The organism is Gemmatimonadales bacterium (genome assembly GCA_036265815.1).
In the GTDB taxonomy this organism is placed as follows: Bacteria; Gemmatimonadota; Gemmatimonadetes; order Gemmatimonadales; family GWC2-71-9; genus CAVVWJ01.
The window spans coordinates 56156-109582 of record DATAOI010000049.1; the positions used below are offsets into that span (position 1 = coordinate 56156).

Annotated in this window: 71 protein-coding genes (2 of these 71 only partly in view); 8 read left to right on the forward strand and 63 right to left on the reverse strand. The window is 69.5% G+C overall.

The features are described 5' to 3' along the window. The 32 genes from hisS to VHR41_10540 form a co-directional block, all read right to left on the reverse strand. On the reverse strand, window positions 1–146 hold the 5' end (the start) of the coding sequence (gene hisS / locus VHR41_10385; protein ID HEX3234593.1) for a histidine--tRNA ligase. The gene continues 1171 nt to the left of window position 1, outside the view; only the first 146 of its 1317 coding nucleotides appear in the window; it begins with the start codon at window positions 144–146; its stop codon lies off the left edge, out of view. 43 nt (window positions 147–189) lie between these two features. Then, entirely contained in the window at window positions 190–1431 is a 1242-nt protein-coding gene (locus VHR41_10390; protein ID HEX3234594.1) for a folylpolyglutamate synthase/dihydrofolate synthase family protein, read from the reverse strand. 88 nt (window positions 1432–1519) lie between these two features. After that, complete coding sequence (accD, locus tag VHR41_10395) at window positions 1520–2386, reverse strand: acetyl-CoA carboxylase, carboxyltransferase subunit beta (protein HEX3234595.1); 867 nt, start codon at window positions 2384–2386, stop codon at window positions 1520–1522. 113 nt (window positions 2387–2499) lie between these two features. Beyond that, window positions 2500–3741, reverse strand: coding sequence for a rod shape-determining protein RodA (gene rodA, locus VHR41_10400; protein HEX3234596.1), 1242 nt, complete (start codon window positions 3739–3741; stop codon window positions 2500–2502). After that, on the reverse strand, window positions 3738–5639 hold the full coding sequence (gene mrdA, locus VHR41_10405) for a penicillin-binding protein 2 (protein ID HEX3234597.1): 1902 nt from the start codon (window positions 5637–5639) through the stop codon (window positions 3738–3740). The genes rodA and mrdA overlap by 4 nt, the downstream gene beginning before the upstream one ends. Further along, window positions 5636–6133 carry a rod shape-determining protein MreD gene (gene mreD / locus VHR41_10410; GenBank protein ID HEX3234598.1) on the reverse strand — a complete coding sequence of 166 codons (498 nt, stop codon included), beginning with the start codon at window positions 6131–6133 and terminating at the stop codon, window positions 5636–5638. Before mreD ends, mrdA begins: the two co-directional genes overlap by 4 nt. Next, the gene (gene mreC, locus VHR41_10415; GenBank protein ID HEX3234599.1) at window positions 6130–7194 is read right to left on the reverse strand and encodes a rod shape-determining protein MreC; all 1065 of its coding nucleotides are present in this window, start codon (window positions 7192–7194) and stop codon (window positions 6130–6132) included. Before mreC ends, mreD begins: the two co-directional genes overlap by 4 nt. Before the next feature lie 2 nt (window positions 7195–7196). Then, window positions 7197–8210 carry a rod shape-determining protein gene (locus VHR41_10420; GenBank protein HEX3234600.1) on the reverse strand — a complete coding sequence of 338 codons (1014 nt, stop codon included), beginning with the start codon at window positions 8208–8210 and terminating at the stop codon, window positions 7197–7199. 111 nt (window positions 8211–8321) lie between these two features. Beyond that, window positions 8322–8783, reverse strand: a complete 462-nt coding sequence (gene dut / locus VHR41_10425; protein HEX3234601.1) for a dUTP diphosphatase — start codon at window positions 8781–8783, stop codon at window positions 8322–8324. After that, the gene (ald, locus tag VHR41_10430; GenBank protein ID HEX3234602.1) at window positions 8780–9892 is read right to left on the reverse strand and encodes an alanine dehydrogenase; all 1113 of its coding nucleotides are present in this window, start codon (window positions 9890–9892) and stop codon (window positions 8780–8782) included. Before ald ends, dut begins: the two co-directional genes overlap by 4 nt. Before the next feature lie 31 nt (window positions 9893–9923). Further along, on the reverse strand, window positions 9924–11180 hold the full coding sequence (locus tag VHR41_10435) for a pitrilysin family protein (protein HEX3234603.1): 1257 nt from the start codon (window positions 11178–11180) through the stop codon (window positions 9924–9926). Between the two features lie 7 nt (window positions 11181–11187). Continuing rightward, window positions 11188–13278 (reverse strand): polyribonucleotide nucleotidyltransferase, encoded by a 2091-nt coding sequence (locus tag VHR41_10440; protein HEX3234604.1) that lies wholly within the window; start codon window positions 13276–13278, stop codon window positions 11188–11190. A gap of 108 nt (window positions 13279–13386) precedes the next feature. Continuing rightward, window positions 13387–13647, reverse strand: a complete 261-nt coding sequence (gene rpsO / locus VHR41_10445; protein HEX3234605.1) for a 30S ribosomal protein S15 — start codon at window positions 13645–13647, stop codon at window positions 13387–13389. Between the two features lie 105 nt (window positions 13648–13752). After that, window positions 13753–15117, reverse strand: coding sequence for an RIP metalloprotease RseP (rseP, locus tag VHR41_10450; GenBank protein HEX3234606.1), 1365 nt, complete (start codon window positions 15115–15117; stop codon window positions 13753–13755). After that, window positions 15111–16247: a 1-deoxy-D-xylulose-5-phosphate reductoisomerase gene (gene dxr, locus VHR41_10455; protein HEX3234607.1), complete on the reverse strand. Its 1137-nt coding sequence runs from the start codon at window positions 16245–16247 to the stop codon at window positions 15111–15113. The genes rseP and dxr overlap by 7 nt, the downstream gene beginning before the upstream one ends. Next, window positions 16247–17113, reverse strand: coding sequence for a phosphatidate cytidylyltransferase (locus tag VHR41_10460; GenBank protein HEX3234608.1), 867 nt, complete (start codon window positions 17111–17113; stop codon window positions 16247–16249). Before VHR41_10460 ends, dxr begins: the two co-directional genes overlap by 1 nt. Continuing rightward, entirely contained in the window at window positions 17113–17853 is a 741-nt protein-coding gene (locus VHR41_10465) for an isoprenyl transferase (protein HEX3234609.1), read from the reverse strand. Before VHR41_10465 ends, VHR41_10460 begins: the two co-directional genes overlap by 1 nt. A gap of 3 nt (window positions 17854–17856) precedes the next feature. Continuing rightward, a complete protein-coding gene (gene frr, locus VHR41_10470) occupies window positions 17857–18411 on the reverse strand; it encodes a ribosome recycling factor (protein ID HEX3234610.1) in 555 nt (184 codons plus the stop codon). Beyond that, window positions 18408–19118, reverse strand: coding sequence for a UMP kinase (gene pyrH, locus VHR41_10475; protein HEX3234611.1), 711 nt, complete (start codon window positions 19116–19118; stop codon window positions 18408–18410). Before pyrH ends, frr begins: the two co-directional genes overlap by 4 nt. Beyond that, entirely contained in the window at window positions 19118–19714 is a 597-nt protein-coding gene (tsf, locus tag VHR41_10480; protein ID HEX3234612.1) for a translation elongation factor Ts, read from the reverse strand. Before tsf ends, pyrH begins: the two co-directional genes overlap by 1 nt. A gap of 108 nt (window positions 19715–19822) precedes the next feature. Continuing rightward, window positions 19823–20716: a 30S ribosomal protein S2 gene (gene rpsB, locus VHR41_10485; protein ID HEX3234613.1), complete on the reverse strand. Its 894-nt coding sequence runs from the start codon at window positions 20714–20716 to the stop codon at window positions 19823–19825. Window positions 20717–20892: 176 nt separating this feature from the next. Next, entirely contained in the window at window positions 20893–21294 is a 402-nt protein-coding gene (gene rpsI, locus VHR41_10490; GenBank protein HEX3234614.1) for a 30S ribosomal protein S9, read from the reverse strand. Further along, on the reverse strand, window positions 21291–21743 hold the full coding sequence (gene rplM, locus VHR41_10495) for a 50S ribosomal protein L13 (protein HEX3234615.1): 453 nt from the start codon (window positions 21741–21743) through the stop codon (window positions 21291–21293). Before rplM ends, rpsI begins: the two co-directional genes overlap by 4 nt. A 96-nt stretch (window positions 21744–21839) precedes the next feature. Then, the gene (locus VHR41_10500) at window positions 21840–22346 is read right to left on the reverse strand and encodes a biotin/lipoyl-containing protein (protein HEX3234616.1); all 507 of its coding nucleotides are present in this window, start codon (window positions 22344–22346) and stop codon (window positions 21840–21842) included. Further along, on the reverse strand, window positions 22343–23563 hold the full coding sequence (locus tag VHR41_10505; GenBank protein HEX3234617.1) for a TRAM domain-containing protein: 1221 nt from the start codon (window positions 23561–23563) through the stop codon (window positions 22343–22345). The genes VHR41_10500 and VHR41_10505 overlap by 4 nt, the downstream gene beginning before the upstream one ends. Continuing rightward, on the reverse strand, window positions 23560–25047 hold the full coding sequence (locus tag VHR41_10510; GenBank protein ID HEX3234618.1) for an acetyl-CoA carboxylase biotin carboxylase subunit: 1488 nt from the start codon (window positions 25045–25047) through the stop codon (window positions 23560–23562). The genes VHR41_10505 and VHR41_10510 overlap by 4 nt, the downstream gene beginning before the upstream one ends. Window positions 25048–25063: 16 nt before the next feature. Further along, the gene (locus VHR41_10515; GenBank protein HEX3234619.1) at window positions 25064–26011 is read right to left on the reverse strand and encodes a tetratricopeptide repeat protein; all 948 of its coding nucleotides are present in this window, start codon (window positions 26009–26011) and stop codon (window positions 25064–25066) included. A 115-nt stretch (window positions 26012–26126) separates the two neighbouring features. Continuing rightward, entirely contained in the window at window positions 26127–27680 is a 1554-nt protein-coding gene (locus VHR41_10520; GenBank protein HEX3234620.1) for an acyl-CoA carboxylase subunit beta, read from the reverse strand. A gap of 98 nt (window positions 27681–27778) precedes the next feature. After that, entirely contained in the window at window positions 27779–29485 is a 1707-nt protein-coding gene (locus tag VHR41_10525) for a 30S ribosomal protein S1 (GenBank protein ID HEX3234621.1), read from the reverse strand. A gap of 152 nt (window positions 29486–29637) precedes the next feature. Next, entirely contained in the window at window positions 29638–30348 is a 711-nt protein-coding gene (cmk, locus tag VHR41_10530) for a (d)CMP kinase (GenBank protein HEX3234622.1), read from the reverse strand. Then, window positions 30345–31616, reverse strand: a complete 1272-nt coding sequence (gene aroA, locus VHR41_10535) for a 3-phosphoshikimate 1-carboxyvinyltransferase (GenBank protein HEX3234623.1) — start codon at window positions 31614–31616, stop codon at window positions 30345–30347. The genes cmk and aroA overlap by 4 nt, the downstream gene beginning before the upstream one ends. Beyond that, window positions 31613–32461: a prephenate dehydrogenase gene (locus tag VHR41_10540; protein ID HEX3234624.1), complete on the reverse strand. Its 849-nt coding sequence runs from the start codon at window positions 32459–32461 to the stop codon at window positions 31613–31615. Before VHR41_10540 ends, aroA begins: the two co-directional genes overlap by 4 nt. Window positions 32462–32815: 354 nt before the next feature. Here VHR41_10540 and VHR41_10545 point away from each other — a divergent pair, with 354 nt between their 5' ends. After that, complete coding sequence (locus tag VHR41_10545) at window positions 32816–33346, forward strand: hypothetical protein (GenBank protein HEX3234625.1); 531 nt, start codon at window positions 32816–32818, stop codon at window positions 33344–33346. Continuing rightward, complete coding sequence (locus VHR41_10550) at window positions 33343–33810, forward strand: type II secretion system protein (protein ID HEX3234626.1); 468 nt, start codon at window positions 33343–33345, stop codon at window positions 33808–33810. The genes VHR41_10545 and VHR41_10550 overlap by 4 nt, the downstream gene beginning before the upstream one ends. A gap of 2 nt (window positions 33811–33812) precedes the next feature. Here the strand turns inward: VHR41_10550 and VHR41_10555 are convergent, their stop codons facing one another. The 10 genes from VHR41_10555 to VHR41_10600 form a co-directional block, all read right to left on the reverse strand. Then, window positions 33813–34619 carry a PPK2 family polyphosphate kinase gene (locus tag VHR41_10555; GenBank protein ID HEX3234627.1) on the reverse strand — a complete coding sequence of 269 codons (807 nt, stop codon included), beginning with the start codon at window positions 34617–34619 and terminating at the stop codon, window positions 33813–33815. A 6-nt stretch (window positions 34620–34625) separates the two neighbouring features. Continuing rightward, window positions 34626–36647: a glycogen debranching protein GlgX gene (gene glgX, locus VHR41_10560; protein ID HEX3234628.1), complete on the reverse strand. Its 2022-nt coding sequence runs from the start codon at window positions 36645–36647 to the stop codon at window positions 34626–34628. A gap of 4 nt (window positions 36648–36651) precedes the next feature. Then, window positions 36652–37050, reverse strand: coding sequence for a hypothetical protein (locus tag VHR41_10565; protein ID HEX3234629.1), 399 nt, complete (start codon window positions 37048–37050; stop codon window positions 36652–36654). Window positions 37051–37064: 14 nt separating this feature from the next. Beyond that, window positions 37065–37271, reverse strand: a complete 207-nt coding sequence (locus VHR41_10570; protein HEX3234630.1) for a hypothetical protein — start codon at window positions 37269–37271, stop codon at window positions 37065–37067. Window positions 37272–37338: 67 nt separating this feature from the next. Next, window positions 37339–37608 (reverse strand): hypothetical protein, encoded by a 270-nt coding sequence (locus tag VHR41_10575; protein ID HEX3234631.1) that lies wholly within the window; start codon window positions 37606–37608, stop codon window positions 37339–37341. Between the two features lie 11 nt (window positions 37609–37619). Further along, window positions 37620–38306, reverse strand: a complete 687-nt coding sequence (locus VHR41_10580; GenBank protein HEX3234632.1) for a hypothetical protein — start codon at window positions 38304–38306, stop codon at window positions 37620–37622. 9 nt (window positions 38307–38315) lie between these two features. Continuing rightward, complete coding sequence (locus VHR41_10585) at window positions 38316–38822, reverse strand: DinB family protein (protein ID HEX3234633.1); 507 nt, start codon at window positions 38820–38822, stop codon at window positions 38316–38318. A gap of 21 nt (window positions 38823–38843) precedes the next feature. Continuing rightward, the gene (locus VHR41_10590) at window positions 38844–39362 is read right to left on the reverse strand and encodes a GNAT family N-acetyltransferase (protein ID HEX3234634.1); all 519 of its coding nucleotides are present in this window, start codon (window positions 39360–39362) and stop codon (window positions 38844–38846) included. Then, complete coding sequence (locus VHR41_10595) at window positions 39359–39685, reverse strand: hypothetical protein (GenBank protein ID HEX3234635.1); 327 nt, start codon at window positions 39683–39685, stop codon at window positions 39359–39361. Before VHR41_10595 ends, VHR41_10590 begins: the two co-directional genes overlap by 4 nt. A gap of 67 nt (window positions 39686–39752) precedes the next feature. Next, on the reverse strand, window positions 39753–40292 hold the full coding sequence (locus VHR41_10600; protein ID HEX3234636.1) for a DinB family protein: 540 nt from the start codon (window positions 40290–40292) through the stop codon (window positions 39753–39755). Window positions 40293–40577: 285 nt separating this feature from the next. Between VHR41_10600 and VHR41_10605 the strand changes: the two genes are divergently transcribed. Next, window positions 40578–40790 carry a cold shock domain-containing protein gene (locus VHR41_10605; protein HEX3234637.1) on the forward strand — a complete coding sequence of 71 codons (213 nt, stop codon included), beginning with the start codon at window positions 40578–40580 and terminating at the stop codon, window positions 40788–40790. A 47-nt stretch (window positions 40791–40837) separates the two neighbouring features. Here VHR41_10605 and VHR41_10610 read toward each other — a convergent pair whose 3' ends face one another. From VHR41_10610 to VHR41_10630, 5 genes are all read right to left on the reverse strand, one after another. Further along, window positions 40838–41149, reverse strand: a complete 312-nt coding sequence (locus VHR41_10610; GenBank protein ID HEX3234638.1) for a hypothetical protein — start codon at window positions 41147–41149, stop codon at window positions 40838–40840. Then, window positions 41146–41955, reverse strand: coding sequence for a class I SAM-dependent methyltransferase (locus tag VHR41_10615; GenBank protein ID HEX3234639.1), 810 nt, complete (start codon window positions 41953–41955; stop codon window positions 41146–41148). Before VHR41_10615 ends, VHR41_10610 begins: the two co-directional genes overlap by 4 nt. Window positions 41956–41958: 3 nt before the next feature. Next, the gene (locus tag VHR41_10620; protein ID HEX3234640.1) at window positions 41959–42453 is read right to left on the reverse strand and encodes a hypothetical protein; all 495 of its coding nucleotides are present in this window, start codon (window positions 42451–42453) and stop codon (window positions 41959–41961) included. Further along, complete coding sequence (locus VHR41_10625) at window positions 42450–43568, reverse strand: serine hydrolase domain-containing protein (protein HEX3234641.1); 1119 nt, start codon at window positions 43566–43568, stop codon at window positions 42450–42452. The genes VHR41_10620 and VHR41_10625 overlap by 4 nt, the downstream gene beginning before the upstream one ends. A gap of 93 nt (window positions 43569–43661) precedes the next feature. After that, complete coding sequence (locus VHR41_10630) at window positions 43662–43865, reverse strand: hypothetical protein (protein HEX3234642.1); 204 nt, start codon at window positions 43863–43865, stop codon at window positions 43662–43664. Window positions 43866–44184: 319 nt separating this feature from the next. On the opposite strand from VHR41_10630, the gene VHR41_10635 reads away from it, so the two are divergent. Beyond that, entirely contained in the window at window positions 44185–44421 is a 237-nt protein-coding gene (locus VHR41_10635) for a DUF3072 domain-containing protein (GenBank protein HEX3234643.1), read from the forward strand. Window positions 44422–44428: 7 nt separating this feature from the next. Here the strand turns inward: VHR41_10635 and VHR41_10640 are convergent, their stop codons facing one another. From VHR41_10640 to VHR41_10650, 3 genes are all read right to left on the reverse strand, one after another. Next, the gene (locus tag VHR41_10640; protein ID HEX3234644.1) at window positions 44429–44848 is read right to left on the reverse strand and encodes a hypothetical protein; all 420 of its coding nucleotides are present in this window, start codon (window positions 44846–44848) and stop codon (window positions 44429–44431) included. A 38-nt stretch (window positions 44849–44886) separates the two neighbouring features. Then, window positions 44887–45186 carry a hypothetical protein gene (locus VHR41_10645; GenBank protein HEX3234645.1) on the reverse strand — a complete coding sequence of 100 codons (300 nt, stop codon included), beginning with the start codon at window positions 45184–45186 and terminating at the stop codon, window positions 44887–44889. Window positions 45187–45293: 107 nt separating this feature from the next. Continuing rightward, window positions 45294–45701 (reverse strand): hypothetical protein, encoded by a 408-nt coding sequence (locus VHR41_10650; protein ID HEX3234646.1) that lies wholly within the window; start codon window positions 45699–45701, stop codon window positions 45294–45296. Between the two features lie 209 nt (window positions 45702–45910). Here VHR41_10650 and VHR41_10655 point away from each other — a divergent pair, with 209 nt between their 5' ends. Both VHR41_10655 and VHR41_10660 read left to right on the forward strand, forming a co-directional pair. Further along, complete coding sequence (locus tag VHR41_10655; protein ID HEX3234647.1) at window positions 45911–46348, forward strand: hypothetical protein; 438 nt, start codon at window positions 45911–45913, stop codon at window positions 46346–46348. Between the two features lie 151 nt (window positions 46349–46499). Beyond that, window positions 46500–46661: a hypothetical protein gene (locus VHR41_10660; GenBank protein HEX3234648.1), complete on the forward strand. Its 162-nt coding sequence runs from the start codon at window positions 46500–46502 to the stop codon at window positions 46659–46661. On the opposite strand, the gene VHR41_10665 is transcribed toward VHR41_10660, so the two are convergent. The 5 genes from VHR41_10665 to VHR41_10685 all read right to left on the reverse strand — a co-directional run bounded on the left by VHR41_10665 (window position 46658) and on the right by VHR41_10685 (window position 49117). Then, complete coding sequence (locus VHR41_10665) at window positions 46658–47140, reverse strand: hypothetical protein (protein HEX3234649.1); 483 nt, start codon at window positions 47138–47140, stop codon at window positions 46658–46660. The genes VHR41_10660 and VHR41_10665 overlap by 4 nt on opposite strands. Window positions 47141–47210: 70 nt before the next feature. Beyond that, window positions 47211–47624 (reverse strand): heme-binding protein, encoded by a 414-nt coding sequence (locus VHR41_10670; protein ID HEX3234650.1) that lies wholly within the window; start codon window positions 47622–47624, stop codon window positions 47211–47213. 40 nt (window positions 47625–47664) lie between these two features. Continuing rightward, window positions 47665–48192 (reverse strand): hypothetical protein, encoded by a 528-nt coding sequence (locus tag VHR41_10675; GenBank protein ID HEX3234651.1) that lies wholly within the window; start codon window positions 48190–48192, stop codon window positions 47665–47667. Between the two features lie 29 nt (window positions 48193–48221). Continuing rightward, window positions 48222–48563: a YbjQ family protein gene (locus tag VHR41_10680; GenBank protein HEX3234652.1), complete on the reverse strand. Its 342-nt coding sequence runs from the start codon at window positions 48561–48563 to the stop codon at window positions 48222–48224. Further along, window positions 48560–49117, reverse strand: a complete 558-nt coding sequence (locus tag VHR41_10685; protein HEX3234653.1) for a GNAT family protein — start codon at window positions 49115–49117, stop codon at window positions 48560–48562. The genes VHR41_10680 and VHR41_10685 overlap by 4 nt, the downstream gene beginning before the upstream one ends. Before the next feature lie 107 nt (window positions 49118–49224). Here VHR41_10685 and VHR41_10690 point away from each other — a divergent pair, with 107 nt between their 5' ends. Together VHR41_10690 and VHR41_10695 are read left to right on the forward strand one after the other, a co-directional pair. Further along, entirely contained in the window at window positions 49225–49386 is a 162-nt protein-coding gene (locus VHR41_10690) for a hypothetical protein (protein HEX3234654.1), read from the forward strand. Window positions 49387–49479: 93 nt separating this feature from the next. Further along, complete coding sequence (locus VHR41_10695; GenBank protein ID HEX3234655.1) at window positions 49480–49992, forward strand: OsmC family protein; 513 nt, start codon at window positions 49480–49482, stop codon at window positions 49990–49992. Here the strand turns inward: VHR41_10695 and VHR41_10700 are convergent. The 8 genes in view from VHR41_10700 to VHR41_10735 are tightly spaced (at most 38 nt apart) and all read right to left on the reverse strand, a layout consistent with a single transcriptional unit that may run on beyond the window. Continuing rightward, the gene (locus VHR41_10700; GenBank protein HEX3234656.1) at window positions 49980–50516 is read right to left on the reverse strand and encodes a GNAT family protein; all 537 of its coding nucleotides are present in this window, start codon (window positions 50514–50516) and stop codon (window positions 49980–49982) included. The genes VHR41_10695 and VHR41_10700 overlap by 13 nt on opposite strands. 11 nt (window positions 50517–50527) lie before the next feature. Next, window positions 50528–51313, reverse strand: a complete 786-nt coding sequence (locus tag VHR41_10705; protein ID HEX3234657.1) for an MBL fold metallo-hydrolase — start codon at window positions 51311–51313, stop codon at window positions 50528–50530. Then, on the reverse strand, window positions 51310–51624 hold the full coding sequence (locus tag VHR41_10710; protein ID HEX3234658.1) for a YciI-like protein: 315 nt from the start codon (window positions 51622–51624) through the stop codon (window positions 51310–51312). Before VHR41_10710 ends, VHR41_10705 begins: the two co-directional genes overlap by 4 nt. 13 nt (window positions 51625–51637) lie before the next feature. Next, complete coding sequence (locus VHR41_10715) at window positions 51638–52039, reverse strand: hypothetical protein (GenBank protein HEX3234659.1); 402 nt, start codon at window positions 52037–52039, stop codon at window positions 51638–51640. Between the two features lie 38 nt (window positions 52040–52077). Then, window positions 52078–52395, reverse strand: coding sequence for a hypothetical protein (locus VHR41_10720; GenBank protein HEX3234660.1), 318 nt, complete (start codon window positions 52393–52395; stop codon window positions 52078–52080). 7 nt (window positions 52396–52402) lie between these two features. After that, entirely contained in the window at window positions 52403–52825 is a 423-nt protein-coding gene (locus tag VHR41_10725) for a hypothetical protein (GenBank protein HEX3234661.1), read from the reverse strand. Continuing rightward, entirely contained in the window at window positions 52800–53303 is a 504-nt protein-coding gene (locus tag VHR41_10730; GenBank protein ID HEX3234662.1) for a hypothetical protein, read from the reverse strand. Before VHR41_10730 ends, VHR41_10725 begins: the two co-directional genes overlap by 26 nt. Beyond that, window positions 53300–53427, reverse strand: the 3' portion of a protein-coding gene (locus tag VHR41_10735) for a DUF3565 domain-containing protein (GenBank protein ID HEX3234663.1). It continues 64 nt past the right edge of the window; the window shows 128 of its 192 coding nt (coding positions 65–192); its start codon lies off the right edge, out of view; its stop codon occupies window positions 53300–53302. Before VHR41_10735 ends, VHR41_10730 begins: the two co-directional genes overlap by 4 nt.

Genomic DNA, 53427 nt, shown 5'->3' on the forward strand with positions numbered 1-53427 from the left:
AGCTCGAGCGGCTCCAGCGGCGGCCCGTCGTACTCCTCGAAGCCGTAGCGGGCGGCCACGGCGCGCCAGGTGCGGAAGATATGGGAGCGCAATGCGAGATCGGCGGGGTAAAATTCCCGAAATCCCGGCAGGGCCTTGGTTTGCATGGGGGGATTATAGTGACGGCCTCCGCTCCGGGCCATGCCCGTCTCAGCCCACATCGACCCCTCGCGCCGTCATCACGTCGCCCACGGTGTGGAACGAGCCGGTGACCAGCACGGTGCCCGCGGATTCCTCCACTTTATGCAGCGCTTCCCCGAAATCGGGCACCAACGTCCAGGCCGCCCGGGCCGGCGGCCGCCCGCGATCGCGCAGCCAGCGCTGGAGCCATTGCGTGTTCCACCCCCGGCCGGCGGCGCTGGGCGCGACGGTGAGAATGCCGCGGTCGATCACCCGATCGAGCTGGACCAGCATCTCGGGCCATTCCTTGTCGCCCAGAATGGAGACCAGGGCGTGCAGCGGCCGCGGTGGCCGGATGACCTCGAGCGCCGCGATCAACGCCCGGATCCCGTCCGGATTGTGGGCCACGTCGAACAGCCACTTCCCGTAGCGGTCGAGCCGGCCGGGAACCCGGGCGGACTCGAAGCCACGCTCCACCGCCTCCATCGGCGGGCGGTACCTCGCGGGGAGCGCCATCAGGACGGCGTGGGCCACTCCCGCGTTCCGCCGCTGGTGCGGCCCCACCAGGCTCAGCGGGCCGGTCCACTCGTAGTCGGGAGGCAGCACCCGGATGTCGGCCGGCGCGGCGGGATCGATCCGCGCCACCGCCCGCCTGGCCTCACGCCGCAGTACCTCGACCAGGGCCGGGTCTCGCTCCCCGATGATGAACGGCGCGCCCGGCTTGGCGATCCCCGCCTTCTCGCAGGCGATCTTTTCCAGCGTGTCGCCCAGGTACTTCATGTGGTCCCGCTCGATCTTGGTCAGCGCGCTCACCAGCGGCCGGAGCACGTTGGTGCTGTCGAGCCGTCCGCCGAGCCCGACCTCGGCCACGACGATGTCCACGCCCCTGGCCGCGAAGTCGGCGAAGGCGATGGCGGTGCTGGCCTCGAAGAAGGTGGCCTTCCGCTCCAGGATGAGCGGGCGCAGGCAGTCGGTCCACATCGCGACCGCGGCCTCGCTGATCGGCACCCCGTTCACCCGGATCCGCTCCCGGAACGAGACCAGGTGGGGCGAGGTGAAGAGCCCGACCCGGTACCCGGCCTCCTGCAGGGCGGACGCCACCAGGGTGGACACGCTCCCCTTCCCATTGGTCCCGCCGACGTGGATGACCGCGGTCTGGTCCTGGGGCCGCCCGAGGTGGTCGAGCAACGCACGGGTGCTGGCCAGACCGAATTTGATGCTGGTGGTCCGGGGAAAGAGGAACTCGAGCGCTTGGTCGTAGGTCAGCGGCATTCTGGCTCGTCGGGACGCGCGGGCACCAATAACGACGACGCCCCACCCGGTGCCGGAGTGGGGCGTCGGAGCCATTCGGCCGCTCCCGTCAGCTCAACTCGGCATGCTCGATGTGGGGCCGCTGTCCTTGCATGTGCCGCAGCAGGCGCGCCGTGGTGTCTCTGAGGGAGGCGCGGGGGACGACGTCGTCGATCTGCCCATGCTCCAGCAGGAACTCCGCGGTCTGGAACCCCTCGGGCAGGTCCTGGCCGATCGTCTGCTTGATGACCCGCTGCCCGGCAAACCCGATCAGCGCGCCCGGCTCCGCCAGCACCACGTCGCCCTGCATGGCGAAGGAGGCGGAGACGCCGCCGGTGGTCGGATCGGTGAGGATCGAGATGTGGGGGATGCCGTCGCGGTGGAGCTGGGCGATGGCGGCGGAGGTCTTGGCCATCTGCATCAGGGAGAGCACGCCTTCCTGCATTCGGGCGCCGCCGGAGGCGGAGACGATCACCAGTGGGAGCTTCTTTTCCTGGGACCGCCGGGTAAGTCGGGTAATCTTCTCCCCGACCACCGACCCCATCGATCCGCCCATGAAGCTGAAATTCATGACCCCGAGATTGATGGGCAGGCCATCCAGGCGGGCCGTGCCGGTGTAGATGGCGTCCGCCTCCCCGCCCTTCTTGCGGGCGGCCGACAGCCGGTCGTCGTAACTCTCGAATTTCAGGGGATCGGCCGAACGGAGACCGCCGTACAGCTCGCGCCAGGTGCCCGGATCGGTGAGCAGCTCGACGTACTCTTCGGCGTTGATCCGCCGGTGTCGGCCGCACTCCGGACACACGTTGTGCGCCTTCTCGAACTTCTCGCGGATGTCGATGTGGCCGCAGGCGTCGCACTTTTCCCACGCGTCCGGCGGAATCTCGAGCCGCTCGCGCTGGGACGTCCGGGGCTTCCGTTCCTTCTTAAACCATGCCATCACAGCCATAGGATATGGGTGTCGCCGGTGGTGAAGGAAAGGCCGGGATTCGGACAGCCTGCAATTTCGGGGGTCCGGCGGTCAAACGCCAGACCCCCAATTCTAAGTGGTTGCTAGATATCAGGATAGCCTGACTGCCTCGAGTCCCAGGCCACCCGGAAAGCGAGTCCGAGACAGAGTGCGCAGATGATGAAGAAGGAGCCGCCGTAAGAGAAGAACGGCAGCGGAATGCCGGTGATCGGCATGAGGTTCACCGTCATGCCGACGTTCTCGAAGACGTGGGTGAACAAGAGGCCGAGGATACCGAACGTCACCAGGCTGCTGAACGGATCGGTGGCCCGGCGGGCGATCCGCAGCAGTGTCAGAAAGAGCGCCAGGAAGAGTCCCAGCGCGAGCATGACCCCGACGAATCCCAGCTCCTCCCCCACCACGGGAAACACGAAGTCGGTGTGCTGCTCCGGCAGGAACGCCAGCCGCTTCTGTGGCCCCTGGGTGTACCCGGTCCCGAACCAGCCGCCCGATCCGATGGCGACCCGCGATTGGATGGCGTGATATCCGGCGGCACGGGGATCGGCCTCCGGGTTGAGAAAGGTCAGCAGCCGGTTCTGCTGGTAGGGCGCCAGCCGCTGCCAGAGCGGCAGCGCGATGGCCCCCATGGCCACATTGGCGAACCAGGCCATCAGCGCGTCATAGATGTACGGACGCCAGAGCACCAGCAGGGTGGTGAAGCACACGACCCATGCGCCCCAGGCCCAGTTGTTGAACGCCAGCAGCAGGCTCAGGCCGGGCGATGCGATCATGAATAGGAGCCGAGGCCGCACGCCTGACCAGAACAGCATCGCGAAGGCGATCCCGATGAACACGATGGCGCTGCCCAGGTCCGGCTGCTTGAGCACCAGCAGGAAGGGGATGCCAACGATAATGCCGGGTCCCAGCAGGTCGCGCAGGGACCGGGGCGGCTCCTTCCGGCTCGACAGGTACCGCGCCAGCATCAGCACCGTGGCCACTTTGGCGAACTCCGACGGCTGGCCAATCTGATGACCGCCGATGGAGAGCCAGCTGTGGCTGCTCAAGGCAGTGCCGGCGCCGGTGCCGACCGCCAGCACGACCACCAACAGCAGCAGGCTGAAGAGGTAGAGCGCGGGCGCCAGCCATTCCAGCAGGCGCGGGGACAGGTGGAAGACGACCGACCCAGCGACAATACCGATGCCGAACCAGAGGAACTGGTGATACCACACCCCTGCGGCATGGGTGGGCACGTCGGTCTGCCCGGCCGAGTAGAGGGTGAGGAGGCCATACGCCATGAGCGCCAGGCTGACCCCAAGCAGCCGCCGATCGACTTCCGCCAGCCTCATGGGCGGTCTCCCGGTGGCGTGGTGTCCGGCGCCGGGCGCACCAAATCCGAATCGGCCACGGCGGCCGGCGTGAGCGCGGTGCCCCCATCTTCCGGAATCGAGATCTGCACCGAGTCGGCCGCGCCGCTGGGCTCGGGACCGAGGACATAGCGCCGGAGCGCCAGATACACGTTCCGCACTACCAGGGGATCGTGCAGTCCGACGTTCTCCATGATCCCGCCAACCACCAGCGCCGGGTGGTCTGCCGGCGCCATGGCGATGAACCACCGGTGGTCCAGCCCATGGGGGTTCTGCGCGGTGCCCGTCTTGCCCGCGATCTGGAGCACACGGGTCTTCGAGCCCGGCGTGGCATTGATGATGGCGGAGGCCGTGCCGCGCTCCGCCACTGCGGTCAATGCCCGCCGGAGCCCGAGCACCTGGGCCTCGGTGAGCCCGAAGCCGTACGAGGGCGCCTTCCTGTCCCGCTGAACTACGAACGGCTCCACCGATTCGCCGCCCCCGGCCAACCCCTCGTAGAAGCGAACCATGTTGATCAACGTCTGGGTATTCTCGCCCTGGCCGATCGAGAAGTTGAGCGTCGTCGCGGGCGGGCTCCAGTTCCGGGGTCCGTAGAGTCGGTCGAAGTACGCGGTGGTGGCCGGGAAGATCGGGCTCTGCTCGCTCGGCAGGTCGACGCCGCTCCGGTCGCGAAATCCCATCAGGACGCCGTCGCGGAGAATGGCGTCGAGGCCCAGGCGGAGACCCAGCTGGTAGAAGTAGACGTCACAGCTCGCGGCGACCGCTCCGACCAGGTCGAGCGAGCCGTGGCCTTCCTTCTTCCAGCACCGGAAGTAGCGGTTGCCCAGCTGCATCCCGCCCGAGCAGGGGAGCGGCATGTGGCTGTCGAACCCGATGATTCCACGCTTCAGCGCCATCGCCGCGATGGCCAGCTTGAAGGGTGATGCAGGCGGGTACCGTCCGATCATGGCGCGGTTGAGCAGGGGGCGCGCCGAGTCCCCGTTGAGGGACCGCCAGAGCGCCGTCGTGATACCACCCACGAACGCGTTGGGATCATACGAGGGCGCCGAATACAGCGCACGGACCTCGCCGGCCGGCGTCATCGCCACCATCGCGCCGCGGACGCCCGGGGGCCAGATGCTGTCGATGTAGCGCTGCAGATCGAGATCGATGGTGGTTCGGATCGGCTTGCCGGGAGTGGGGGGAAGTATGGCCGTCGCGGCCTCCTCCCGTACCAGGCGCCCGCGCGCGTTGACCTCGATGTAGCGCACACCCTCGGCTCCGCGCAGGGTATCGTCATACTGGCGCTCAAGGCCCGCCTTGCCCACGATGGAGCCGAGCCCCGCGCCCGGATAGCGATTGGCACCGAGGTCGCTCTCGGTGACCTCCGACACGTAGCCGACCAGGTGCGCCACGGCCTTCCCGGCGGCGTAGAGGCGCTTCGGCTCGGCCTGGATCACCAGGCCGGGCAGGACCGCACGATGTTCTTCGAGCCGGGCAATGGTCTCGAACGTGGCATCACCGAAGACGACCACCGGCTGGTAGCGCGCCGCCGCAAACCGGCGAAGAACCTCGTTGCTCTGCGCGGTGTCGAGCGGCACGAACCGCCCGATCCGCACCAGCACGGCATGCAGCGAGTCCCGGCTGGGTGCCAGCAGCTTGACCGAATAGCCAGGGACGTTCTCGGCGATGATTCGTCCGACTCGGTCGAGGATCGCGCCCCGGGGTGGGGTGAGCGGGATGGGGCGCAATCGGTTGGTTTCTGCCTTGAGCTGGAACTTGTCGTGCTGGATCACCTGGGTCCGGAAGAAGGCGCCGGAAAGCACCAGGAAGGCGCCGACCAGGATCCAGCGCGCCACGTCGGCGCGCTCCCGCACCCGATAGGAATCGAATCCGTTCATGCGTCGAGCCGGATAGAGAACCACTCGCGAAACGCCACCAGGACCAGCAGCGCGAAGAGCGCTGTGGTGAGCGCCTCGAGTGGACTATAGAGGGTGAGCTCCGCCAGCACGGAGCGCTCGCCGCCCCCGCTCGCCACCATCACCAGCAGGTCGCGGACCCAGAGCCCCACCGCCACGAAGGCGGCATTGACGATCGGATTCTCCGCGAAGAACACCGACCGTCCCCAGGATGCGAGATAGCCCACCACGGTGTGCGCCAGCATCCCGGCGCCGAAGTGCACCGGGGTCAGCGCGTCCGTGGCCAGCCCGACCAGAAAGCCGGCCACGGCGCCCGCGCCAGGGCTGCTCCGCATCGCGAACAACATCAGGCCGATGAACATGAAATCGGGACTGACGCGCGCGCCCCAGAGTCGCGGGCGCAGATAGAAGTGCAGCACCAGCAGCAACAGCAGCACCACCGCGAGCTGCACGCGGCTGGCCCGCGCGGGCATCATCGGGCCGAGTCCTTCGGGGCGGGCGGGGCCGCCGCGGGGGCGGGTCTCGGCCGCGTCACGGAGTCGGGGCGGACTGCGGGCCGGGGAACCTTGGGCCGGGTGCTATCCCGGCTCGCCGCGGCCACCGAGTCGGCCCGGTGCGCCTTGGCCTCCCGCGCCGCCTGCGCCAGGGAATCGGCCTGGCGCACCCGCGCGATCGAATCCAGCCGTTGCGCCTCCAATGCCGAATCGCTCGGAAAGGCGGCCGCGAGATCCCGGCTGGACGAGGACACCAGCACCAGGACGTGGGCCGCGGAGCCCGGATTCGCGCTCGGGAGCAGCCGGTAGACCCGCTCCCATCCGGCCTGCTCGCGGATCAGGCCGGTGACCGTGCCCACCGGAATCCCCTTGGGATACACGCCGCCCAGACCCGACGACAGCACCAGCGTGCCCAGCGGCACCGAGTCCCGGTAGGCCACGCCGCGAAACTCGAGAGAGCCCTCGGGATCCGTGGCCGAGCTCGCCGGCGCCACCACCCCCGCGGCGTTGCCCCGGACGGTGAAGGCGCTCACCCGAAACTCCGGATGGGCCCAGGTCATCACCACGCTGGTCCGGCGGCCGACGGTGAGGAGAACGCCGATCAGCCCCTCCGGCGCCACCACCGGGTCGAACACCGAGACGCCCTGCGCCGAGCCCACGCTGAGCAGCAGCGTGCGGCCGTCGGTGGCCTGTGCCTGGTGCAGCACCTCGGCGGCCACGTAGCGGTTCGACAGCCGATGGCCGAGCGTGAGGAGCTGGCGGAGGCGCTCGTTCTCGGCCAGCAGCGAGGGGATGCCCTGGGCCAGGTAGCTGGTGGAGTCACGCTGGGCGGTGATGGCGCGGAGGCGAACCCGACTGGTCCGTCCCTCCTCGGCCCGCGCCTGAAGCCAGACCAGCGGCACGAGCACGGTCTCACGCAGCGAATCGGCCATCCCCAAGCCCCAGGTCGCCGGGGAGAGGAGCGCCACCAGCGACAGTCCCACGCAGGCGAGGAACAACACCGTGTCCCGGCGGGTATACGAGCGTTCCGACGCGCTGGCCATGCTTAGAGGGAGAGAACGCTGCGGTATTTCTCGTAGTCGTCGAGGATCCGGCCCGTGCCCCGCACCACGCAGGTGAGCGGGTCTTCGTCCACATGGATCGGCAGCCCGGTCTCCTGGGCCAGCAGGATGTCGAGGCCGCGGATCAGCGCGCCCCCGCCGGTCATCACGATGCCGCGATCCACGATGTCGCTGGCGAGCTCGGGCGGGGTGATCTCCAGAGCCCGGCGGACGGCGTCCACGATCTGCTGGATCGGCTCCTGCACCGCTTCCCGGATCTCGGTGGAGTGCACCCGCACGGTCTTGGGGATGCCGGAGACGAGGTCGCGTCCCTTGACCTCCATCTCCCGCTCGTCGCCCGTGGGCGCGGCCGAGCCGATCTTGATCTTGATCGCTTCGGCGGTCGGCTCGCCCACCAGCAGGTTGTAGTTCTTCCGCATGAACTGGACGATGGCCTGGTCCAGCTCGTCGCCGCCGGTCCGGATCGACGTGTCGGAGACGATGCCCGACAGGGCGATGACCGCGATCTCGGTGGTGCCCCCGCCGATGTCGATCACCATGTTGCCGGTGGGCGTCTCCACCGGCAGCCCCACCCCGATCGCGGCGGCCATCGGCTCCGCCACCATCAGCACCTGCTTGGCGCCCGCGGTCTCGGCCGAGTCGCGGACGGCGCGGCGCTCGACTTCGGTGATCCCGGAGGGCACGCAGACGATGACCTTGGGCTTCACCCGGAAGACGTGCTTGTCGATGATCGTCTTCAGGAAGTAGCGCAACATCTTCTCGGTGACGTCGAAGTCGGCGATCACGCCGTCCTTGAGCGGACGCACCGCGAGGATCCCGTCGGGCGTGCGGCCCAGCATCCGCTTGGCCTCGAGTCCGATGCCCTTGATCTTGCCAGTCACCTTCTCGATGGCCACCACGCTGGGCTCGTTGAGCACGATGCCCTCGCCCTTGACGTAGATGAGCGTGTTGGCCGTGCCCAGATCCACCGCGATTTCATTCGCGGGGAGCCAGGACATCACGTTCCATGACGGGAATTTCATCCGGTGGCCGCTGAGGGCATGGCTGTCAAGGTAAATGGGGGCTCCGATCTGGGGAAGCCGCGGTTATCGTCATCGTCGAGCACGTCGTTAGTGTCCGCTGCTGCCGAACCCGCCTTCGCCGCGGCCCGATTCGGGCAGCCGCTCCACCGGCCGGAAGCTCACCCGCTCCACCCGCGCCACGACCATCTGCGCGATCCGCATGCCCCGGGTGATCTCGACGCGATCGGCGCCCAGGTTGACCAGCATGATCATGAGCTCGCCGCGATAGTCGCTGTCGATCGTCGCAGGCGTGTTGGGAAGGGTGATGCCGTGCCGGAGCGCCAACCCGGATCGGGGGCGGATCTGGCATTCATATCCCTCGGGGACCGCGATGGCGAAGCCGGTCCGGAACAGCTTCCGCTCCATCGGCGCCAGCGACCCGTCTTCGGCGCTGGCCACGTCGTACCCGGCCGAGCCGGGGGTGGCCAGGCTCGGCAGCGGCAGGCCCTCGCCGTGAGGCAGCCGGCTCAGCAGGACTTCGATCGTGCTCGAGGCGGGCGCCCCGCTCACAGGATGCCGGCGACGTCTGCCAGGGGCAGCCGGAAGGCTTCGGCCACGCCCGGATAGACCACCTTGCCCTCGACCACGTTGAGGCCCAGCCCGAGTGCGCGGTCCGCCTTGCACGCCGCACGCCAACCCTGCTTGGCGAGCTTAAGTCCATATGGCAGCGTGGCATTGGTCAGGGCGAGGGTGGAGGTCCGGGGGACGCCCCCGGGCATATTGGCAACCGCGTAGTGCAGAATACCGTCGACGAAGTAGGTGGGATTCTCGTGGGTGGTCGGCTTGATCGTCTCGACGCAGCCCCCCTGATCGACCGCCACGTCCACGATGACCGTGCCCGGTTTCATGCTCTTGAGGTCGGCTCGCTTGACCAGGTGGGGCGCCTTGGCACCGGGCAGGAGCACCGCGCCGATCACCAGGTCGGCCCGGCGGATCGCCTCCAGGATGTTGTGCCGGTTGGAGTAGGTGGTGTCCACGTTGGCCGGGAGCACGTCGTCCAGATAGCGCAGCCGGTCGAGCGAGATGTCCAGGATGGTCACGTGCGCGCCCAGCCCGGCCGCCATCTTGGCCGCGTTGATCCCCACCACGCCCCCACCGATGATGACGACCTCGCCCGGCGCCACGCCGGGCACGCCGCCCAGCAGGATGCCGCTGCCCCCGAACACCTTCTCCAGATACTTGGCGCCGTCCTGCACCGCCATCCGTCCGGCGACCTCGGACATCGGCGTGAGCAGGGGCAGCTCGCCACTGGGGAGCTGCACCGTCTCGTAGGCGATGGCCACGGCGCCCGAGTCGATGACCGCCCGGGTGAGCTCCTCCGCGGCGGCGAAGTGGAAGTAGGTGTAGATCAGCTGTCCCCGGCGCATGCGAGGCCACTCCGGCGCGATCGGCTCCTTCACCTTCATGATCATCTCGGACCGCTGCCAGACCTCATCGGGGGTGGCGAGGATCGCGGCACCGGCCGCTTGGTAGCTGGCGTCGGGGAAGCCGCTTCCCACTCCGGCTCCGGCCTCGATCACCACGGTGTGCCCCGCCGCCACCAGCGCCTCCGCGCCCGCCGGCACCAGGGCGACGCGGTTCTCATTGGTCTTGATCTCTTTGGGAACCCCGATCAGCATCGATGCTCCTCGGATTCGGTTATGAGTCTCCTCACCCCTGTGGCCCCAGCCGGACGACCGTCTGCCGGTCGGCGGCAAAGAACTCCGCCGCCACCGCGGCGATCTCCTCGCTGGTGACCGCGTCGATCTCCGCCAGCATGGCGTCCAGCGGGCGGTACTGGTCATCGTGCAGGACGAACCCGGCCAGGCGCCCCATCCGCGCGGCGGGGCTCTCCAGCGAGAGCATGATCTGCCCTTTGAGCTGCTGCTTGCCGTCGGCAAGCTCGGCCGGCGGCAGTCCTTCGCGGGCCAGTTGGTCGTACTCCGCCCGGATCGCCTCTACGGCCTGGTCGGCGGTGGACGGCTGGGTGCCCACGTAGACGCCCAGCTGGCCCGACGCCTGGTAGAAGTGCTTGAAGGCGAAGATGGCGTAGGCCAGGCCCAGCTCCTCACGTACCCGCTGGAAGAGCCGGCTCGACATGCCTCCGCCGAACACATTGGTCAGGATGGCCAGGGCAAAGCGGCGCGGGTCGTTCAGCGGAAAGGTGTCCGTCCCGAAGACGATGTGCGTCTGCGCCGTGTCCCGCTCCTCCCGGTGCCCGCACCCCCGGCGCGCAGGGGTCGCCGCGACCGGAGGACGCGCCCGCTCCAGCCGGCTCCCTTCGAACCAGCCTTCCCGCTCGAGCACGGTGAGGAGCAGGTCATGCTCCAGATTGCCGGCCGCCGCGATGATGCAGTTGCCCCGGTTGTAGCCGGCCTCGTGCAGCACCCGGAGATCCGCGGCGGAGAGCCCGCTCAGCGTGTCGGGCGTCCCCAGGATCGAGTAGCCGTACGGATGCTCGGGCCAGAGCGCGGCGGAGTGGAGCTCGAAGACCAGATCGTCGGGCGTGTCGGCCACGCCGTTGATCTCTTCCAGGATGACGTTGCGCTCGGGCTCGAGATCGCTCTCCCGCAGGAGCGGATGCCGCACGAGGTCGGTCAGGATCTCGACCGCCAGGGGGAGATCGGCGTCGAGGATGTGCCCCTGGTAGCTGGTATAGTCCCGGCCGGTGAACGCGTCGAGCCCGCCGCCACGGACCTCTAGCTCCATGGCAAGCTGCTTGGCGCTGCGCCGCTCGGTGCCTTTGAACACCATGTGCTCGAGCAGATGGGAGATCCCCATCTGCTCCCGGCGCTCGTGGGCGCTGGCGGTGCGCACGTAGATGCCGACGGCTGCCGAGCGGACGCCCGGCAGCTTCTCGGTGAGGATGATCATCCCGTTCGGCGCCGTGGTCCGGAGCAGCCCTTCGTCGAGGCGAACCGTATCCACGTTGAGGCTACTCCTTGGGCAGCAGCGCCTTCCGGGAGAGCTTCATGCGGCCGCGGTCGTCCACCTCGAGCAGCTTGACCTGGACGATGTCGCCCTTCTTGACCACGTCCTCGGTCTTCTCGGTGCGCCCGTGCTGCAGCTCGCTGATGTGGAGCAGCCCCTCCACCCCGGGGAGGATCTCGACAAACGCCCCGAACGCCGTGGTGCTCTTCACCGGCCCTTCGTACGTCCGGCCCACCTCGGGCTCGGTGGTGATGGCGGCCACCATGGCGCGAGCCTTCTCGCCCGCGTCGCCGCCCACGGCGGAGATGGTCACCAGACCGCTGTCCTCGATGCTGATCTTGGCCCCGGTGGCATCCTGGATCCCCCGGATCGTCTTGCCCTTGGGTCCGATCACGTCGCCGATCTTGTCCGGCTTGATCTGCATGGTGAAGATGCGGGGCGCGTACTGGGACAGCTCGGGCCGGGGGGTCGGCAGCACCTTGCGCATCTCCCCGAGAATGAACAGCCGGCCTTTCCGGGCCCGTTCCAGCGCCTGCTCCATGATCTTGAGATCCATCCCCTCGATCTTGATGTCCATCTGGATCGAGGTGATGCCCCGCTCGGTGCCCGCCACCTTGAAGTCCATGTCGCCGAGGGCATCCTCGGACCCCAGGATGTCGGTGAGGACGGCCACCTTGTCGCCCTCTTTGACGAGCCCCATGGCCACGCCGGCGCAGGGAGCCTTCATCGGCACGCCGGCATCCATCAGCGCCAGGGAGCCGCCGCATACGGTGGCCATCGAGGACGAGCCGTTCGACTCCAGCACCTCGGAGACCACCCGGAGCGTGTAGGGGAAGTCCTCGTAGTGCGGCAGGAGGGGCTGAAGGGCCCGCTCCGCCAGCGCCCCGTGGCCGATCTCGCGGCGGCTGGTGCCGCGGATCATCTTGACCTCACCGGTCGAGTACGGCGGGAAGTTGTAGTGCAGCATGAACGACTTGGTGGTCTCTCCGGCCACGTCGATGCTGTCGATCCGCTGCTCGTCCTCCGCGGTGCCCAGGGTGGCGGAGACCAGGGCCTGGGTCTGCCCCCGGGTGAACAGCGCCGACCCGTGGGTGCGCGGGAGCACGCCGGTCTCGATGGTGATCGGCCGGATGGTGTCCAGGTCGCGGCCATCGACCCGCTCGCCCCGATCCAGCACCTGCTTCCGCATGACCCGGTACTCGATCTCCTCCAGCTCGGTGGCCAGCTCGCGGCCCCGATCGGGGAACTCGGCCAGCAGCGTGGCGAGGACCTGCTCCTTCACGCTCTTGACCCCGCGGGCGCGGGACGCCTTGTCCTTGGCGTTGATCGCCGAGGCCATGGCCGTCTCCGCACCCTCGCGCACCCGGCCAATCAGCGCCTGATCGGGCTCCACCTTGATCCAGGCGATCTTCTGGGCCGCCCCGGCCTTCTCGATCAACTGCTTCTCCAGCCCGATCAGCTCGCGAATGCCCTTCTGCGCCACCTTGAGCGCCTCCAGCACCTCGGCCTCGGAGATCTCGAGCGAGCCGCCCTCGACCATCACGATCGAGTCGGCCGAGCCGCTAACCACCAGATCGATGGTGGAGAACTCGAGCTGCTGGAAGGTGGGATTGAGGATCCAGTTGCCCTCCACCCGCCCCACCCGGACCGCGGCGAGCGGCCCGTTCCAGGGCACGGTCGAGAGGCTCAGCGCGGTCGACGCGGCGATGGCACCGAGGATGTCGGCATCGTTCTCCTGGTCGGCGGACAGCACCGTCACGAACACCTGCACCTCGTTCTTGAACCCTTCCGGGAAGAGCGGCCGGATCGAGCGATCGATCAGCCGGCTCGCCAGGATCTCCTTGTCCGAGGGACGACCCTCGCGCTTGAGGAACCCGCCGGGGATCTTGCCTGCGGCGTAGGTCTTCTCGCGATACTCGACGGTCAGGGGGAAGAACGGCAGGGTGGAGAGCGTGGGGGATACTGTCACTGCGGCCAGCACCATCGTATCGCCAAATCGGAGGGCGGCGGAGCCTGCCGCCTGCTTTGCGAGGCGTCCGGTCTCCAACGTGAGTGGACGGCCGGCGAACTGGGTCTCGATCCGTTGCACGGTCACTACCTTCTCTCTGTGAGGTTTCTCGGGTTTCTTTGCTGCTCAGGACACATCAATACGGAGAGGGCGCCCCGATTTGTCAGATCAGGACGCCCCCGATGCCACAGGCAATTAGTGCCGGAGACCGAGCTGCTCGATCAGTGCTCGGTAGGTCTCGAGGTCACTGCGCTTGAGGTAGGTCAGGAGACGGCGGCGGGTGCCCACCATCTTGAGGAGGCCCCGGCGGCCGTGGTGATCCTTGGGGTGCGTGCGGAAGTGATCGGTGAGGGAGTTGATCCGCTCGGTGAGCAGGGCCACCTGCACTTTGGTCGACCCGGTGTCGCTCGCGTGGGCCTGGTGCTTGGCCGTGACCGCCTGCTTGTCAAAACTCATGCTGCCGGTGTCCTCTGGACGAATTGGCGTCTGCACGAATTGGCGTCGTAATCCGTTGTAGCACGGAAGAATAAGGGGGGATCGGCGCCTCGGGCAACCCCTCGGTTACCCTCCGAACAGCCGCCGAAGATCGTTGGAGAAGGCCAGCCCCATCAGCAGGACGATCAGCACTAGCCCCACCATCGTGAGCCGCTCCCGCAGCCGGAGCGGCAGCGGACGGCGGATCACCGCCTCGGCCAGGAGGAAGAGGAATTGCCCGCCGTCCAGCACCGGCACCGGGAGCAGGTTGAGCACCGCCAGGTTGATCGAGATGAGCGCCATGAAATCCAGGAACGCGTCCAGACCGAGGCGGGCGCGCTCCCCGGCTAGCTGGCCGATCAGGATCGGCCCGCCCACCTCGCGCTTGGAGATCCGCCCGCTGAAGAGTCCCCGCACGGTCCGGACGATCTGGGTGGACTTCTCCAGCATCGACCGCCAGCCCTCGCCCATCGCCTCGCCCAGGGAGAGTGGCTCGGAGCGGTAATCGCCCCCGACGGCCACGCCGATCCGTCCGATGGCCACCTGACGCCCGTCGGGGCCCGGAATCGAATCGACGTAAGGCCGGATCCCGACCACGACGTGACGTGGGCCGTGGGCCAGCTCGAGCGTGAGGTCCTTCCCGGCGCTCGCCTGCAGCACCTCCAGCACATCGTACCACTGGTCCATCCGTCGGCCGTTCACTGCCACGATGGTGTCACCGAACTGGATCCCCGCCTTGGCCGCGGGGCGCCCAGGCAGCACCTGTCCGACCACCGGCGCGCGGTATGGCTGGAGCGCCTGGGACGCCTTGTAGCGCTGCTCCAGCGCGTCCGGATGGATCGGCAGGGAGATGGTGCGCCCGTCCGAGAGCTCGATCCGAACCTCGGGCTGGGGGACGTTTGCGATCCCCTCCGCCACGTCGGTCCAGGTGCTCACCTGCTTGCCGTTGATGGCGAGGATGCGGGTGCCGGGCCGGATGCTCTTCAGCACCTCAGCCTCGAGCGGCACCAGCTCCGGCACCACGCGCCCGACGGTGGTGGTCGGGTCGATGGCGCGCCCGTTCTTGGCCGCGAGGAAGGTGAAGAGCAGCCAGGCGAAGAGCGCGTTCATCGTGACCCCGGCCAGGATCACGATCATTCGCTTCCAGATCGGCTTGGCCTCGAACATCCGGTCGGGTGGCACCAGGACGGCGGGTCTGCCACCTTCGAGCGCGCTGCTGGTGGCCTCCTCCTCCTGGCTCGCCATTTTGACGTAGCCACCCAACGGTAGCCAGGAGATCGAGTACTCGGTCTCGCCCCGCCGGAAGGTGAGCCAGGGGATCGGCGGACCGAGGCCGAGGGAGAAGCGATGCACGTAGATCCCGGCCCACTTGGCGGCGGCGAAGTGCCCGGCCTCGTGGACGAAGACCAGGACGCCCAACACCACGATCAGCGACAGGACGGTTGTCAGCACGATGCCCTCACGTAGCCGCTCGCGTACTCGGCGGCCCGCTCCCGCGCCCACCGGTCGGCCTCCCGCACCACCTCCAGAGTGGTCGCGGGGACCGAGGTGTGCGCCTGGAGCACGCGCTCGATGATCTCACTGATGCAGCCAAAGGGAACCTCTCCCGCCAGGAACGCGCCGACCGCCACCTCGTTGGCCGCGTTGTACACCGCCGGAGCGGTGCCCCCTGCGCGTCCCGCCGCCACACCGGAGGCCAGGGCGCGGAACACCTCGGTCCGCACTGGCTCGAAGGTGAGCGGCCCCGCCGCGACGGGATCGAAGCGCCGGACGCCCTCATCGGGCAGCCGCACGGGGTGGGTCAGGGCGTAGAGGATCGGAAGCTCCATCGAGGGGAAGCCGAGCTGCGCGATCACGCTGCCATCGCAGAACTCGACGAAGGCGTGGACGATGCTCTGGGGATGCACCACGACCTCAAGCGCGTCATAGGGCAGACCGAACAGGTGGTGCGCCTCGATCAGCTCCAGCGCCTTGTTGGCAAGCGTGGCGCAGTCCACCGTGATCTTGCTGCCCATGCGCCAGGTGGGGTGACGCAACGCCTCCGCCACGGTCGCGTGGCGTACCTCTTCGCCGGCCCACCGGCGGAACGGCCCACCGGAGCAGGTGAGGATCAGGCGCTTCAGTCTGCTCTCGCGGCCGCTCACGCACTGGAGCACGGCGCTGTGCTCGGAGTCGATCGGCACCAGCTCGCCCCCGCCGGCGGCCGCCGCCTCGGCCACCAGGTTTCCCGCCATCACCAGGCTTTCCTTGTTGGCGAGCGCCACCCGCTTTCCCGCCCGGAGCGCGGCGATGGTGGCGTCGAGCCCGGCGGCTCCGACGACCGCGTTCACCACGATGTCCGCGTCCGGGTGGGTGGCTGCCTCCACGAGCACCTGGGGCCCCGATGGCCAGCGGTCATCCCGGCCGACCGTGGCGAGACCGGCGAATGCCGGCCGCCACTCCGCCACCTGCGCCTCCAGCTCGGCGCCCTGGCGGCCGGCGGTGAGCGCGACCACGCGGAAGTGATCCCGCTGTCGCCGCAGGACGTCGAGCGTGCTGCGGCCGATGGAGCCGGTGGAACCGAGGACCGCGACGCCGCGCATCAGATCGCTCCGAACGCCCGGTAGAACGCGGCCGCCGTGGGCACGACGAAGTAGAGCGAGTCGAGCCGGTCGAGCACACCGCCATGCCCGGGGATGAGATGGCTCGAATCCTTGACCCCAGCCTCGCGCTTGAACAGAGACTCGGCCAGGTCGCCCAGCTGCCCCACCACGGACAGTGCCGCGGCCATCGCGAGCAGCTGCCAGACCGGGATGCTGACGCCTACCATGGGGAACACGCCCAGCGCGAAGAGGGGTGCCACCAAGAGGCCGCCCGCCACACCGGCCACGGTGCCCGACCGGGTCTTGCCCGGACTCACCGTGGGCGCGAGCTTCGGCCCTCCGAACATCCGTCCGCCGAACATCGCGGCGGTATCACACACCCAGGTGACCACCAACGGATAGAACACCAGCCAGGCGCCGGCCCACGAGCGCTCCGGATAGCGCGTATGCCGAATGGCCAGCAGAAAGACGGGCATGGCGCCGGTGTAGGCGACGCCGAGCAGCGTGGTGCCGACGGCCTCGAGCGGGCGGTCGGCCGGCGCCCGCTGCGCCAGGGCCCAGGTGAGGACCACCACCAGCCAGAGCGCGCCGAGGTAGGGCCACGCGCCCGTGATGCCTTCGCTCCAGCCCGGCGTGAGGATGGCGCCGTAGGCGAGCGGCGCGATCAGCGCCGCGCCCGCGATCCCCAGGACCCGCGCGGGCCGCACGCCCTGCCGCTCCGCCAGGCCGAACAGCTCTCCCGCCCCCAGGCCGGCGACGACCGCCAGCAGCGCCACCAGGGGCAGTCCGCCGAGATAGATCACGCCGAGCGCGAGCGGAATGGCGATGACGGCGACGCCGACCCGACGGACCAGATTGGCGTCCATCAGACGGAGACGCGCCCGAACCGGCGATCGCGCCGCTGAAACTCCAGAATGGCTTCGAAGAGATGCAGCCGGGTGAAATCGGGCCAGAGGACCGGCGTCACGTACAGCTCGGCGTAGGCCAGCTGCCAGAGGAGGAAGTTGGAGATCCGCATCTCACCGGACGTGCGGATCAGCAGATCGGGATCGGGCCACGGCGCGGTGTAGAGCCGCCGGCCCAGGGACTCCTCGTCGATATCGGTCGGGTCGAGCCGGCCGGCGGCGACCTCCTCCGCAAGTATCCGCGCGGCCCGGGCGAGCTCCGCCCTGGAGCTGTAGGAGATGCACAGGTTGAGGGCCAGCTCGGTCCCGCCCGCGGTCTCCTGGACCACCCGGTCGACGGCACGCCGGGCCGCGGGAGCCAGGCGCTCGAGATCGCCCAGAATGCTGACGGCCACGCCCTTCTCCCGCAGGTTATCGACCTCGCGCGAGATGTACTCCTCCAGCAAGCTCATCAGCGCCTCGATCTCGAGCGCCGGCCTCTGCCAGTTTTCCTGGCTGAAGGCGAAGAGGGTCAGGACGCCGACGTCGGCCTTGAGGCACGCCTCGACGACTTCCCGCACCGCGCGCATGCCGGCGTGGTGGCCCAGCGGGCGCGGCAGGGAGCGGCCCTTGGCCCACCGGCCGTTCCCGTCCATGATGATCGCCACATGTGCTGGAACGGCGCCGTGCATCTTGATCCGGCGCAGGAGATCGTCGCTCATCCGTCAGACTTCCAGGATCTCGGCTTCTTTGGCGTGGATCAGCCCATCGATCTGCTTGATGTGCTCATCGGTGATCTTCTGCACCTCCTTCTCCGCCCGCGTCTTGTCGTCCTCGGAGACCTTCTCCAGCTTCTTGATCTTGGAGAGCGCGTCGGTCCGGGCGTGCCGGACCGCGATCCGTCCCTCCTCGGCGAGCTTGTGCACCACCTTGACCAGCTCCTTGCGCCGCTCCTCGGAGAGCGCCGGCAGCGGGACCCGGATCAGATTGCCCTGGCTCGAGGGGTTGAGGCCCAGGTCGGCCTCCCGGATGGCCTTGTCGATGGCCTGGCTCAGCGCCTTGTCAAACGGCTGCACGGTGAGCAGGCGGGGCTCGGGGGCGCTCACCATGGCCACCTGGCTCAGCGGCACCAGGGTGCCGTAGGCCTCCACCCGCACGATGTCGAGCAGCGAGGTGGTGGCCTTGCCGCTCCGGATGCCGCTGAACTCGCGCTTGGTGTTCTCGACCGCCTTGTGCATCAGCTCGCGACCGTGCTTGGTCAGTTCCGGAATGGTGCTCATCGGACGATGGTCCCTACCCGTTCGCCTTGCAGCACGCGGGTGATGGCGCCGGGCTGGTTGATGTTGAAGACGACGATGGGCAGCTGATTGGCCTTGCAGAGTCCGAACGCGTTGGCGTCCATGACGGCGTAGTTCTTGACGATCGCCTCCTGGTAGGTGAGCTCCGGAATGAATGTCGCCGCCGGATCGGTCCGGGGATCGCCGGTGAATACGCCGTCGACGTTGGTGGCCTTGAGGATCACTTCGGCCTCGATCTCGAGTGCGCGCAGCACCCCGGCGGTATCGGTGGAGAAGAACGGATTGCCGGTGCCGGCCGCGAAGATGATCAGCCGGCCTTTCTCCAGGTGGCGGATGGCCCGGCGTCGGATGTAGGGCTCGGCCAGCGATTCCATGCGGATGGCGGTCATCACCCGGGTGTCGACCCCCACCTTCTCGAGGACGTCCTGCAGCGCCAGCGCGTTGATCACGGTGGCCAGCATGCCCATGTAGTCCGCGGACACCCGGTCCAGCCCTTCCCGGCTGGCGGTGGCCCCGCGGATGATGTTGCCCCCGCCCACCACCAGTGCCAGCCTCACGCCCAGCCGGTGTACTGCCTTGATCTCTTCAGCGAAGGCCTCCACCACATGGAAATCGAGACCGGAGCCCTTGTCGCCCCCCAACGCCTCGCCCGAAATCTTGAGCAGGGCGCGGGTGTAGGCGACGGGCATCAAACTTCACCAATCTTGAACCGGGCAAAGCGCCGCACGGCGATGGTCTCGCCGAGCTTGCCGGAGGCCTCCTTCACCAGCTGGCCCACGGTCTTCTTGTCGTCCTTCACGTAGAGCTGCTCGGTCAGGCTCCGCTCGGCCACGAACTTCTTGAGCTTCCCCTCCACGATCTTAGCGCGGATGTTCTCAGGCTTGCCCTCCTGGGCCACCTGCTCCTCGGCGATCCGACGCTCGCGCTCGACCAGCTCCGCCGGGACGTCCTCCGGACTCACCCCGATCGGATCGGCCGAGGCGACGTGCAAGGCGATGTCCCGGGCGAGCTGCTGGAACTCCTCGGTGCGGGCCACGAAGTCGGTCTCGCAGTTGAGCTCCAGCAACACGCCCACCTGCCCGTTGTGATGGAGATAGCTCACGATGATCCCCTGGGAGGCGCTCTTGCCGGTCCGCTTCTCGGCCTTGGCGATGCCCTTCTTCCGCAGGATCTCCGAGGCCTTCTCCATGTCGCCGCCGCCCTCTTCCAGGGCTCGCTTGCAGTCCATCATTCCCGCGCCGGTTCGCGCGCGCAGGTCACTCACGTCCTTGGGGGAAATCGTCACACTCGCCATAGTCTTCAACCAGGTGCAGTCAGGGGTGAATAGTAAAACCGCCGCTCACGGCCCGCACGGGCCAGGAGCGGCGGATGCTCCGATGGTCCGGGTAGTGGTTTACGCTCCCGCCTCGCCGGCCGGACCGGGGGCGGCGACCTCCGCAACGCCTTCGGTCTCGGTCTTGAGTCGGGCCGCGATGGCCTCCGGCTTAGGCCGCCGCTTGCGCCGGGGCCGGCGCCGCTTGCGGTCGGCTTCCGAATCACCCTCGCTCCCGGCGTCGGTGCTGTAGGTCTCGGCGTCGAGATCCTCGGACACCTCGCGCATCGGCATCTGGGCGCGGGCCTCCTTGATCACGTCGGAGAGCGCGGCCGTGATGAGGGAAACCGACCGGATGGCGTCGTCATTCCCCGGAATCGGCACGGTGATGACGTCGGGATCGGCGTTGGTGTCCACGATGGCGACCACCGGGATGCCGAGCTTGTTGGCCTCGGCCACCGCGATCTTCTCCTTCTTGGCGTCCACCACGAACAACGCCCCCGGCAGCCGGCCCATCAGCTTGATGCCTTCGAGGTTGCGGCTCAGCTTCACCCGCTCCCGCTCGAAGAGCAGCTTTTCCTTCTTGGTGTAGTTCTCGAAGTCGCCGTCCGCCGCGCCCTGCTCCAGCTCCCGAAGCCGGCGAATCTGCTTCTTCAGGGTCTGGAAGTTGGTGAGCATGCCGCCCAGCCAGCGCTCGGTGACGTAGAACGCGCCGCTGTCGGCGGCCTCCGCCTGCACGATGGCCTTGAGCTGCTTCTTGGTGCAGACGAACAGGACCCCTTCGCCTTTGAGCACGACGCTCTTGAGCAGCTCCTGGGCCTTCTGAATTTGCCGCAGGGTCTTCTGGAGGTCGATGATGTAGATGCCGGAGCGCTCGGCGAAGATGAAGCGCCGCATCTTGGGATTCCACCGGCGGGTCTGGTGACCGAAATGCACGCCGGCTTCGAGCAGGTCCTGCAGTTGAGGCTGTGCCATGCGGGTCTGCGTGTCCTGTCTGATGAGGGTTAAGCGTCCATCGCGTTCATCTCCGGGCGCGATCCCGGCTCGAAGCCGGGACACCCACGCCAGGATCCCGCGATGTGCGAGGTCGAGTTCCCTGAGCAAAGCGAACGGGCCATGCTCCCACGAATGCCCCCTCCGCTGCGCTCAGCTTACCGCTTGCTGAACTGGAACCGCTTCCGGGCGCCCGGCCGGCCCGGCTTCTTCCGCTCCACGGCGCGCGGATCCCGGGTCAGCAGCCCCGCGGTCCGCAGCTTGGCCCGGTGCTGCCCATCCGCTTCGACCAGCGCGCGGGCAATGGCGTGCCGGAGCGCTCCCGCCTGCCCCGCCTGGCCGCCGCCGTTCACATGGGCCTTCACGTCGAACGCACCCAGCGTGTCCGTGGCCGTGAACGACTGCTGGATGTGCTGCACCAGCGACGGCCGGGGGAAATAATCGCCGAGGGTCCGGCCGTTGATGGACCACTTGCCGGTACCGGGGGTCAGGTAAACCCGGGCCACGCTGGTCTTCCGGCGGCCCACCGCCTGCCAGCGAAATTCGGGTGCTGCGGTCATGCGCCCACCTTCGAGGGAGTGACGGAGAACGGCTTGGGCTGCTGCGCGGCGTGCGGGTGCTCGGCGCCCGCGTAGACCTTGAGCTTGCCGCGCATCTTCTGCTTGGCCAGCGAGGTCTTGGGCAGCATGCCGAACACCGCCTTCTCGATGACCCGGTCCGGGTGCTTGGCGAGCAGATCGCGCGCGGCGGTGAAGCTCTCGTGCCCCATGTACCCGGTATGCGAGAAGTAGCGCTTGTTGCTCAGCTTCCGGCCGGTGAGCCTGACCTGCGCGGCGTTGATCACCACGACGAAGTCCCCGCCGTCCATGTGCGGGGTGTAGGTGGGCTTATGCTTGCCCCGGATGAGCTGGGCGACCCCGCTGGCCAGACGACCGAGTGGCACGCCCGCGGCATCCACGACGTGCCACTCGTGGCTGATGTCGTCGGGCGTGGCGGTAAAGGTTTTCATTTCCTCTGCTGCCTCAAACGAGCGTGGCTCAAACGAGCGTGGGCCGGGGGTCAAACCGAAACAGACTCACAAGATAGAGGGTCGGGAGGAGGAGGGTCAAGGGCCCGGATCGAACTCCGCCAGTACCTGACCCTTCTCCACCGCCTCGCCCGGCCGAACGCGGATGGCTCTGACCCGAGCGGCGGCGTGGGCCCGCAGCTCGTTTTCCATCTTCATGGCTTCCAGCACCAGCACGCCCGCGCCAACCGCAAGCACCTGCCCCGGTTCCACCAGTACCCGGACCACCAGGCCAGGCATGGGGGCACGGAGCACGCCGGGTCCTGCCGGGCGGGAGCCGGCGCCGGCGAGACTGCGCACGTGCCGGGTCCGTTCGTCCACCACCTCCGTCTCCCAGCGCTCCGCCCGGAGCGTGACGGTCCAGCGGCCCGGTCCCCCGCTCTCCAGCGCGAGACCCACGGGCCGCCCGCTCAGCAGCAGCTGGCGGAGCGGCGTGCCCGACGCCGCGGTGAGCGAGGCGGTGTACTCTCTGCCGTCGGCGACCACCCGCTCCCCGTCGATCTCGACTTCCACCTCGCGTCCGGCGACGCTCACGAAATATTTCACGAGGCACGATCCAGCACGGCCACCGTCTCGACGTGCGCGGTCTGGGGAAAGAGATCGAACGCGCGCACGCCGGCCAGGCGGAACCCGGGAAGCCGGCCGAGGTCGCGGGCGAGCGTGGCGGGATCGCAGGAGATATAGACCAGACGGGCCGGCCCCAACCGCTCGAGCGCCGCGGTGACCCGGGCGTCCATGCCGGTCCGTGGAGGGTTGACGACGACGAGCTCGGGCCGGTGCAGCTCGCCCAACACGTCCTCTACCCGTCCCACGTGCCGGCGGGCCGGCGGGCCCCGTCGCTCCGCCTCCGCCACCGCCCGCGGATCCGATTCCACGCTCTCCACCTCGGCACCGGCTTCCAGCAGGGCCACCGTGGTCTCGCCCACGCCGGAGTAGAGGTCCCAGACCCGCTTCGCCGCCACGTCGCCCAGTTGCTCCAGGGCATCGGCCCGGACCTGGTCGCCCATTCCGGGATGCACCTGCTCGAACACCGTGGCGGGGTACGCCTCCTCGCACCCGGCCACCGCGCGGGCGGCCCCGCCCTCCGGCTGCCACCAGACGGTCACCCGCGGATGCTGTCCGGCCAGCTCGGCGTGGAGACGCCGAGCACCGGACCAGACCTCGGCGCCTCCGGACCGGAGCAGGAGATGGCGGCCGCCGCTCCGGTCGCGCCGGAGCACCACCTGGGTGAGGTGCGGCGGCAGCAGCGCACGAAGTGGCCGCACGGTCTCCCAGAGTGCCATGAGCTCGGGAACGGTGATGTGGCACCACTCCAGATCGAATACCTGGTCCGCTCGATCGTAGCGGTGCAGCCCGATGCGCCGATCCTGGCTCACGGCGAGCGTCAGCTTGGTGCGGTAGTCGTAGGCCTGTTCCGCCGCCACCAGCTCGGGGTCGGCCACGTCGAGATGCGCCAGCCGTCGGAGCGCGTCGCCGACGAAGCTGCTCCGGGCGGCCCGCTGAGCATCGAGATCGAGGTGCTGCATCTGGCAGCCGCCGCAGTCGTCCCGCGAGTAGTGCGGACAGCGCGGCTCGGTCCGATTCGGTCCGGGCTCGACCAGCCGTCCGATGCGGGCGCGGGCGAAGCGCTTGTGCTCGCGCACGGCGGCGAGCTCCACCAGATCACCAGGGGCGGTGCGGGGCACGAACACGGTGCGGCCATCGGCCAGCCTGGCCACGCCGTCTCCCCCAGCGGCCAGGCGGAGGATGCGAACCGCGCTCACTCGACCGCTTCCAGCCGGGCCTGCCTCAGCCAGACTTCGCTCGCGTGATCGCCGGCGGCGACGGTGGGAATACGCGAGCGGCGGGCCTCGTCTTCGGCCAGCGCGGCGGCCACGGCAATGTCCAGCGCCGCGTCGCCGGCGGGCTGGAGCAGGTCGGCGCGGCGATCGAGGAACTGGATGTCGATGTCGCCCTCCCGGAATGCTGCGTCGGCCATCAGGCGCCGGTGAAAGCCCTGGTTCGTGGCGAGCCCGATGATGGCCAGCTCGTCCAGCGCTCGCGCCATCCGGGTCACTGCCTGGGGCCGGTCGGGCGCGTGGACGATGAGCTTGGCCAACAGCGAGTCGTAGTGCAGGGTGACCTCGTCGCCCACCTCGACGCCGCTGTCCCAGCGCACCCCGGGACCGCCGGGGATCCGGAGGTACTGCAGCTGTCCAGTCGAGGGAAGGAATCCGTTGGCCGGGTCCTCGCTGGTGATGCGGCACTCGAGCGCCCAGCCGCGAGGGTTGAGCCAGCCCTGGTGGATCCGCATCGGCTCGCCCGCCGCGATGCGCAGTTGCTCCCGGACCAGGTCCACACCGTAGACCAGCTCGGTCACGGGGTGCTCCACCTGGATCCGGGTGTTCATCTCCAGGAAATAGAACGACTGGTCTTCGGCCAACAGGAACTCGCAGGTGCCGGCCCCGCGGTAGGCCACCGCCTCGGCGGCCGCCACGGCCGCCGCGCCCATCCACTCGCGGAGATCCTGCGAGACGGCGCTCGACGGGGCCTCCTCCACCAGCTTCTGATGCCGCCGCTGGATCGAGCACTCCCGCTCGCCCAGGTGGATGGTACGCTCGTGGTCGGCCAGGACCTGGATCTCGATGTGCCGGGGTCGCTGGATGAACTTCTCCAGGTAGACGCCGGAATCGCCGAAGGATTTCAGTGCCTCGGAGGCGGCGGTCTCGAGCGCCCCGGCCAGTTGGTCGGGCGTCTCGACCACTCGCATGCCCTTGCCGCCGCCTCCGGCCGTCGCTTTCACCATGACCGGGTAGCCCACCTCCCGGGCGAGCTCCAGTGCGGGGCCGAGGTCGTCGATCGGCGCGCTGGCGCCGGGGACGATCGGCACCCCGGCGGCCTTCATCCGGCGCCGCGCCTCCGTCTTGTCGCCCATGGCGCGGATGGCGGCGGACGAAGGGCCCACGAAGATCAAGCCTGCCCGCTCGACCGCCTCCGCGAACGCGGCGCGCTCCGCCAGGAATCCGTAGCCCGGATGGATGGCATCGGCCTCCACCTCCGCCGCGGCCTGGATGAGACGTTCGATATGGAGATAGCTCTGGGCAGGTGCCGCGGGGCCGATCGCCACCGCGCGATCGGCAGCCCGGACGTGCGGGCTCATCCGGTCAGCGGCGGAGTAGACCGCCACCGCCTCCAGTCCTTCCTCATGACAGGCGCGAACGATCCGCAGGGCGATCTCCCCGCGGTTTGCCACCAGCACCCGCTTCACCGCCGGCCCTCCGGGATTACGGCCGGCATGCCAGCGGCGGCGTGTCTCCGAATAGCGTGAGCAGGCTGGTGCAAAGGAGGGTGTTGTAGCGGGCGGCGTTGTCGTAGACCCCGCGGACGTCGTCGACCCAGGGCGAGCCATCCTGGAGCATGGCCTTGAGCAGCTCGGTGGTACTCAGGGCCCCCGCGTCCTGCGGGGCCGGCCGGCTGACCCGTACCAGACGGAACGGCACCCAGGCCAGTGCCGGCACCGCGGCGCTGTCGGTGCCGGGGCTCAGGCAGAGCGTGCGTCGCGGGGCGACGGCCGCCAGAGCGCGCTGGACCGGGAGCGTGGGATCGACGCCCATCGCTGCGGCCATGCGAGAGCGGTACAGCGAGTCGGTGGCGTAGAGGTCGGGGCGAAGCGGAAGGATATCGAGTGAAGCGCGGTCGAGGCTGCCGGACCAGACGGAGAGCGCTTCGAGCTCGCTTCCCGTCAGCAGCACGCCCCCCGCCGGACACGACGTCAGCAGGTTACTCCCCAGCTCGACGATGAAGCCCGGCATGCTGGGCAGGCCGGCCTGGACGTGGGAGTAGTGGGGCGCGCTCCACCCCGAGTCCTCCACCAGGATGAGCCCACGCTCCACTTCCGCGACGCCGCGGAAGACTAGACCGGAGTCCACCGAAAGCCGGCGCGACTGGTCCAGGGCGGTCGCGGCGAAGTCGAGATAGAGAGTGCCGTCGGGGTCGCCCCGGTGGCCGTGCAGGTGCCACTCCCGAGCGTCGTACAGGTAGAAACGGCCGAGCTGCAGCCAGGCCCGCCCGTCGTCCGGGGCGGTGGCCAGATAGCGGCCGAGCAGGTCGATGGCCGCCTGGCGCTCGCCCTCCCGCTCCAGCGCGGCCGCGCGCGGGGGGATGTTGGGATCGATGGCGCCCTGGGCTGGGAGTCGCAGGGGCGTGCCCGTCCCGACCAGAAGGACGGTCATTGCGCATCGAAGCGCCGCGCGAGCCCAGGGGGGATAGGACCTGATCGCGGGCTGAGGGGCCGGGTGCATGTATCTCAATAATGCCAATGGAGTTCGATCTTGGCTAGGTCCAGGGCTAGAGTGGAATGTTTCCATGCTTCTTCGCAGGATTCCGCTCCCGCTTGGTCCGGAGCGTCCGCAGGGCATCGATCAGCCGGGGGCGGGTGTCCCTCGGGTCGATGACATCGTCGATATACCCTCGCGCCGCGGCGGCGTAAGGGTGGGCGAACTTGGCGGTATACTCGTCGATCAGCCGGGCCGTGGCGGCGGCCGGATCGGCAGCCCGGGAGATCTCGTCCTTGAACAGGATCTCGACCGCCCCCTTGGGTCCCATCACCGCGATCTCCGCCGACGGCCAGGCCAGGTTGACGTCGCCGCGGATGTGCTTGGAGCTCATCACGTCGTAGGCTCCGCCATAGGCCTTTCGGGTGATGACGGTCAGCTTGGGAACCGTGGCCTCACAGTAGGCGAACAGCAGCTTGGCGCCGTGCTTGATGATGCCGCCGTGCTCCTGAGCCACGCCGGGGAGGAAGCCCGGCACGTCCACGAAGGTGACGACCGGAAGGTTGAAACAGTCACAGAACCGGATGAACCGCGCCGCCTTGAGCGAGGCGTTGATGTCCAGCACCCCCGCGAGCACCGCCGGCTGGTTGGCCACGATCCCCACCGGACGGCCGCCCAATCGCGCGAAGCCGACCACGATGTTCTCGGCATACCCGCGGTGCACTTCCAGGAACCCTCCCTCATCCACCACCCGCCCGATCACGCCGTGCATGTCGTAAGGCATCGCGGGGCTGTCAGGGACGATGTCCAGCAGGGCCTCGTCCCTCCGGTCGACCGGATCGCTGGTGATCCGCTCGGGCGGGTCGTCCAGATTGTTGAGCGGGAGAAACCCCATCAGCTCGCGGACCGCCTGGAGGCATTCGGGCTCGGTATCGTGGGTGAAGTGAGAGACCCCGGAGACGCCCCCGTGGGTATCCGCGCCGCCCAGCTCGTCGAAGCTGACCTCCTCGTGCGTGACCGTCTTCACCACGCTCGGGCCGGTGACGAACATGTAGCTCACGCCGCGCACCATGAAGACGAAATCGGTGATGGCCGGGCTGTAGACGGCGCCGCCGGCGCAGGGACCCAGCACGACGGAGATCTGCGGCACCACGCCGGACGCGAGCGTATTGCGGAGGAAGATGTCCGCGTAGCCGCCGAGCGAGACGACGCCCTCCTGGATCCGGGCGCCGCCGGAGTCGTTGAGCCCGATTACCGGAGCGCCGTTCCGCACGGCGAGATCCATCACCTTGCAGATCTTCTCGGCATGCGCCTCGGAGAGCGAGCCGCCGAACACCGTGAAATCCTGGGAGAATAGGTAGACCAGCCGGCCGTCGATCCGGCCATAGCCGGTGACCACGCCGTCACCAGGAAAGATCTGCTGGTCGAGCCCGAAGTCGGTGGCGCGGTGGGTGACGAAGCGGTCCAGCTCGACGAAGCTTCCCGGGTCCAGCAGCAGGTCGAGCCGCTCGCGTGCGGTGAGCTTGCCCTTTTTATGCTGTTGGGCGATGCGGGCGGGCCCCCCGCCCTGTTCGGCGAGCGTCTGGCGGTGGTGGAGCTGATCGAGCAGCTGGCGGGGGTCGGACATGGCGAGACAAGATAGTCGGACCGGTGGGGTTCCGCCTATACGCGCGAAACGGGCCCCTCGCCGGGGCCCGTTCGCTCTCCGCGATTGCTCAGTCTGACCTACTCGGCCTTGGTCTCCTCGTACACCGGCCGGACCGGCGGGATGATCGGCTCGTCGGGGTACCCCACCACGGCGAGCACGATGCGGTGGTGGATGGGATCCACCTCGAGCACCTTGAGATCGAGCGCCTGGCCTTCCTTCACGGCGTCGCCCGGGTTCTCGATGTTGGCCACGCCGAGCTGCGACATGGGGACGAACCCCTCGATGTCGTTGCCCAGATCGACCACCACGCCCTTGTCCATCAGGCGGACCGAGCGTCCCCGGAGCTCCATCCCGATGGGATAGGTCTCGCCGATGCGGAGCCAGGGATCTTCCTCGGCCTGCTTCAGGCCCAGGGAGATCCGCTTGTTCTCGGCGTCGATGTTGAGGATGACGACATCGACCCCATCGCCCTTCTTGACCACCTCTGAGGGATGCTGCACCCGCTTGGTCCAGGACATGTCGGAGATGTGGATCAGGCCGTCGATGCCCGGCTCGATTTCCACAAAGGCGCCGAAGCTGGTGAGGTTCCGGACCTTGCCGGAGATCCGGGTGCCCACGGGATACTTGAGCGGCAGCACCATCCAGGGATCCTGTTCGGTCTGCTTCATGCCGAGGGAGATCTTCTCCTCGGCCTCGTCCACCTTGAGCACCACGGCCTCGATGGTCTCGCCGATGCTGACGATCTTGGACGGGTGGCGGACGTTGCGGGTCCAGCTCATCTCCGAGATGTGGACCAGCCCCTCGATGCCGGGCTCGATCTCGACGAAGGCGCCGTAGTTGGTGATCGAGACCACTTTGCCCTGCACGCGGGTGCCCACGGGGTACTTGGCGGCGACGTTCTGCCAGGGATAGGACTGGAGCTGCTTCATGCCCAAGCTGATGCGCTCGCGCTGCCAGTCGATGTCGAGGATCTTGACCTCGACTTCCTTGCCGATGGCCACCATCTCGGTGGGGTGCGAGACCCGGCCGTAGGACATGTCGGTGATGTGGAGCAATCCGTCGACGCCGCCCAGGTCGATGAAGGCGCCGAAGTCGGTGATGTTCTTGACCACGCCCTTCCGCACCTGGCCGACGGCGAGCTCCTTCATCAGGTGCTCGCGCTTGTGGGCGCGCTCGTTCTCGAGGATGACGCGGCGGCTCACGACGATGTTCCGCCGGCGCTTGTTGAGCTTGATGATCTTGAACTCGTAGGTGGAGCCCAGCAGCTCGTCGATGTTCGGCACCCGGCGGAGCGCGATCTGGCTGCCCGGGAGGAACGCGTCGACGCCCATCAGGTTCACCACCACGCCGCCCTTGATCTTCTTGACCAGGGTGCCCTCCACCGGCTCATCGCTCTCGTGCGCCACGCGGATCTTCTCCCAGACCCGCATGAAGTCGGCCTTCTTCTTCGACAGGACGACCGCGCCCTCCTGGTCTTCCAGATGCTCCAGGAAAACCTCGACCTCATCGCCTTCCTTCAGGGACTGCGGGTCCTTGAACTCGTCAAGCGGGACCGAGCCCTCGGACTTGAATCCGACGTCGAGAATGACGGCGTTCTCGGTGACGCGCAGGACCTTGGATTTGACGATCTCGCCCTCGACAATCTGCGCCATGGTGCCCTCGTACATCGAGAGCATCTGCTCGTAGTCTTCGTCGGAGTAGTCTTCGTCGTAGAGGTCCTGGCGGACGCGGAGGCCCGTGGGGGAGGCGAACTGCTGAGTCGAGGGTTGGAGTTGATCGAGCATGCGGTGCCGGCCATCCTTTTGTGCTACCGCGCCGTCGGGGCCGCGGGAGAAAGTGATCTCCCCGGGGCGGAAGTGCCGGGGGGAGGAAGCCACGTAGGATAATGGGCGGTCGAGGTCAACGCAAGGCTGGACAAGCGGTTGGCCCCGAGCACCTAGCCGGGGGAAAAGCGGGGCCGGGCAAGCGCGACGATGCGCGTGACCTGGTCTTCGAAGCTCAGCGAGGTGGTATCGAGGCGCACCGCGTCGTCCGCGACCCTGAGCGGCGCCACGGCGCGCGTGGAATCGGCGTGGTCCCGGGCGGCGAGCGCCTCCGTCTCCGCACCGAGGAGGGCCGGATCGTGCGCGGCGCCACGCTGGCTGAGCCGCCGCCGCGCCCGCGCCTCGGGCGCGGCCGTCAGAAACACCTTGAGGTCGGCATCGGGAAACACCACCGTCCCGATGTCCCGCCCGTCCACCACCACGTCACGGCCGGTCCGTACCATGGCGCGGAGCCGGCTGTTCACCCACTCCCGGACGACCGGCACGGCCGACACCGCGGAGACGGCCGCGGTGACCGGTCCGGCGCGAATCTCGGCGTCCACCGGCTCGCCCTCCAGGTAGGCGGCGAACCCCGCACCATCGGGCTGGAGCATGAGTCCCCGGTCCTCCGCAGTCCGGAGAATGGTCTCGGGATCCAGCACCTGGAGCGGATCCTCGCGCCGGCGGCCGCGCCGGGCAACCTCCCGCAAGGCCACCAGCGTCACCCCGCGATACAGCGCCCCTGAATCCAGGTGAGCGAAACCGAGCGCCTCGGCAACGGCCCGCGCCGTGCTCGATTTGCCGGAGGCCGCGGGCCCGTCGATCGCGATAACCGCTCCCTTCACGGACGCGCCCGCCGGGCGAGTCCGCGCAACACTTCCGGAAAGCGGGGAAAGCTGACCGCAGCGCACCCCATGTCGTCCACCCGGATGCGTGCGCCGGCGACGGTCCCGAGTACGGCGAACGCCATGGCGAGGCGATGGTCACCCGCGCTCCGGACCGGGCCGCGCGGCGGCTCCGACCCGCCCTCAACGTACAGGTCCTCGCCTGCCACCTCGGCCTGGGCACCGACCGATCTGAGATTCTCGGCGATCAGCCCGAGGCGGTCGCTCTCCTTGACGCGAAGCTCGCCCACCTGGCGGAAGATCGTCGTCCCTTCGGCGCGCGATGCCAGCACGGCCAGCATCGGGATCTCGTCGATCAGGCCGGGAATCTCGCCCGCCTGGACCTCGGTGGCGCGGAGCGCGGCGGGCCGGGCCACCAGGTCGCCCACGGGCTCGCCGAAATGCTCGGAGACGTCCTCCAGGGAAATCCGCGCGCCCATTCGTTCGAGCACGCCGAGGAAGCCGGTCCGCGTCGGGTTCACCCCCACCTGGGCGATCCGGAGCTCGCCGGCTTCCGCGAGGACGGCCGCGCCGACCAGGAACGCCGCGGACGAAGGGTCGCCCGGCACCTGGAGCTCGAAGGTCCCGACCCGGCCGGTGGGGCCGAATCGGATCCAGCCGTCGTCCTCGTCTACCCGATAGCCGAAGGCCCGGAGGAGCCGCTCGGTATGGTCGCGCGAGCGGCCGTGCGGCTCCCGCAGCTCGACCTCGACCCCGCCCGCGAGACCGGCGAGCAGGAGCGCGCTCTTGAGCTGGGCGCTCGAGACCGGCAGTTCGTAGCGGAGCGGGACGAGCGGTCCGCCACGGATCGTGAGCGGCAGCCCGTCGCCGGAGGTCTCGCTGAAACGCGCGCCCATCTGCGCCAGCGGCACGGTGACCCGGCGCATCGGCCGGCGGCGAAGCGAGCCGTCGCCCGTGAGCGTCGCCCCGAAGCGGTGCCCGGCGAGCAGGCCGAGGAGGAGGCGTGCCGTCGTCCCCGAGTTGCCGCAGTCGAGTACCGCCTCCGGCCGCCGCAGGCGCCCGCGTCCCTCGATCGTGACGACGCTCTCCGGCCGCAGGGGCGAGAGGCCGGCGCCCAGTTGCCGGAGCACCCGGGCCGTGCTGCGTGCGTCGAGCGAGGTAAGGGCACCGCCGATGCGGCTCGTGCCTTTCGCCATGGCGGCCAGGAGGAGCGTGCGGTGCGTGATGCTCTTGTCGCCAGGCACCCGCGTGATCCCGCCCACGATCATCGGTCCATTCCTTCCCGGAAGCGCTGCGCGACCGCGAGGTAGCGGCGGAGCCCGTCGGCATCGCCCGCGGTCACGAGCCGCCGGAGCTCGGCCAGGCTCGCCTCGGTAGCGTCCAGCGCCTCCGTCACGGCCGCGCGATTGTAGAGCAGGATGTCGATCCACATATCCGGACTGCTGGCGGCCAGCCGAGTGGTGTCCCGCGCGCCGGTGCCGAACGACAGGCCGGCCAGCCCGCGATCGGCGAGCGCCCTGGCGAGCGCCGACGCCACGGCCTGCGGCAGGTGGCTGGTCCAGGCGAGCTGGCGGTCGTGTGCCGCGGCGTCGATCAGGACCGGCTGCGCCTCGAGCACCTGTTCCCAGAATCGCATGATCCCGCGTGCCGCCCGGTCGCCTCCCGGCGCGCCGGTCTCGCACACGTAGACCACGCAGCCCCGGAGGCGATCCGGGCGAGCCGCCGCGAAACCGCTCGCGTGGGTGCCGGCGAGGGGGTGCGCACCCGCGAAGCGGTCGCCCAGACCGGCCGCGGTGGCGCTGGCCAGCACCGGGCCCTTGATACTGCAGACGTCGGTGAGCACCGCCCCGCCCTCGAGCGAGGACGGCAGGCGCTCGATGAGATCGAGCGTGGCGCGCGCGGGCACCGCCAGCACCACCAGCTCGGCGCCCTGCATGGCGCGCGGAGCGCTGTCGGCGAGCTCCGTGATCGCGGACGCGCGCAGCGCCTGCACCCCGTCCGCGCGGGAGGGCGAGAAGCCCACCACGCGCGGGACGCCCGCGAGGCGCGCCTGCCAGGCCAGCGAGCCGCCGATGGCCCCCAGGCCGATTACCGCGAGCGAGGACGGCCGCACGGATTCAGGTGCCGTTCGCGCGAGTGAGACAGGTCATGCGGCCACCGCGATGAGGACGGCCCGCATTGTACCGTGCCCGGGTCCGATTCTCAACGCCGCTGCACTGCACGACCGTGCCCGCAAAAGTCGCCGAATTTGCGAGAGCCCGAGCGCATCCGCCCGCGCCTCGCCGGCGGCCCGGCCATGCTGTCCCGCACCGGCGGCGCGCGTTTCAACGGCCGGACCGGCAACTACTTGTCGCGGGGGCCGGCGCGCGGCCCGCGCGCCCGAGCCCCTTCACTGGCGTGCTTCTTGCCCCCACGCGGGCGATCCGTGCCCCATGCCGCGGTCCACCGCCGGAGCGCCCACGAGCCGATGAGTCCAGAGACCAAACCGGTGCCCGCCGCGCCCCCCGCCCCCGCCGCCCAGAAGCAGGCGCTGCTGGAGGCATTCGACACCGTTCTCAAGGCGCAGGCTGATCAGCGGGACGCGGAGCGCGCGGCCGCGGAAGCGCGTCGCCGGGGACGCGGCGCCTCGCGGCTGATCATGGTCCTCTGCACCACCATCGTGGTCTTCACGTCGGTCTACCTGTACGTGGAGCGGCCGGACTGGGTGTTCCCGGCGCCCGCGCCCCCGGAATCGCTCGCGGTGCGCGAGGCGAGTCTCCGGATCATGGTAGCCAACGCGGCCCAGCACGTCGAGCAGTATCACCAGCGGACCGGCCAGTGGCCCCAGACGCTGGAGCAGGCCGGCGCTCGCGGCGCGGGCGTGCGCTACGAGCGCGTCGGCACCGGATACCGCCTGCACGGCGAGAGCGGCGAGGTGCGGCTCCGGTTCGATTCCACCGAGCCGCTCCCGCGGTTCATCGGCAACAGCTTCGAAGTCATCGCCCGGAGATCACGATGAGGCGCCGCCGAGCCGGCTTCACCATCGTCGAGCTCCTGACGGTAATGATCGTGATCGGCATCCTCGCCGGGATGGCGCTGCTCAAGTACATCGACCTCCGGCATCGTGCACGCACGGCGGAAGCCATCGCGGACCTCGAGGCGATCCGCCTCGCCGCCTACGGCGCCTGGTACGAACACGGGACATGGCCGGGGGAAGTCGGGCCGGGCATCGTGCCGCCCGCCCTGGTGGAATACCTGCCGGGGAACTTCAGCTTCGCCAAGCCCGAATACACGCTCGACTGGGAGAACCTGCTCCCGCCCGCCGGGGCGCCGCCGAACGGCGGGACACTGAGCGTCGTCGTGACCGCCTCGGATCCGCGGTTGCAGAGCGCCCTGGCGCGGATGCTGGGCAACAAGGGACCGTACGTCGACGTGAACGGCACCCTGGTCTTCTTCATCGTGGACGCGACCGGCAGGAGCTGACCTCAGCCCAGCTCCCGGCGGAATGCCTCGAGCCCCTCCGGCGCCGCCGGATATCTGGGATCCATCCGCTCCAGCGTCTGCGTCACCACCTCCGCGATCAACAGGTCGCGGAGGTATTTCTTGTCCGCCGGCACGACGTACCACGGCGCAGCCCGGGTGCTCGTCCGGGCCAGCGCCTCTTCATACGCCTCGGTGTAGTCGTCCCACAGCTTCCGCTCGCCCAGATCGCCCGCCGAAAATTTCCAGAATTTGTCCGGCTGCTCGAGGCGGGCCAGCAGCCGCTCGCGCTGCTCGTCGCGGGAGATGTGCAGGAAGAACTTGAGCACCGTCGTGCCGGTCTGCGTCAGCAGGTGCTCGAATTGGTTGATCAGCTCGTAGCGCGGACGCCAGACCGCTTCGGGCACGAGCCGATGTACCCGCACCACGAGCACGTCCTCGTAATGCGAGCGGTTGAAGACACCCACGACGCCCTTGGTGGGGACCGCCCCGTGCACCCGCCAGAGGAAGTCGTGCGCCAGCTCGATCGCGGTCGGCGCCTTGAACGAGGCGAGCTCGAGCCCCTGCGGATTGATCCGGCCGAACACCTTGCGAATGGCGCCATCCTTCCCGCTCGTATCCCTCCCCTGGAGGACGACGAGAAGCGCACGCGTCCGCTCGGCGTAGAGCGCGTCCTGCAGCTCCTCCATGCGGCGCCCCAGGCGCTGGAGCTGGATCCGCGCCTCATCCTTGGCGGGAGCGCCGGGGGGCGGAGCGGCGGCGGCGTCGGTGAGAGTGACCGTGGTGCCGGGAGCGACGGGCTGGAGATCCATGGGCGCCTACCGAAGCTGGAGGAGCACCAACGAGTGGGGGGCGAGCGTCAGCCCGGCGCTGGCGGGCCGCGATCCGTCGTGGGCCGTATCCAGCACGACGGTCCACGGCCCGGCCGGCTCCGCCGGCAGCACGACCGGGCGGGAGCGGCCGCCGCCGTTCAGCAGCAGCAGCGCCGGCCGCTCGCCGTCGAGCAGCAGACCCAGGAAATGGCCGCCGGAAGCGTCCGGTGCATCGGACGTCAGCGGCCCGCCGTCGGGGCCGAGCCAGAGCACGCCGGGCCCGAGCGGCGGGAGCTCGCGTCGAAGGGCAAACACGGCGCGCACGAAGCCGAGGAGTGACTGCCCGTCGGGAGTCGGGCTCCAGTCCACCCAGGTGAGCGGCCCATCCTGACAGTAGGCGTTGTTGTTGCCCCGCTGCGTCCGGCCCAGCTCGTCGCCATGCGAGAGCATCGGCACACCCCGGGACAAGGCCAGGGTCGCCAGCATGCTGCGGGTGACGCGTTCCCGGACCCGTGCGACCTGGGTCGTGGTCGCGGGACCCTCCACCCCCCAGTTCCGGCTCAGGTTGTGATCGCTCCCGTCCCGATTCCCTTCCCCGTTGGCCTCGTTGTGCTTCTGCTCGTAGCTCACGAGATCGTGGAGGGTGAAGCCGTCGTGGCAGGTCACGAAGTTGACGCTCGCGAGCGGCCCCCGCCCCGGTCCGGCGAACAGATCGCTGCTGCCGGTCAGACGGGAGGCGAGCTCGCCGGCGACGCCGGGATCGCCGCGCCAGAAACGGCGCACACTGTCCCGAAACTGCCCGTTCCACTCGGCCCAGCCCGCGGGGAACCTCCCCGCCTGATAGCCATCCGGCCCCAGGTCCCAGGGTTCCGCGATCAGCTTCAGTCGGGAGAGCACCGGATCGGCGCGTATACGGGCGAAAAAGGGCGCGGCCGGATCGAACTCCGGATCGCCTCTTCCCAGGACCGGCGCGAGGTCGAACCGGAAGCCATCGACCCGCATCTCCTCGGCCCAGTAGCGAAGGCTGTCGAGCACGAGATCGAGGACCGGCCCCTGCCGCGTGTCGAGCGTATTGCCGCAGCCGGTGAAGTCCTCGTAGCGCGCCGGATCGGCCGGGTCGAGCCGGTAATACGTGGCGTTGTCGATGCCGCGGAAACTGAGCGTCGGACCGAGACACCCTCCTTCCGCCGTGTGGTTGTACACCACGTCGAGCAGGACCTCGAGACCCGCCGCATGCAGCCGGCGGACCATGGTCTTGAACTCCGCGACCTGCTGCCCGAGCCCGCCGCGCGCGAAGCGCACGTCCGGGGCAAAATAGGCGATCGGGCTGTACCCCCAGTAATTCACCAGGCCGAGTGCGGCCAGCCGGGCCTCGCTCGCCTCCTGATGGACGGGAAGCAGCTCCACCGCGGTGACGCCGAGCGAGCGCAGGTGCCGGATCACGGGCTCGCTCGAGAGGCCGAGGTAAGTGCCGCGGAGCTCCTTCGGCACCTCGGGGTGGAGCATCGTCATGCCCTTGACGTGGCATTCGTAGATCAGCGTCCGATCCCACGGGGTGGCCGGCGGCCGATCGTCACCCCAATTGAACGCGGCGGCGATGACCACGCACTTGGGCATGGCGCCGGCACTGTCCCGCCGATCGGCCGAGCGGTCCGGGATGGCGCCGGGCGGACCATCGGGATGGCTCGCCAGCGAGGGATTCCACCCGACCGACCCGCTCAGCGCACGGGCGTACGGATCGAGCAGCAGCTTGGCCGGATTGAAGCGATGTCCCCGCTCAGGGGCGTAAGGACCGTGCACGCGGTACCCGTAGAGCTGGCCATGACCGATACCCGCGACGGCAATGTGCCAGACGCCCTCCGGGCCGCGGGTGAGCGGAATCCGCTCGGCCTCGAGGGCGTCGGATGGCTGGTGGAAGAGACACAGATCGACGGCGGTGGCGTGCGCGGAGAAGAGCGCGAAGTTGGTCCCGTCGCCGGTCCGGCTTGCGCCGAGCGGGGACGGCCGGCCGGGCCCGAGGCGTGGCACGGGCTCAGAACGCGCCGGCGCTGGGCCACGGCGGCGGGAGCGCGGCACACCAGGCCACCTCGACCTCCAGCCGAGCGATTTCCTCGCGCGCCTCGGCCAGGCATTCCTGCAGGTCCCGCCCGCCCGCGCTCGAGTCCAGCGCCGCCACCACCTCGCGCAGCCCGGCCAGCTCGTAGCTCAGCAACTGTCGGTACCGCTCGGCGGCGTCGCGCCGGTGCGGCGCGAGGCGGCGGAGATCCGCCTTCCGGTCGAGCGTGTGCTCGATCGAATGGCGGGCGGCGTAGTCCTCCGCGGCAATCCGGGGGCGACGGCGCTCCACTGCCGGTGTGAGGAACGGCAGCCCTCGGCGGTGCTGCCTCCCGAGTCTGTCGAGCGCCTCCGCAAGGTGGCGGAGGAGACTCACGACCGGCGCGCCGGTCAGTTCCTACCCCGCCAGGCCGCCCGCAGGTAGAGCCCCGCAGCCAGGAGCATGAAGCCGGCGATGATCGACCCCGGCCCACCGGTGTACTCGAAGGTGAACGGCAGCGGGCCGGCCTGGCCGTGCGGCGGATGCAGCAGGGTCAGCACCCCCAGCACGATCCCGGCGACACCGATCAGGGCCAGCAGTGCGAACAGGTTCCGCATCGGATTCCTCAGCGAGAGGGAGAAAGGCGCATCACGCCATGGATGAAACCGCGGTCGGGGCGGCGGGTCAATCGCCGGGCCCGGCGGCGTACTCGCCGAGAAACTGCACGGCGGCGTGAGGTCCGCTGTCCGACGTGGCGGCGACCTGGAGCGCGCGGATCAGGAGCGGCGACAGCGCTGCGGCCTGCGCCTCGTCGATGGCCCCCACGCCCGGCGTGCGCCGGGCGAGCTGCTGGAGGATCTCCGCCAGCTTGTACGCGAGGTGCTCGGCGGTGACGCTGTTCCACATCGCCATGAACTCGCGGGTGTTCTCCGGTGCCCTCAGCTCGTCCGGCATCGTGCCTCCTGTCAGGTGGGGGGCTGCGCATTCCCGAGCTCCGCCGGCCGGGCGCGGAGCCGGCGCCGGAGGCCCGCGGCCAGCAGGGCCAGCCCGAGCAACTGGATCAGGTGAAACAGACCGTTGTGATCGAACTGCCACACCAGCCGCACCGGGTCGATCGGCGCGGCCTGGACCGCGCCCGCGATGAGGCTCAACGCGAGCGCGGCGCCCACTGTGCCGGCACCGGGCCGGCGGCCTGTCGCGGCGAGGCCCAGATAGATGACCAGCGAGAACAGCAGCGCCGCCGCCTCGTACCCGACGAACACGAGAAAATCACCCCCCGCGACACGGGTGGCCCCCCAGAAGACGAGCGCGAGGGCGAGCATCGGCCCGAGCGCGCGCCGCGCGATCCAGGCGCCCCACCGTTCAGCCACCGCGCCGACCACGAAGAGCGACATCGTGACTCCGAGCAGGAGATAGAGCGGCTGCCACAGGAGCTCGCGGAGACCGCCGGACACGGCGAGCCCGTGGGTAATGGCACCGAGCACCGACGCCGCGGCCAGGGATGCGAGGGCACCCTGCCACACCCAACGGGCGAACGAGGGTGGCGTCTGCTGACTGATCAGCAGAATTGCGGCCGCCGCCGCCAGCGCGAGGAGCGCATCCGTGGCGGCCGTGGTACGCTCGACGGCCGTGCCCACCAGCTCCACCCTCATGACCGCGTCCTAGGAGCGGCCGAGCAGCGCGCGCTCCTGCCAGAGGCGCTTGAGCGACTGAATCTGGCCCGTGTGGTAGATGTCATGCGCCGCGACCCCGAGCACCAGCTCTCCATAAGTCCACCGCCGCCCCCCGGCCGGCCGCTCGGAAAGTCGCCGCTCGGGCAGCGCGCGCACCACCTCGACCAACTGCTCGTGCTCGGCCTTGAGCAGCGCCACGTCGCGGCTCCAGGCGCGGTCGTCCACCGGCTCGGGCAGCGCCGGGAAGTTGGCGGGAGTCCGGGGAAAGCGCGGCCCCGCACCACCCTCGAGACGGCGGCGCACCCGATAGTTCCAGTACGCGATGTGCAGCGTGAGCTCCCAGATGGATTTCCGACGCGGTGTCGGACGCCAGGCGGCCTCGTCCGCGGAGACACCGCGTAGCGCGCCCAGCGGAGTGGGACCGCCGTGCCAGTGCCGCCGCTCGCCCCGCGGCTGCAGGTTCCAGAGCAGCAGCTCCATGCCGACCGTCGCCATATCTGCTCCACGAGAGCGGGTTCAGGGGAGCGGCCGCTCGAGCACGAGATCCCGCTGACGATCCCGGCCGAGCGTGAAGACCTGGGTTCCCGCGTCACGGAAGCCGCACTTCCGGTAGAAGGCGATGGCGCGCTCGTTCCGCTCCCAGACACCGAGCCAGAGCGTGCGCGCACCTTCCGCCGCCGCTGCCGCCCGGGCGGCGGCCATCAGGTGCTGCGCCACGCCTCGTCCGTGCCACGGGCGCTCCACGTAGAAGCGAGTGACCTCCATCGGCGCCGCGCCCGCGACGCTCGCCGGCGCTTCGCCGCTCGCGAGCTGCACATAGCCGGCCGCCCGGCCGTCCTCCTCGGCCACCAGCGTCAGCTTTCGGGCGTCACGCAACTCCCCCGCCTGCCGATCCACGCCGAAGTGGGCCGCCACGTAGCTCTCCATGTCTTCCGCGGTGTTGTGCGCGGCGTAGGTCTCACGAAAAGTGCGCTCGGCGAGCTCGGCCAGCCATGCGGCATCGGAGGGCACCGCCCGGTGGATGGTCAGGCTCAACCCTGCGGCTCCTCGAGCACTCGATAGACCACCCAGTGCTGCGATCCGGGCACGATCAGCGGCGCGAGCGCATCCGAATGGCGGCGGAACTGCAGGCCCGACATTCCCGCCAGCGCCGCCTCGAAATCCGCGAGCGAATCGAACTCGTACTCGTCCACGATGTGCGACGCCGAGGGCCCGAGCAGGCCGCAGAGGAGGCGCGCGCCGCGCGCCCGGCGGAACTCCGAGCTGGCGAACTTTTCAGTCCCCCAGGCGCGCATCACGGCCAGCGCGTCGCCTTGCCGGCCGTATTGCACGTCGAGATGCCACTGGCAGACGATCATCGGATTGTCTCCGGATGCGTCAATACTACGGCGGCGAGCCCCGGGACCGCCAGCGAACGCGGAACGCTCACCCGGACACCGGCCAGAGGCCATAGCGCGCCCCCAGCACGTCGAGATGGTGCCGCTCGTGGCCCGCGATGATCCAGCCGAGCGCGCGTACGCTCACGGGCTTGCCGCTGGCGATGCCGCGCCGGAGCCAGGCCTCGGCGGGAAGCAGGCGGAACAGCGAGATGGAGGCCCGCCGCACGACGGCCCACCCCTCCACCAGGTCCGCGAGCGGCTGCGCGTCCGCCCCCGACTGCGGTACGTAGGCGTTCTCGTCGAAGCCCGGAAGCGGCGTCGCATCGCCGCGCGCGATCCTGAGAGCGCGGTAGGCCATGATGCGCTCGGTGTCGGCCAGATGGAGCACTACATCCTTCACGCTCCATTTCTCCGGCGCGTAGCGAAACCCGCCACGGGCCTCTGGCACCGCGCGGAGCCGCGCTGAGGTGGTATCGAGCTGTTCGGCCAGGAGCTGATGCAGATCCGCGCCGAGCGGCACGCGCGCGACGTAGTCGGCATAGGCGGCCGAGTACTCGCCGGGACCGGGTGGATCTGGACGTGTCATGGGGCGGGCTTTCTCCGGACGCACCGGGAGACAGGGTTGCGCGTACATGGGGCGGTTACTATTTTGCACGCTTAAGGGGAGTGCAGTAGCCTAGGCCAGGGACGTTACAGGGGGCCGGCGGAAACTCGCGCCGGCCCCTTTTGTATGGGCTGCTCGAAGGGATCGCATCCCGTGGGATGCACCTCGGCAGCTGCCTCGCGTGAGGGCTTGGTTCACGCACATCGCGTAGTCGGGTTGGTGCGGCATGGCCGGACTCCGATTACAACACACCAAGGAGTAGGAACAATGCGCACCACCGGCACGGTCAAGTGGTTCAACGACGCCAAGGGCTTCGGCTTCATCACGCCCGAAGGCGGCCAGAAGGACTGCTTCGTCCATCACTCGGCGATTCAGGGTCAGGGCTTCAAGAGCCTCGCCGAGGGTGAGCGGGTCGAGTTCGATGTCGTTCAGGGCCAGAAGGGCCCGGCGGCGGAGAACGTCGTCAAGCTCGGGCGCTAAGACCGCGCACTCGCGGCCCCGCCGCGGACATCACGGCCCCGGCCCCCTCAGGGGGACCGGGGCTTCGTCATGTTCCGGCGGCGGTACGGACCACAGGGCGGGTCGCCGGGCCGCTGGACGCCGTGCAACGTGGGTCGGATGGAGTCCACCACCGCGGTATCGGCCGCCGTCCTGGCGGAGGCGTAGCGCTCCCGGCACTCGCCAACCACTTCCGCGAGGTCGTCTCGCATCGTGTGCACCCGGCGGGTGCGCGCGATGATCACCGGCAGCAGCGCCACGATGACGGCGCCAACCAGCAGCATGACGATCAGCGCGCGCGAGCCGGGGCCGCTCCGGCCAGGCGGCGGATTCGCGGTCATGGCGCGCCCGCGGGACTGAGCGGTCGGGCGGACCTGCCCAGACGAAGTGTCAGCGGCCACCGCACCTGGCGACGCACGTCCAGGGCCTGCCCCCAGAGCGGGGCGAGCTCGGCGCCCAACGGCTCGACCGGATCGTAGCCCTCCGACAGCACGAACCCCGCGGTGGCCGACCAGGTGCGGATGTACGCCAGCAACTCCCCCAGGGTCCACTCGTGCACCATCTCGAACGCCTGGGCGACGAGCTCGTCAAACGGGAACGGAAGTGTGCGGTACCCGGTCTCGACCAGCCGCCGCTCGGGAGACCAGTACGGCCCTACGCGCTCATGGTAGAAGCTCGCCAGCAGGCGGTCCATGCGCTCCTCCCCCACGCGCTGCAGCCCGTAGCACCAGACGGCGAGAACACCGCCGGGCACGAGAGTGCGCGTGGCTTCCTCATAGAAGGCCGCGACGTCGAACCAGTGGAGCGCCTGCGCGGCGGTCACCAGGTCCATCGAGCCTGACAGGATCCCGCTCGCCTCGGCCGCGGCCACACGATAAGTCACGTGCCGATGTGCGCTCGCCTCCGCCAACTGTTCGGCGCTCGCGTCGGTCGCCGTCACGTCGTTGAAGAACTCCGCCAGCCCCAGCGCCGCCTGCCCGCTCCCCGTCCCCGAGTCCCAGGCACGACGGCGCGCGGGCGCGACGCTCGCCAGGTACGCGAACAGCGCCCGCGGGTACGAGGGGCGGGCCGCCGCGTACGCCGGCGCGAGGGTCGAAAAATGATCGGCAAAGGGCTGCGGCAGCGCCGGCTCCTTCCGAAGCTCCAGGTCCTACCCCGCCGGGTCGCTTTCCCGGTCCACGCGATCCATCATGTCAGCGACGTCCTGGGCCGTGAGCCCAACGTCCTGCAGCATCTCTTCCGTGCTGGGCCGGCTGAAGTCCTCGCGCCGCGCCTCGAAGATGAGCTCGTAGGCGTGGGGTCCGTCGAGGGGCTGCTGCTGGCGAAGTGCCCAGCCGCTCTCGTCCAGGAACAGGTGCATGGCGTGCCCGAGCGACTCGAAGGAGTTCTCGCTCCACCGGTGCAGGGCCGGATGCCAGAAGCGCGAGAGCAGCACCGTGCCCTGCGGCACCTGGTCGGCGGCCGTGGCGGCGCGGGTGGTGACCACGACGAGATGCGGCCGACCCGGTCGCCCGGCGGAACGGGCCGACGGATCGGTGGCCGGCTGCGGCTCGAGCACCGCCTCCTGCGTCTCGAACGGCAGGCGCTCACCCGGACGGGGTAGATCCCGGTCATCGCGAGAAGCGCGTCCTCCCGGCCCACTCACGGTGCGACGAGCTCCACCGCACGCCCGGTGAGCGCATCCCAGCCTGCTGCCGAGCGCTCCGGATGGGCCTCGTCGGTGGTATTCAGCACTCCGATGACCGCGGTCGTGGAGCGGGGATCCAGGTACACAAACGAGCGGAACCCCGATTGCTCACCCGTATGCCCGACGATGGTCGTGCCGCCACGGGGGTACAGGTAGAACGACAGCCCGAAGGCATCGCCCCCGGTGCCGCCTGCCGCGAGCGGCACGACGGGGCGCCACATCTCCTCGAGGGTCGCGTGGGCCAGGACGCCATCGTAGCGGCGCGCCACGGCAGTGTCGCCGCCGTCGGCATGGGTGAGAAAGGCGACCCAGGCGACCAGATCGGCGATGGGGGCGTTCCATCCGCTGTTGGGAATCGTGACCCCCGGATCGAACTCCCGCGGATTTGCGTCCACCCGGTCATGGCCGGCGCTGTCGGAATGTACGGTGTAGCTGGGCGCGCGAACCTCGGCGAGCTCATAGGGCGACACGCCGACGAAGCTGCGCGTCATGCCGAGAGGCGTCCAGATGTTCTTCTGGATGTAGACCGCCCAGAGGTCACCAGTTACCCGCTCGACTACCTGGGCGAGATAGATGAAGGCCGGATTGCTGTAGCCGAAGCGCGTGCCCGGGGCGAACTCAAGCTCCTGGTAGGGCATCATGGCGACGAGCTGTTCCCACCGCGTGGGCTCGAAGGGCTCCCATGGCCGGCCCTGGCCGTACGGCCACGTCGGGTTCTGGAAGCCGGCCGAGTGTGACAGGAGCATGCGCAGCGTCACCTCGTCCATCGAGCCGTACGCGTCGTGCACCTGCCGGAGCTCGGGCACATACCGGGTGATGGGATCGTCGAGCGTGAGGCGCCCCCGATCCCGGAGCTGCATGATGGCGACGGCCGTGAGCGTCTTGGTGATCGAGGCCCAGTGATAGACCGCGCGCTCGTCCGGCGGGCGGTGCTGCTCGCGGTCGCCGAACCCGTAGTGATGGCGAGCGAGGATGCGGCCGTGCCCCACCATTACGGCGCTCGCGCCGACGACAGCATCGGCGCGGGCATAGGCATCGAGCGCGGCGGTGAACGCGGGCCAGCGAGCCGGCACGGGCGGCGCCCCCCGGCTCGCCTGCGCTGTCCCGGAACCGGTGGCCAGCGGCGCGAGGATGAGCAGCGCGATGCCCGCGCGCAGGGGAACGGCCTACGCCCGGTAGGCGTCCACCGACACGTTCAGATCCTGGCGCAGCTCCGCGTCGCCGCTCAGCAGCGTCGCCCACGTGATCTCCTGTCCCTTGCGGGCGCCCTTCGGCGTGATCTTCACGCCCTCGGGGGACATGGTGACCGTGTAGAGCTTCCCGTCCAGGTCCAGCTCGCGCTTGATGGTTTTGTCCAGTTTGGTAGCCATTCGCTCCTCGGAGACCAGGGGATTCCGCCGCCGCTGCGACGAGGGGAGGGACGCCGCGGGCGCCCTCCGCCACAAATTAGGCTGTCGGAGGCGCGCAAGGAACCGTTACAGTGGACGCTCACATCTGAGCCGACGGTTACTGCGCCTGTGGGACTCGACCGGCGCCTCTGAGTGACGGGATCCTGCGCCGCGCTGGCCAGCATGTCCAACTGTGACGCAAGTCACTTCAGTGGCTGCGATTGCTCTCTACTATCTCTACTCGTTTCGATCATGTTCGGCTTTTCTTTGGACCAGGTACGACAGGCAACGGGAGGAGCATATGAGCCACGCGGGCAAGCCACCCAGGACAACCGATCAGCGCTCGAATGCCGTCAAGGATCCCAGCGAATGGAGCACGGGCGACGAGCCGATGACGGCAGCGCAGGCCTCCTACCTCCACACGCTGGCAACCGAAGCGGGGGAGGCGGTGGACGGGGAGCTGACGAAGGCGGAGGCTTCCGAAAAGATCGACGAGCTGCAGGAGAAGACGGGGCGCGGGAAGGGCGAGCAGCGCTAGCCTCCGTTCATGGGCGGCGCTGCTGCTGGAGCAGCCTGACCAGCATCCCACCGAGGTTGGCGCCGGCGAACGCGGTGCCGAGCAGCACGAACCACCGGGCCGCGGCCCTCAGGATGTTGACCTCGCGCACGTCCACGATGACGAGGAGCACCTTGGCGCTGAGGAGCGTGGCCGCCATCGAGAAGAGAAGGAGCTGGACCAGCAGCAGGGGCCGGTAACCCATGCCCTTGTACAGCCAGTAGAGCGCGAGCGCGACCAGGAGCCACGCGAGCAGCCCGATGCGTGTGCTCCGGCCCAGGGGCAGCTCGTGAATCAGCGGTACCACGAGGAGGCCGAGGACCAGGAGCATGAGCAGCAGGCGAAGCGACGCCCGGCGGAGCTCGCCCGGCGTCGCTTCCTCGGCGGTGGGCGGCACCTGCGTGCCCATCAGCCGCCCTTCCTCACGCGAGAAGTCATGGACGCCGCCTACTCGTAGTTGGTGAACGGCGGGGTCTCCAGCACCTCCCCGGACCGCTGATCGCGAATTCGATGCACCAGGGTGACCTGGTCCTCGCCCTCGCGGCGGACTCGGGACTCGAGCAGCTCGTACCGGGCCGCATCGCCGTAACCGTCGTCATTCAGCCGCTCAGCCTCTCGACGGCAGACATCGCCCGGGGTGGGACGGCTAGCGGGGTACGCATCCTCGTGGTGCGCGACGAGTGCGCGCCAATCGTCATCACCGGCTCGCTCGACGGCGGCCCGGACGTCTTCTCTGGTCAATGGCATGATGGCCTCCGCACAGCACTGGCCGAGTTGGATTCACAAGATAGCTCAGACTAACTCCGTAAGCATGTACCCGATATAAGCTTGCCCGGAACAGCTCGAGTCTTAAATCAGGTCTCTCCTGGCGGCTGGCTTCTGGACCGGACCAACGGGACTTTCACGTGCAATGGCTCATTCCGGACCTCGATCAACCGCGAACGCGGGTCGTATCGGCCCACCACGACGTCGTACCCACCTGGCGCCAGCGGCCCCACCGTGGCCTGGTACACGATCGTCCGGTATCGTATGTCGCGGGGCAGCGGAGCGTCCAGCGGCCACCCGGGCAGCGAATCATATAGCGTGAGCCGGATCGTGCCGGGATCGCTCACGTCCACATCGCCGTAGATACCGCCCCCTTCCACCTGGCGCGTGGTCCCGCGGACCATGACCAGCGCGCCCTCCACACTCGCGACCGGCGATCCGGCGTGATCCGGGCCCGGCTCACCAAGCACGCGGACCCGCGCCTCGGGCACAGGCATCGGCGACGCCCCGTGCGCGCATGCACCGGCCATGAGGGCCAGCAGGGGCACCGCTCGCGACACCTTCACCATCGGCGCGGTGCCGCGTCCGCAGGCTCGCAGGCCCGGGCAGGCGCCTCGCAAGATGAGAGAGCGAGTGCGAACCCGCGGACATTCCCGGCGGCGGAGGTGTTGGAGGGCAACGGCTTAGCCCCTGACCCACGCGCGGCATGCCCGTTGCCCCTCGGGCGCGCGTGTCTCTCCGGATCCTGCTGTCCACCGCCGCCCTCGTTGTCCTCGCCGCCTGCGGATTCGATCCCGGCGATGACTCGCCCATGACGCCGCCGTCCGTCTACCGTGAGTGGTGGGCGAAAACGGAGGCGTGCTCCGGGCTTCGCGGCGACTTCGATCGGGTCAAGTGGAGCGTCGTCCCGGGACACAGCTTCCCCTGTGCGAGCGGTCGGTGCGCGGGTCACTGGGAGCCGCGGCATGAGGTGTTCATCGCCGAGCAGTGGCTGATGAACGAGATGGTAGTGCGGCACGAGATGCTGCACGACCTGCTGGACCGCGCCGGCCACCCCGATCCGCCGTTCGGCAACCCTTGCCCGCTCACCTGGGCTACCTGGCAGGGCGACCTCGTCGCCACCACGTCCAGTCCCGCATTCTAGCGCTCGGATGTGATGCGCGTCCTACGCGCGCTCCATGCTTCCCGGCCCATGTTGCGGCTCGTCGGGGAAAGCACCCCGGCCCCTTCGAGCGAGGTCTGCCATGTGGGACCCGGGCCCCAGCACCCCTTCCGAACCGCTGCCGGAATCAGGCATGGGGGGCGCCTCCGATGCCGGCGCGCACGGCCGCCATCCGGCATCTCACCCCGACGCACCGCCACGCGCCGACGACACCATCGGCGACGCGGCCATCGAGCGCCGGCGCCATCATGACGCATCCTACCAGGGCCCCGAGCGCCGGCGAGGCCAGCGCTAGGGCGTAGTGTTCCGGGAGATCGGGGCGCTGGCGGACCGAAGCTCGGTATGCCGAATCTGCCCACCCACAAGCGCGGCCCACGCGAAGAGACCGAAGGACACCACCAGCGCGGCGCACACCACACCCGACAGGATGGGGCTCGGCGCCGGCGCCCGTCGTCCCAGCCAGAGTGTGAGCACGGCCAGCGCTCCGGTCACGAGCACGGCAATGAAGCCGACTTCCGCCCGCTCTTCGTGCTCGTGCGCGAGATCACGGTCCATGTCGGGGACGAGCTCGCGCAGGCGGTGCTCCGCGGGCTCTCCGGTCAGGTAGACCGGAATCGTCAGGAGCGCCACGAGCACGGCGGCCACGAGACCCAGGCGAGCCACCTCCGCCGACCGGCGAACGAGGCCCCAGCCGAGCAGCAGTGCCGCCGCGCTGGTACCGAGCAGCGGCATATGATTCAGCATCAGATGCACGTGCAGCGGACTGAGATCCATCGAGCCTCCCCAAGGTATTCTTCCAACGATACACCAGTCTGGGGCGCGTTGCGGCGGCGTCAGCGGCCGGTCAATTGCCGAGGGCCGCGTGCCCGGCAGCCGCGACCTCGCCATCCTGAGCCGAGGCCATGCCGCTGACGCCGATGGCGCCGATCACGGCCCCGTCGACTCGGATCGGCACGCCGCCTTCGAGCGCGACGATACCGGGAAGCGTGAGCAGGGCTGTGCGCCCGCCGGCAATTCCGTCCTCGAGCGCTTTCGTGGGACGGTGCAGGAGCGCGGCCGTGCGCGCCTTGCGGACGGCGATTTCCCGGCTCGCCGGCTGGGTGTCGTCCAGACAGTGGAGAAGGATCAGCCCGCCGCCGGCGTCCACCACCGCAATGGCGACCGTCCAGTCTCGCTCGATCGCAAAGCGCTCGGCGGCAGCGGCCATCGCCTTGGCAGCGTCGAGGGTGAGCGCGCGAACCGTGCGCAGGTGAGTCATCCCTGACAATCCTTTCCCTGGTGTGGCGAGTGCCCGGCGCTCACGGCACGTAACGCGCGACAGCCATCGCAACGGTGGCGAGCAGGAGCAGCCCCGCCCCGAGCCCGCTGGCGCGCGCGACCTTCCGCTGGGTGCGTTCGATGGTGGCGATCTCCTCCGGTGTGGGCGGGCGCCCGGCCGACTGCAGCCGAGCCGTTAGCATGCCGAGCTGTTTCGCCGCGGGGCTGATGATGCCGATCCCGAGGAGGAGCGCGACCAGCGCCAGTGCGCCGCCCAGGCCGAACACCCGACCCTCACCCGATGCCAGCCACGCCGCCGAGGTGAACCCCGCCGAGTCGCGCCAGTAGAGCGCGAGCCCGGAGAGCACCGTGAGGGCGCCAGCGCCCAACAACCAGAGCGGCATCCGCCGCACTTCGCCGACCTGGTACATGACAGGCCCGGCAGCCGGACCGGCCGCGCGGAGACTCGGGAGGAGGAAGGCGGCGAGAAAGACCACCGTGCCCACCCAGAATGCGCCGGAGACGATGTGCGCGATGCGGAGAATGTGCATGCCGACCAGACTATCCATGGATGCCGCGCTCCGATGAGGGGAGACCTTCAGGATGCCGTGTCGATCGGTTCGACCACGACGGCGGTGCCATAGCAGAGGACTTCGGTCACGCCCGACATGATCTCGGTCGCGTCGTAGCGCACGCCCACGACGGCGTTCGCCCCGCGCCGCTGCGCCTGGGCGAGGAGAATGTCGAAGGCATCGGCTCGCGCCCGCTCGCACAGGGTCGTGAGAATGGAGATATGGCCGCCGATGAGCGTTTCGACCTTGGCGCCGATGGTGCCGAGCAAGGAGCGGGAACGCACAGTGACGCCGCGCACCACCCCAAGCGACCGCACGACGTGATAGCCGTCGAGGGTAAACGCCGTGGAGGTCATTTCTTCGTTCATGCGGTCCACTCCCGGTCCAGGATTCCATAGATGACGTGATCCACGAAGCGGTCGGTGATCCAGTGCGACTCCCGGCGGATGCCTTCCTCCTGAAAACCGAGCCGCCGGGCCACGGCCCGGCTGGCGGTGTTCCGCACGGCGCACTGGAGCTCGATGCGATGCACCCGCTCCGCGGTAAAGAGGCGCGCCACCGCCCAGCGCGCGGCCCCGGTGGCGAGACCGCGGCCGGTGAAGTTTGCGCCCAGCCAGTAGCCTACCTCGGCGTTCCGGTTGTCCCGGTCGATGTACCAGCAGACCACCCCGCCCGCCAGTGCGCCCCCGACCCGGATGCCGCAGTGGAAGCCGTCTCCGGCGGCGAGCTTGCGCTGGAACCGCGCGATCAGCGCCTCGACATCGGCCAGCGTCCGGATGGAAGCCGACCAGCGGAGCCAGCGGTCGAGATGTGCCCGGTTCGCCGCGACGAGGGCGTGTACCTCGGTGGCGTCGCGCGCGTCGAGCGGCGTGGGCTCGATGTCGTTCACCCGGCGCTCACCGGGCGTGAGGAGGCCCGGCACATCGGCTTCTCCCGGAAGGTGACGGTCGTTACGGTAGACCACGGCGGATGACGTATCCTGGGCGCAGCCGCCCCTGGTGGGCGCAGACAACTTTCCTGGGGGTGAATATGGCGAACCGCGATGCTCCGCGTGGCCTGTTCCGCTATGGTGTCGGCGTCCTGATCCTGATCGTGATCGCCCTGATCATATACGCGGTGACGCGGGGCGCCGTGACGCCCGGACCCCGGGCGGTCGTAGACTCGACCGTCGTCCCGAAGGTACGGCCGTAGCTCGGGCCCGGTCCCCCGCCCCGCGATCCCGCGGCCTTGGCCGGCGCGCGGGACCGGCCTAGCGTTCGGCATCCCCGAACCGGAGCCCTGGACGTGCGTGCCGACGAGTTGCGTGCCCTGCAGAGTCCCCTCAAGGAACAGTACCGACGTGAGCCGGAGACAGCGGTGGTGACGCTCCGCGCCGCCGCGCGACTTGATGAAACGGCCGTGAGCTGCCACGTCGACACCGGCCGGGCGATGGTGGAGGCGGGCCTGCATCCCGCCACGGGCGGCACCGGACAGCTCGCCTGCTCGGGCGACCTGCTGCTGCAGGCGCTCGTCGCGTGTGCCGGCGTGACGTTGCGGGCGGTGGCGACCGCGCTCGGGATCCCGATCCGCGGCGGGGAGGTGCGGGCGGAGGGTGAGCTCGACTTTCGCGGGACGCTCGGCGTGAGCAAGGAAGTGCCCGTCGGTTTCCGCGCGATCCGGCTCGAGTTCACGCTCGACACCGAGGCCGGCGCGGAGCAGCTCGCCAGCCTGCTCAAGCTGACGGAACGGTACTGCGTCGTACTGCAGACCCTGCGCACACCGCCCGAGTTGAGCGTCGCATGCGATCATGGGCGGTGATGCCGCCCCTGGACGCGCCAGTCCTCGGACAGGAGGGCCCAGTGCTCGTGGTCCCGCCAACGGCCCGCCACCTTCAGGTACCGGGGCGAACATCCCTCGCGGCGGAAGCCGGCCCGCCGAACGAGCGCGAGCGATGCCGCGTTGCCGGGCTGCACGTTGGCCTCGACGCGATGCAGCCGCAGGCCGCCGAAGGCGAGCCGGAGCATCAGCCGCAATGCCTCCGTCATGTAGCCCTGGCCCTGGAACGGGGCGCCGATGTAGTAGCCCAGATAGCCGCTCTGGAACACGCCGCGCACGATCTCGGTGAGATTGATGGCGCCGAGGAGCGCGTCGTCCTCGCGGCGCCAGATGAGCCGGCAGGCCGCCGCCGGCGAGCGGCTCCGTTCCAGGTACTTCGCGAAGGCCACGGGCGTGCCCTCGGTTCCGACCCAGCCGGTGAAGGCCGTCCGGCTGACCCCGACGAGTGCGCACCACGCATCCTCGTCCGCCGGTCGCGGTGGCCGCAGCTCGACCCGGATGGACATGCGCGAACCGGTCAGCCGAGCGGCAGTGCGAGCGGCGCGCCCGGCACGGGGAGGCGCAGCCGATCCGACATGCCAGCCTCCGCAAACGCCCGCTCGAGCTCCACGCCGGACTCGGAGTAGTGTGCCCAGCCTTCGAAATGCAGGGGTACCACGATCGCGTCACTGAACGCCCGAGCCGCGGCGACCGCCTCCGCCGCGCTCAGGGTGAGCGTCGCGGGACCCACCTCCCTGACGCGGGCCGCGCCGGTGAAGAGCACTGCCACGTCGACGGTGAACCGTTGTCCAACTTCGGCGACGTCCTCGTACCACACGGTATCGCCCGAGACATAGATCGCGTGGTCCGGCCGGTCAATGAAGGCCAGCGCGAAGCCGATCACGGGCCCACGATCGCCGCCGGCCGGCCCGTGCCGTGCCGGCGTCGCGGTCACCAGGAGCCGGCGGCCGCCGCCGGCGGGCAGCTCCCGCGTCTCCCAGGCGGCGAGGCCGATCGCATGCCCTCCGAGGCGCCGGGCGCCCTCCGTCGTGGTGAGCACCACGGGCGCGCCGTTGACCACGCGGCGGCCGGCGACGTCGAGGTTGTCCGCGTGGTGGTCGTGGCTCAGGAGCACCGCGTCCACCGGTCCGAGCGATTCGGCCGGGAGCGCGGGCCCCCGCGTCTTCCGGAGCACGTAGGTTGGCGTGGGATATTCGCTGCCGGCGGCGTCGAAGGTCGGGTCCGTGAGGAGGCGGAGCCCGCCAAGGGCCAGCAGCGCCGTCGGCCCGCCGATGTAGGTCAGGCGGAGCGTGTCCGTCGTCACGCGCCTGGATCCCCGGGTGGGAGCGGCACCGCTGCGAGCGGGCCGGCCACCGTCACCCAGGGTCGCACCCGCCAGCTCCGCACCAGACCATGCCGGACGTACGGGTCCCCGGCCGCGAACAGCTCGGCGGCGGCGGGACTCTCTCCCTGGAAGAGCAGCACCGCCGCGTCGACCGGTTCCTGGAGCGCGCCGCCCAGGACGAGCTCCCCGCGCTCGGCGAAGGACCGCGCGTGTGCCAGGTGGGCCGCGCGGTGGGGCTGGCGGAGTGTCACGTAGTCGTCCACCAGGTCGTAGAAGAGCAGGTAGTGCATCACGCCGAAATTCCTATTGGCGACCGAAGTGCCAGTCGGTGAACAGTCCGATCCAAACCATCACGGCCGACAGGAGCAGATACAGAAACGCGGTGGCCTCGTCGCCGATCAGCCCGCGAAGCCAGCGCGCCTTGTAGTCCTCCCAGAACCACCATGGGCGGATCACGGTCGAGAGCCCGAGGAGTACTCCCAGACCTGCCCACAGCGCCCGATCCCGCTGCCGGCCGAGCGAGTCGGCCGCGAGCCACACAGCGGCGAGCGAGAGCAGGGAGATTCCGGTCAGGATGAGCCTGCCCCGCCACGGACGGCGCTCCGCCGGCGCGGCAACCGTCACCGTCTCCCCTCGCCAGGCGCGGAGCGCGAGCAGCAGAAAGGCGAGGCTCACGGCACTGAAACCGAAGACCCAAAGCAGCATCGGTGACTCCGGGGAGGGCGGCGCGTCGCTCCGACCGGTCAACGCCGCAGGCTCAGCACGACCACCGCGAGCACGCCGGCGACGGCGAGGAAGCGAAGCGCGAGCAGGAGCCCGCGCGGCGCGCCCATGACACCGGCGAACACCAGCGCGGTCATCACCACCAGACTCGCGGCCATGCACGCGAGGCGCCAGCCTTCGAGCCGCCAGCGGCTGGCCAGCCGATCCGACCCCGACGAACCGCCGGGCGGCAGCAGCTCGCGAAGGCGCCGCCACCGGCGGTACCCATGCTGAAGCACCAGCACGCACAGGACCGCGAAGAAGACGAACAACATCCACCAGGCCCGGAAGTCGGGCAAGCGCCGCTCAGACCGCGGGCCGACGGAACACGGCCCGCACTCCCGGCGTGAGCAGCATGGCCACGGCCGCCCCCAGACACACGAGCGAGCCCGCGAGCACGAGCTGGAAGCCGCTGGGCGGCAGCCAGTAGAGATCGTCCCGCTGCACCACGAGCGTCGTGAGGGCGCCGGCCGCGAGCCAGAACACTCCCATCACCAACCCGAGCCACCAGGCCCAGCGACGCCCGCGGAGCAGCCCCCACGCGACGATGCCGGCGCCGATCACCTGGATCAGCACCGGCACCCATCCCCGGGGCGAACCCCATCCCCCGCCCCGGAGCACCACGGCCGCGTTGACAAAGGCGCTCACGCCGTACAGCGCGAAGAGCGCGGCCGCGAGCTTCACCCCGCCCGGAGCGCGCCGGTCACTGGCCGTGATGGGCCGCGGCATGGTGATCCTCACGCTGAAAGGCCAGGAACGCGTGGATGGCGCGCACCGCCTCAGGGTCGCCGCTGCGGACTCGAACGGCGGCGCCGCGCGGAAGCGACTCGACGGTGTAGGTGATGAGATCGCGCCGGGCGCTCATGGCGTCCGTGCCCGGCACGGCGCGGGCGTGCACGAGGCCGGGCAGTTGGAAGTCGCCGCCGGCGAACTGCCGTGCAATCTGCTCCATGTGCCCGCGGATGCGTGTAATCCCTGCGGTATCGTCGGTGTCCCGCTCCAGCGCGATCCGGCCGCCGTCGGGCAGTGGCTCGAACACGTGGCTGGAGGTGTACTGGTCCACACCCATCGCGACTTCGCCACGGGCCTGAACGCCGGCGTAGGCCGGGTCGTCATGCGCCGCCGCTCGGCGCGCCGCGGCCTGGTCGCCGGCGGGCCGGCACGACACGACTCCGAACAGCACGGCCGCCGCGAACAGACGCATCACCTGCCCTCCTCGCACCGCCGGCACTCGAGCGTCGTGCCGAGCCGGCCGGCCCGGCCCTCGGGGGACACGACCCAGGGACGGACCTGCCACGGCGGGTCGTGTCGCACATGCTGGGTGTGGCCGC

Excerpts from the sequence above, each read along its gene's own strand:
- VHR41_10390 (HEX3234594.1), bottom strand. The coding sequence starts at position 1,431 with ATGCCGCTGACCTACGACCAAGCGCTCGAGTTCCTCTTTCCCCGGACC.
- accD (HEX3234595.1), bottom strand. The coding sequence starts at position 2,386 with ATGGCATGGTTTAAGAAGGAACGGAAGCCCCGGACGTCCCAGCGCGAG.
- rodA (HEX3234596.1), bottom strand. The coding sequence starts at position 3,741 with ATGAGGCTGGCGGAAGTCGATCGGCGGCTGCTTGGGGTCAGCCTGGCG.
- mrdA (HEX3234597.1), bottom strand. The coding sequence starts at position 5,639 with ATGAACGGATTCGATTCCTATCGGGTGCGGGAGCGCGCCGACGTGGCG.
- mreD (HEX3234598.1), bottom strand. The coding sequence starts at position 6,133 with ATGATGCCCGCGCGGGCCAGCCGCGTGCAGCTCGCGGTGGTGCTGCTG.
- mreC (HEX3234599.1), bottom strand. The coding sequence starts at position 7,194 with ATGGCCAGCGCGTCGGAACGCTCGTATACCCGCCGGGACACGGTGTTG.
- VHR41_10420 (HEX3234600.1), bottom strand. The coding sequence starts at position 8,210 with ATGTCCTGGCTCCCCGCGAATGAAATCGCGGTGGATCTGGGCACGGCC.
- ald (HEX3234602.1), bottom strand. The coding sequence starts at position 9,892 with ATGCTGATCGGGGTTCCCAAAGAGATCAAGACCAATGAGAACCGCGTC.
- rpsO (HEX3234605.1), bottom strand. The coding sequence starts at position 13,647 with ATGAGTTTTGACAAGCAGGCGGTCACGGCCAAGCACCAGGCCCACGCG.
- dxr (HEX3234607.1), bottom strand. The coding sequence starts at position 16,247 with ATGCGCGGCGTCGCGGTCCTCGGTTCCACCGGCTCCATCGGCCGCAGC.
- VHR41_10460 (HEX3234608.1), bottom strand. The coding sequence starts at position 17,113 with ATGGACGCCAATCTGGTCCGTCGGGTCGGCGTCGCCGTCATCGCCATT.
- VHR41_10465 (HEX3234609.1), bottom strand. The coding sequence starts at position 17,853 with ATGAGCGACGATCTCCTGCGCCGGATCAAGATGCACGGCGCCGTTCCA.
- frr (HEX3234610.1), bottom strand. The coding sequence starts at position 18,411 with ATGAGCACCATTCCGGAACTGACCAAGCACGGTCGCGAGCTGATGCAC.
- pyrH (HEX3234611.1), bottom strand. The coding sequence starts at position 19,118 with ATGCCCGTCGCCTACACCCGCGCCCTGCTCAAGATTTCGGGCGAGGCG.
- rpsB (HEX3234613.1), bottom strand. The coding sequence starts at position 20,716 with ATGGCACAGCCTCAACTGCAGGACCTGCTCGAAGCCGGCGTGCATTTC.
- rpsI (HEX3234614.1), bottom strand. The coding sequence starts at position 21,294 with ATGACCGCAGCACCCGAATTTCGCTGGCAGGCGGTGGGCCGCCGGAAG.
- rplM (HEX3234615.1), bottom strand. The coding sequence starts at position 21,743 with ATGAAAACCTTTACCGCCACGCCCGACGACATCAGCCACGAGTGGCAC.
- VHR41_10515 (HEX3234619.1), bottom strand. The coding sequence starts at position 26,011 with ATGACCGTCCTTCTGGTCGGGACGGGCACGCCCCTGCGACTCCCAGCC.
- VHR41_10520 (HEX3234620.1), bottom strand. The coding sequence starts at position 27,680 with ATGTCCGACCCCCGCCAGCTGCTCGATCAGCTCCACCACCGCCAGACG.
- VHR41_10525 (HEX3234621.1), bottom strand. The coding sequence starts at position 29,485 with ATGCTCGATCAACTCCAACCCTCGACTCAGCAGTTCGCCTCCCCCACG.
- aroA (HEX3234623.1), bottom strand. The coding sequence starts at position 31,616 with ATGATCGTGGGCGGGATCACGCGGGTGCCTGGCGACAAGAGCATCACG.
- VHR41_10545 (HEX3234625.1), top strand. The coding sequence starts at position 32,816 with ATGAGTCCAGAGACCAAACCGGTGCCCGCCGCGCCCCCCGCCCCCGCC.
- VHR41_10550 (HEX3234626.1), top strand. The coding sequence starts at position 33,343 with ATGAGGCGCCGCCGAGCCGGCTTCACCATCGTCGAGCTCCTGACGGTA.
- VHR41_10555 (HEX3234627.1), bottom strand. The coding sequence starts at position 34,619 with ATGGATCTCCAGCCCGTCGCTCCCGGCACCACGGTCACTCTCACCGAC.
- VHR41_10570 (HEX3234630.1), bottom strand. The coding sequence starts at position 37,271 with ATGCGGAACCTGTTCGCACTGCTGGCCCTGATCGGTGTCGCCGGGATC.
- VHR41_10575 (HEX3234631.1), bottom strand. The coding sequence starts at position 37,608 with ATGCCGGACGAGCTGAGGGCACCGGAGAACACCCGCGAGTTCATGGCG.
- VHR41_10580 (HEX3234632.1), bottom strand. The coding sequence starts at position 38,306 with ATGAGGGTGGAGCTGGTGGGCACGGCCGTCGAGCGTACCACGGCCGCC.
- VHR41_10585 (HEX3234633.1), bottom strand. The coding sequence starts at position 38,822 with ATGGCGACGGTCGGCATGGAGCTGCTGCTCTGGAACCTGCAGCCGCGG.
- VHR41_10595 (HEX3234635.1), bottom strand. The coding sequence starts at position 39,685 with ATGATCGTCTGCCAGTGGCATCTCGACGTGCAATACGGCCGGCAAGGC.
- VHR41_10600 (HEX3234636.1), bottom strand. The coding sequence starts at position 40,292 with ATGACACGTCCAGATCCACCCGGTCCCGGCGAGTACTCGGCCGCCTAT.
- VHR41_10605 (HEX3234637.1), top strand. The coding sequence starts at position 40,578 with ATGCGCACCACCGGCACGGTCAAGTGGTTCAACGACGCCAAGGGCTTC.
- VHR41_10610 (HEX3234638.1), bottom strand. The coding sequence starts at position 41,149 with ATGACCGCGAATCCGCCGCCTGGCCGGAGCGGCCCCGGCTCGCGCGCG.
- VHR41_10630 (HEX3234642.1), bottom strand. The coding sequence starts at position 43,865 with ATGGCTACCAAACTGGACAAAACCATCAAGCGCGAGCTGGACCTGGAC.
- VHR41_10635 (HEX3234643.1), top strand. The coding sequence starts at position 44,185 with ATGAGCCACGCGGGCAAGCCACCCAGGACAACCGATCAGCGCTCGAAT.
- VHR41_10640 (HEX3234644.1), bottom strand. The coding sequence starts at position 44,848 with ATGGGCACGCAGGTGCCGCCCACCGCCGAGGAAGCGACGCCGGGCGAG.
- VHR41_10645 (HEX3234645.1), bottom strand. The coding sequence starts at position 45,186 with ATGCCATTGACCAGAGAAGACGTCCGGGCCGCCGTCGAGCGAGCCGGT.
- VHR41_10650 (HEX3234646.1), bottom strand. The coding sequence starts at position 45,701 with ATGCCTGTGCCCGAGGCGCGGGTCCGCGTGCTTGGTGAGCCGGGCCCG.
- VHR41_10655 (HEX3234647.1), top strand. The coding sequence starts at position 45,911 with ATGCCCGTTGCCCCTCGGGCGCGCGTGTCTCTCCGGATCCTGCTGTCC.
- VHR41_10660 (HEX3234648.1), top strand. The coding sequence starts at position 46,500 with ATGGGGGGCGCCTCCGATGCCGGCGCGCACGGCCGCCATCCGGCATCT.
- VHR41_10665 (HEX3234649.1), bottom strand. The coding sequence starts at position 47,140 with ATGGATCTCAGTCCGCTGCACGTGCATCTGATGCTGAATCATATGCCG.
- VHR41_10670 (HEX3234650.1), bottom strand. The coding sequence starts at position 47,624 with ATGACTCACCTGCGCACGGTTCGCGCGCTCACCCTCGACGCTGCCAAG.
- VHR41_10675 (HEX3234651.1), bottom strand. The coding sequence starts at position 48,192 with ATGGATAGTCTGGTCGGCATGCACATTCTCCGCATCGCGCACATCGTC.
- VHR41_10680 (HEX3234652.1), bottom strand. The coding sequence starts at position 48,563 with ATGAACGAAGAAATGACCTCCACGGCGTTTACCCTCGACGGCTATCAC.
- VHR41_10690 (HEX3234654.1), top strand. The coding sequence starts at position 49,225 with ATGGCGAACCGCGATGCTCCGCGTGGCCTGTTCCGCTATGGTGTCGGC.
- VHR41_10700 (HEX3234656.1), bottom strand. The coding sequence starts at position 50,516 with ATGTCCATCCGGGTCGAGCTGCGGCCACCGCGACCGGCGGACGAGGAT.
- VHR41_10710 (HEX3234658.1), bottom strand. The coding sequence starts at position 51,624 with ATGCACTACCTGCTCTTCTACGACCTGGTGGACGACTACGTGACACTC.
- VHR41_10715 (HEX3234659.1), bottom strand. The coding sequence starts at position 52,039 with ATGCTGCTTTGGGTCTTCGGTTTCAGTGCCGTGAGCCTCGCCTTTCTG.
- VHR41_10725 (HEX3234661.1), bottom strand. The coding sequence starts at position 52,825 with ATGCCGCGGCCCATCACGGCCAGTGACCGGCGCGCTCCGGGCGGGGTG.